At 42.2% G+C, this 55,215-nt stretch carries 62 protein-coding genes and 5 pseudogenes (1 of these 67 only partly in view); 19 read left to right on the top strand and 48 right to left on the bottom strand.

What is annotated here, in order from left to right:
* The 19 genes from ACJHXA_RS19965 to ACJHXA_RS19875 all read right to left on the bottom strand — a co-directional run.
* Positions 1-99, bottom strand: partial view of a type II secretion system F family protein gene (locus ACJHXA_RS19965; protein ID WP_000974903.1) — the 5' end (the start) only. It extends 1,011 nt beyond the left edge of the window; 99 of the gene's 1,110 nt are visible here — the first part of the coding sequence; it begins with the start codon at positions 97-99; its stop codon lies beyond the left edge, outside the window.
* Positions 90-1,628, bottom strand: a complete 1,539-nt coding sequence (locus tag ACJHXA_RS19960) for a GspE/PulE family protein (protein WP_000466225.1) — start codon at positions 1,626-1,628, stop codon at positions 90-92. Before ACJHXA_RS19960 ends, ACJHXA_RS19965 begins: the two co-directional genes overlap by 10 nt.
* 24 nt (positions 1,629-1,652) lie before the next feature.
* Positions 1,653-2,147: a type IV pilus biogenesis protein PilP gene (gene pilP, locus ACJHXA_RS19955; protein ID WP_000912553.1), complete on the bottom strand. Its 495-nt coding sequence runs from the start codon at positions 2,145-2,147 to the stop codon at positions 1,653-1,655.
* Entirely contained in the window at positions 2,131-3,453 is a 1,323-nt protein-coding gene (gene pilO2, locus ACJHXA_RS19950) for a type 4b pilus protein PilO2 (protein WP_000454142.1), read from the bottom strand. The genes pilP and pilO2 overlap by 17 nt, the downstream gene beginning before the upstream one ends.
* A 38-nt stretch (positions 3,454-3,491) precedes the next feature.
* The gene (locus ACJHXA_RS19945) at positions 3,492-5,135 is read right to left on the bottom strand and encodes a PilN family type IVB pilus formation outer membrane protein (RefSeq protein WP_001035592.1); all 1,644 of its coding nucleotides are present in this window, start codon (positions 5,133-5,135) and stop codon (positions 3,492-3,494) included.
* A complete protein-coding gene (locus tag ACJHXA_RS19940) occupies positions 5,128-5,664 on the bottom strand; it encodes a sigma 54-interacting transcriptional regulator (RefSeq protein ID WP_001220543.1) in 537 nt (178 codons plus the stop codon). Before ACJHXA_RS19940 ends, ACJHXA_RS19945 begins: the two co-directional genes overlap by 8 nt.
* Positions 5,665-5,710: 46 nt before the next feature.
* A complete protein-coding gene (locus tag ACJHXA_RS19935) occupies positions 5,711-7,669 on the bottom strand; it encodes a type IV secretory system conjugative DNA transfer family protein (protein WP_015059539.1) in 1,959 nt (652 codons plus the stop codon).
* 15 nt (positions 7,670-7,684) lie between these two features.
* Entirely contained in the window at positions 7,685-8,740 is a 1,056-nt protein-coding gene (gene virB11, locus ACJHXA_RS19930) for a P-type DNA transfer ATPase VirB11 (protein ID WP_001542006.1), read from the bottom strand.
* An 18-nt stretch (positions 8,741-8,758) separates the two neighbouring features.
* Positions 8,759-9,898, bottom strand: a complete 1,140-nt coding sequence (locus ACJHXA_RS19925; protein WP_034169415.1) for a TrbI/VirB10 family protein — start codon at positions 9,896-9,898, stop codon at positions 8,759-8,761.
* A complete protein-coding gene (locus ACJHXA_RS19920) occupies positions 9,888-10,589 on the bottom strand; it encodes a TrbG/VirB9 family P-type conjugative transfer protein (protein WP_000274524.1) in 702 nt (233 codons plus the stop codon). Before ACJHXA_RS19920 ends, ACJHXA_RS19925 begins: the two co-directional genes overlap by 11 nt.
* Before the next feature lie 65 nt (positions 10,590-10,654).
* Positions 10,655-11,389, bottom strand: a complete 735-nt coding sequence (locus ACJHXA_RS19915; RefSeq protein ID WP_000432282.1) for a virB8 family protein — start codon at positions 11,387-11,389, stop codon at positions 10,655-10,657.
* Between the two features lie 165 nt (positions 11,390-11,554).
* Positions 11,555-13,912, bottom strand: coding sequence for a VirB4 family type IV secretion system protein (locus ACJHXA_RS19910; RefSeq protein WP_000548950.1), 2,358 nt, complete (start codon positions 13,910-13,912; stop codon positions 11,555-11,557).
* A 5-nt stretch (positions 13,913-13,917) separates the two neighbouring features.
* The gene (locus ACJHXA_RS19905; RefSeq protein WP_000362080.1) at positions 13,918-14,238 is read right to left on the bottom strand and encodes a VirB3 family type IV secretion system protein; all 321 of its coding nucleotides are present in this window, start codon (positions 14,236-14,238) and stop codon (positions 13,918-13,920) included.
* A gap of 70 nt (positions 14,239-14,308) precedes the next feature.
* Complete coding sequence (locus ACJHXA_RS19900) at positions 14,309-14,599, bottom strand: conjugal transfer protein (RefSeq protein ID WP_000865479.1); 291 nt, start codon at positions 14,597-14,599, stop codon at positions 14,309-14,311.
* Entirely contained in the window at positions 14,599-15,183 is a 585-nt protein-coding gene (locus ACJHXA_RS19895) for a lytic transglycosylase domain-containing protein (protein ID WP_001177117.1), read from the bottom strand. The genes ACJHXA_RS19900 and ACJHXA_RS19895 overlap by 1 nt, the downstream gene beginning before the upstream one ends.
* 20 nt (positions 15,184-15,203) lie before the next feature.
* Positions 15,204-15,602 (bottom strand): hypothetical protein, encoded by a 399-nt coding sequence (locus tag ACJHXA_RS19890; RefSeq protein WP_001153669.1) that lies wholly within the window; start codon positions 15,600-15,602, stop codon positions 15,204-15,206.
* 118 nt (positions 15,603-15,720) lie between these two features.
* Entirely contained in the window at positions 15,721-16,158 is a 438-nt protein-coding gene (gene pilM, locus ACJHXA_RS19885; RefSeq protein WP_034169416.1) for a type IV pilus biogenesis protein PilM, read from the bottom strand.
* Between the two features lie 5 nt (positions 16,159-16,163).
* Complete coding sequence (locus ACJHXA_RS19880) at positions 16,164-17,399, bottom strand: toxin co-regulated pilus biosynthesis Q family protein (protein WP_034169417.1); 1,236 nt, start codon at positions 17,397-17,399, stop codon at positions 16,164-16,166.
* A 2-nt stretch (positions 17,400-17,401) separates the two neighbouring features.
* The gene (locus ACJHXA_RS19875; RefSeq protein WP_000835763.1) at positions 17,402-17,701 is read right to left on the bottom strand and encodes a TrbM/KikA/MpfK family conjugal transfer protein; all 300 of its coding nucleotides are present in this window, start codon (positions 17,699-17,701) and stop codon (positions 17,402-17,404) included.
* Positions 17,702-17,748: 47 nt separating this feature from the next.
* On the opposite strand from ACJHXA_RS19875, the pseudogene ACJHXA_RS19870 reads away from it, so the two are divergent.
* Positions 17,749-18,558: pseudogene (locus ACJHXA_RS19870) on the top strand (DUF5710 domain-containing protein).
* Between the two features lie 222 nt (positions 18,559-18,780).
* On the opposite strand, the gene ACJHXA_RS19865 reads toward ACJHXA_RS19870, so the two are convergent.
* The 13 genes from ACJHXA_RS19865 to ACJHXA_RS19805 form a co-directional block, all read right to left on the bottom strand.
* Complete coding sequence (locus ACJHXA_RS19865; protein WP_000713562.1) at positions 18,781-19,005, bottom strand: EexN family lipoprotein; 225 nt, start codon at positions 19,003-19,005, stop codon at positions 18,781-18,783.
* 8 nt (positions 19,006-19,013) lie between these two features.
* Positions 19,014-19,658 carry a type IV secretion system protein gene (locus tag ACJHXA_RS19860; RefSeq protein WP_001310442.1) on the bottom strand — a complete coding sequence of 215 codons (645 nt, stop codon included), beginning with the start codon at positions 19,656-19,658 and terminating at the stop codon, positions 19,014-19,016.
* Positions 19,659-19,663: 5 nt separating this feature from the next.
* Positions 19,664-20,659: a type IV secretion system protein gene (locus tag ACJHXA_RS19855; protein ID WP_001028540.1), complete on the bottom strand. Its 996-nt coding sequence runs from the start codon at positions 20,657-20,659 to the stop codon at positions 19,664-19,666.
* 3 nt (positions 20,660-20,662) lie between these two features.
* A complete protein-coding gene (locus ACJHXA_RS19850; protein WP_000739144.1) occupies positions 20,663-20,920 on the bottom strand; it encodes a hypothetical protein in 258 nt (85 codons plus the stop codon).
* Positions 20,917-21,219, bottom strand: a complete 303-nt coding sequence (locus ACJHXA_RS19845; protein WP_001360345.1) for a hypothetical protein — start codon at positions 21,217-21,219, stop codon at positions 20,917-20,919. Before ACJHXA_RS19845 ends, ACJHXA_RS19850 begins: the two co-directional genes overlap by 4 nt.
* A complete protein-coding gene (locus tag ACJHXA_RS19840) occupies positions 21,200-21,457 on the bottom strand; it encodes a hypothetical protein (RefSeq protein ID WP_001542015.1) in 258 nt (85 codons plus the stop codon). The genes ACJHXA_RS19845 and ACJHXA_RS19840 overlap by 20 nt, the downstream gene beginning before the upstream one ends.
* A gap of 32 nt (positions 21,458-21,489) precedes the next feature.
* Positions 21,490-21,936 (bottom strand): hypothetical protein, encoded by a 447-nt coding sequence (locus tag ACJHXA_RS19835; protein WP_001243165.1) that lies wholly within the window; start codon positions 21,934-21,936, stop codon positions 21,490-21,492.
* A 10-nt stretch (positions 21,937-21,946) separates the two neighbouring features.
* Positions 21,947-22,117 carry a hypothetical protein gene (locus ACJHXA_RS19830; protein WP_000550720.1) on the bottom strand — a complete coding sequence of 57 codons (171 nt, stop codon included), beginning with the start codon at positions 22,115-22,117 and terminating at the stop codon, positions 21,947-21,949.
* A gap of 3 nt (positions 22,118-22,120) precedes the next feature.
* A complete protein-coding gene (locus ACJHXA_RS19825) occupies positions 22,121-22,564 on the bottom strand; it encodes an NfeD family protein (protein ID WP_000964330.1) in 444 nt (147 codons plus the stop codon).
* A gap of 373 nt (positions 22,565-22,937) precedes the next feature.
* Positions 22,938-23,915 (bottom strand): SPFH domain-containing protein, encoded by a 978-nt coding sequence (locus tag ACJHXA_RS19820; protein WP_000564239.1) that lies wholly within the window; start codon positions 23,913-23,915, stop codon positions 22,938-22,940.
* Between the two features lie 2 nt (positions 23,916-23,917).
* Positions 23,918-24,094, bottom strand: a complete 177-nt coding sequence (locus ACJHXA_RS19815) for a hypothetical protein (RefSeq protein WP_000753050.1) — start codon at positions 24,092-24,094, stop codon at positions 23,918-23,920.
* Positions 24,087-24,302: a DUF1187 family protein gene (locus ACJHXA_RS19810; RefSeq protein WP_001127357.1), complete on the bottom strand. Its 216-nt coding sequence runs from the start codon at positions 24,300-24,302 to the stop codon at positions 24,087-24,089. Before ACJHXA_RS19810 ends, ACJHXA_RS19815 begins: the two co-directional genes overlap by 8 nt.
* Positions 24,295-24,747 carry a CaiF/GrlA family transcriptional regulator gene (locus ACJHXA_RS19805; protein WP_000101552.1) on the bottom strand — a complete coding sequence of 151 codons (453 nt, stop codon included), beginning with the start codon at positions 24,745-24,747 and terminating at the stop codon, positions 24,295-24,297. Before ACJHXA_RS19805 ends, ACJHXA_RS19810 begins: the two co-directional genes overlap by 8 nt.
* A gap of 1,131 nt (positions 24,748-25,878) precedes the next feature.
* Between ACJHXA_RS19805 and repA the strand changes: the two genes are divergently transcribed.
* The 5 genes and pseudogenes from repA to ACJHXA_RS19780 all read left to right on the top strand — a co-directional run bounded on the left by repA (position 25,879) and on the right by ACJHXA_RS19780 (position 29,413).
* Positions 25,879-26,907, top strand: a complete 1,029-nt coding sequence (gene repA / locus ACJHXA_RS19800) for a plasmid replication initiator RepA (RefSeq protein WP_001175215.1) — start codon at positions 25,879-25,881, stop codon at positions 26,905-26,907.
* A 700-nt stretch (positions 26,908-27,607) separates the two neighbouring features.
* Positions 27,608-27,798: pseudogene (locus ACJHXA_RS19795) on the top strand (hypothetical protein).
* 649 nt (positions 27,799-28,447) lie between these two features.
* Positions 28,448-28,600, top strand: a pseudogene (locus ACJHXA_RS19790) (DUF5431 family protein); the annotation flags it as partial.
* Entirely contained in the window at positions 28,545-28,667 is a 123-nt protein-coding gene (locus ACJHXA_RS19785; protein WP_223685802.1) for a Hok/Gef family protein, read from the top strand. The pseudogene ACJHXA_RS19790 and the gene ACJHXA_RS19785, both read left to right, overlap by 56 nt.
* A 149-nt stretch (positions 28,668-28,816) precedes the next feature.
* Positions 28,817-29,413, top strand: a complete 597-nt coding sequence (locus tag ACJHXA_RS19780; RefSeq protein ID WP_000125165.1) for a ProQ/FINO family protein — start codon at positions 28,817-28,819, stop codon at positions 29,411-29,413.
* Between the two features lie 17 nt (positions 29,414-29,430).
* Here ACJHXA_RS19780 and ACJHXA_RS19775 read toward each other — a convergent pair whose 3' ends face one another.
* On the bottom strand, positions 29,431-29,715 hold the full coding sequence (locus ACJHXA_RS19775) for a hypothetical protein (protein ID WP_001162371.1): 285 nt from the start codon (positions 29,713-29,715) through the stop codon (positions 29,431-29,433).
* A gap of 73 nt (positions 29,716-29,788) precedes the next feature.
* Entirely contained in the window at positions 29,789-30,454 is a 666-nt protein-coding gene (locus ACJHXA_RS19770; protein ID WP_000532149.1) for a division plane positioning ATPase MipZ, read from the bottom strand.
* Between the two features lie 588 nt (positions 30,455-31,042).
* Here ACJHXA_RS19770 and ACJHXA_RS19765 point away from each other — a divergent pair.
* The 8 genes from ACJHXA_RS19765 to ACJHXA_RS19730 all read left to right on the top strand — a co-directional run bounded on the left by ACJHXA_RS19765 (position 31,043) and on the right by ACJHXA_RS19730 (position 35,369).
* On the top strand, positions 31,043-31,372 hold the full coding sequence (locus tag ACJHXA_RS19765) for a hypothetical protein (protein ID WP_001542022.1): 330 nt from the start codon (positions 31,043-31,045) through the stop codon (positions 31,370-31,372).
* 400 nt (positions 31,373-31,772) lie between these two features.
* Positions 31,773-32,288 carry a J domain-containing protein gene (locus ACJHXA_RS19760; RefSeq protein WP_001025393.1) on the top strand — a complete coding sequence of 172 codons (516 nt, stop codon included), beginning with the start codon at positions 31,773-31,775 and terminating at the stop codon, positions 32,286-32,288.
* 103 nt (positions 32,289-32,391) lie between these two features.
* Complete coding sequence (locus tag ACJHXA_RS19755) at positions 32,392-32,934, top strand: hypothetical protein (protein WP_001083904.1); 543 nt, start codon at positions 32,392-32,394, stop codon at positions 32,932-32,934.
* Positions 32,931-33,185 (top strand): hypothetical protein, encoded by a 255-nt coding sequence (locus ACJHXA_RS19750; protein WP_001230709.1) that lies wholly within the window; start codon positions 32,931-32,933, stop codon positions 33,183-33,185. Before ACJHXA_RS19755 ends, ACJHXA_RS19750 begins: the two co-directional genes overlap by 4 nt.
* A complete protein-coding gene (locus tag ACJHXA_RS19745) occupies positions 33,182-33,424 on the top strand; it encodes a hypothetical protein (RefSeq protein WP_000151456.1) in 243 nt (80 codons plus the stop codon). Before ACJHXA_RS19750 ends, ACJHXA_RS19745 begins: the two co-directional genes overlap by 4 nt.
* A gap of 570 nt (positions 33,425-33,994) precedes the next feature.
* Entirely contained in the window at positions 33,995-34,288 is a 294-nt protein-coding gene (locus tag ACJHXA_RS19740) for a hypothetical protein (RefSeq protein ID WP_000673428.1), read from the top strand.
* A gap of 488 nt (positions 34,289-34,776) precedes the next feature.
* Positions 34,777-35,025, top strand: a complete 249-nt coding sequence (locus tag ACJHXA_RS19735; protein ID WP_000513532.1) for a type II toxin-antitoxin system HicA family toxin — start codon at positions 34,777-34,779, stop codon at positions 35,023-35,025.
* Complete coding sequence (locus tag ACJHXA_RS19730) at positions 35,022-35,369, top strand: type II toxin-antitoxin system HicB family antitoxin (protein WP_000681609.1); 348 nt, start codon at positions 35,022-35,024, stop codon at positions 35,367-35,369. The genes ACJHXA_RS19735 and ACJHXA_RS19730 overlap by 4 nt, the downstream gene beginning before the upstream one ends.
* Before the next feature lie 87 nt (positions 35,370-35,456).
* Here ACJHXA_RS19730 and ACJHXA_RS19725 read toward each other — a convergent pair whose 3' ends face one another.
* Entirely contained in the window at positions 35,457-35,900 is a 444-nt protein-coding gene (locus ACJHXA_RS19725; protein ID WP_023223351.1) for a hypothetical protein, read from the bottom strand.
* 239 nt (positions 35,901-36,139) lie between these two features.
* Here ACJHXA_RS19725 and ACJHXA_RS19720 point away from each other — a divergent pair.
* Positions 36,140-36,424 (top strand): annotated as a pseudogene (locus ACJHXA_RS19720) (type II toxin-antitoxin system HicB family antitoxin); the annotation flags it as partial.
* Positions 36,425-36,698: 274 nt separating this feature from the next.
* Here ACJHXA_RS19720 and ACJHXA_RS19715 read toward each other — a convergent pair.
* The 5 genes and pseudogenes from ACJHXA_RS19715 to ACJHXA_RS19695 form a co-directional block, all read right to left on the bottom strand.
* Positions 36,699-37,025 carry a hypothetical protein gene (locus tag ACJHXA_RS19715; RefSeq protein WP_000206697.1) on the bottom strand — a complete coding sequence of 109 codons (327 nt, stop codon included), beginning with the start codon at positions 37,023-37,025 and terminating at the stop codon, positions 36,699-36,701.
* A gap of 301 nt (positions 37,026-37,326) precedes the next feature.
* Positions 37,327-37,467 (bottom strand): annotated as a pseudogene (locus ACJHXA_RS19710) (hypothetical protein); the annotation flags it as partial.
* 19 nt (positions 37,468-37,486) lie between these two features.
* Positions 37,487-38,194, bottom strand: a complete 708-nt coding sequence (locus tag ACJHXA_RS19705; RefSeq protein ID WP_000108794.1) for a hypothetical protein — start codon at positions 38,192-38,194, stop codon at positions 37,487-37,489.
* A 1-nt stretch (position 38,195) separates the two neighbouring features.
* The gene (locus tag ACJHXA_RS19700; RefSeq protein WP_000797966.1) at positions 38,196-38,948 is read right to left on the bottom strand and encodes a conjugal transfer protein TraL; all 753 of its coding nucleotides are present in this window, start codon (positions 38,946-38,948) and stop codon (positions 38,196-38,198) included.
* Positions 38,949-38,965: 17 nt separating this feature from the next.
* On the bottom strand, positions 38,966-39,367 hold the full coding sequence (locus tag ACJHXA_RS19695) for a hypothetical protein (protein WP_021575837.1): 402 nt from the start codon (positions 39,365-39,367) through the stop codon (positions 38,966-38,968).
* A 367-nt stretch (positions 39,368-39,734) separates the two neighbouring features.
* Between ACJHXA_RS19695 and ACJHXA_RS19690 the strand changes: the two genes are divergently transcribed.
* From ACJHXA_RS19690 to ACJHXA_RS19675, 4 genes are all read left to right on the top strand, one after another.
* Entirely contained in the window at positions 39,735-40,076 is a 342-nt protein-coding gene (locus tag ACJHXA_RS19690) for a plasmid mobilization protein (protein ID WP_000730722.1), read from the top strand.
* Positions 40,073-44,326, top strand: coding sequence for an LPD7 domain-containing protein (locus ACJHXA_RS19685; RefSeq protein ID WP_283512403.1), 4,254 nt, complete (start codon positions 40,073-40,075; stop codon positions 44,324-44,326). The genes ACJHXA_RS19690 and ACJHXA_RS19685 overlap by 4 nt, the downstream gene beginning before the upstream one ends.
* A gap of 280 nt (positions 44,327-44,606) precedes the next feature.
* Positions 44,607-46,232 carry a phosphoethanolamine--lipid A transferase MCR-1.1 gene (locus tag ACJHXA_RS19680; protein WP_049589868.1) on the top strand — a complete coding sequence of 542 codons (1,626 nt, stop codon included), beginning with the start codon at positions 44,607-44,609 and terminating at the stop codon, positions 46,230-46,232.
* 71 nt (positions 46,233-46,303) lie between these two features.
* Complete coding sequence (locus ACJHXA_RS19675; protein WP_052234578.1) at positions 46,304-47,077, top strand: PAP2 family protein; 774 nt, start codon at positions 46,304-46,306, stop codon at positions 47,075-47,077.
* On the opposite strand, the gene ACJHXA_RS19670 is transcribed toward ACJHXA_RS19675, so the two are convergent.
* The 8 genes from ACJHXA_RS19670 to ACJHXA_RS19635 all read right to left on the bottom strand — a co-directional run bounded on the left by ACJHXA_RS19670 (position 47,036) and on the right by ACJHXA_RS19635 (position 55,134).
* Positions 47,036-47,476, bottom strand: a complete 441-nt coding sequence (locus ACJHXA_RS19670; RefSeq protein ID WP_000666084.1) for a hypothetical protein — start codon at positions 47,474-47,476, stop codon at positions 47,036-47,038. The genes ACJHXA_RS19675 and ACJHXA_RS19670 overlap by 42 nt on opposite strands.
* 345 nt (positions 47,477-47,821) lie before the next feature.
* The gene (gene hha, locus ACJHXA_RS19665) at positions 47,822-48,028 is read right to left on the bottom strand and encodes a hemolysin expression modulator Hha (RefSeq protein WP_000850854.1); all 207 of its coding nucleotides are present in this window, start codon (positions 48,026-48,028) and stop codon (positions 47,822-47,824) included.
* A 68-nt stretch (positions 48,029-48,096) separates the two neighbouring features.
* On the bottom strand, positions 48,097-50,262 hold the full coding sequence (locus ACJHXA_RS19660; protein ID WP_034169408.1) for a type IA DNA topoisomerase: 2,166 nt from the start codon (positions 50,260-50,262) through the stop codon (positions 48,097-48,099).
* A gap of 4 nt (positions 50,263-50,266) precedes the next feature.
* Positions 50,267-50,842, bottom strand: coding sequence for a hypothetical protein (locus tag ACJHXA_RS19655; protein ID WP_001303470.1), 576 nt, complete (start codon positions 50,840-50,842; stop codon positions 50,267-50,269).
* A 169-nt stretch (positions 50,843-51,011) separates the two neighbouring features.
* The gene (locus tag ACJHXA_RS19650; RefSeq protein WP_000289347.1) at positions 51,012-52,688 is read right to left on the bottom strand and encodes a PcfJ domain-containing protein; all 1,677 of its coding nucleotides are present in this window, start codon (positions 52,686-52,688) and stop codon (positions 51,012-51,014) included.
* A 94-nt stretch (positions 52,689-52,782) separates the two neighbouring features.
* A complete protein-coding gene (locus ACJHXA_RS19645) occupies positions 52,783-53,298 on the bottom strand; it encodes a thermonuclease family protein (protein ID WP_000698398.1) in 516 nt (171 codons plus the stop codon).
* A 46-nt stretch (positions 53,299-53,344) separates the two neighbouring features.
* Complete coding sequence (locus tag ACJHXA_RS19640; protein ID WP_170855322.1) at positions 53,345-53,998, bottom strand: hypothetical protein; 654 nt, start codon at positions 53,996-53,998, stop codon at positions 53,345-53,347.
* 11 nt (positions 53,999-54,009) lie between these two features.
* Positions 54,010-55,134 (bottom strand): site-specific integrase, encoded by a 1,125-nt coding sequence (locus tag ACJHXA_RS19635; protein WP_000486716.1) that lies wholly within the window; start codon positions 55,132-55,134, stop codon positions 54,010-54,012.
* Between the last annotated feature and the right edge of the window lie 81 nt (positions 55,135-55,215).

Here is a 55,215-nt window from a genome sequence, read left to right as displayed (position 1 = left end):
TCTGGAATACCTGAATGTGTATTTTGCCAGCCAGTGGGATATTCCAGAGAAATCAATTTCTATCGAATTGAGTTTCTCAAATATATCTTTTATCGCCATGTCCCCTCCGGGAGCATTGAGTATTTATCTTCGTCAATGGGGGATATGAAGTGTGCGGACAGCGGATCTACCAGGCCATGATTAATCAGGTGTAATAAGTGCTGATTACGGGTAATTCCTCCAAGTTCATAGTGCCAGTATGATTTTGCTTCCAGACGCCCGGACTGACGATATAACTGAAAAAAACGTGCGTCGGGTGAGACGACTTCTGCTATAACCGTTCTTCCCGTTACGCCTTTATAACAGTGCTCGCAACCGTCAAGATTGCGCAACCGGACCTGTTCCGGCAGGCAATTTTCCTCAATGAGTTTCCGTTCTTCTGTACTCAGTTTGTCTGCCATTTCAGCATAAGTGCGCTTACAGTAAGGACAGAGTTTTTGTACCAGCCGTTGACTCAGCAGACCGATAAACAGAAGAGGATCTGCAATTAGCCTGGCCTGAATATTCTCCATTTCAAGGCGCTCAATAATATTCAGGGCATCGTTGGCGTGTAAGGTCGTCAACAGAAGGTGGCCTGTCATCGAGGCTTTGATTGCTGCTAATGCCGATGCGTGATCACGAATTTCGCCGTTCAGTATCGCGTCTGGATCAAGTCGCATAGCGGATTTAATCGCGTCAACCCAGCCATCGACGGAATCCCTGACTGCCGTCTGTATTGCGCCGGGAATGCGGCCCTCCGGCGGTGATTCAATGGTGAAAAGGCGTTTTCGGGGGAGACGCATATTATCGTTATGGTTGAAACCAAACGTGCTCAGATAGGCTTCTGAAGCCGTTCTCAGAGTCGTTGACTTACCGGACCCTGTAGGGCCGGATAAAACGATAATTCCTTCCGGGCGTTGTAACATTCGCCTGATTGTCTGGATTTGTTGTGGCATGTAGCCAAGTTCTTCGAAAGTGGGAATATCCTCGCTGTCATCTTTAATCAGGCGGAAGACCGCGTACACACCACCCACGCACGGATAATGCGAATAGCGCGCCCCAAAAAGATTTACAGGCTTCAGAAAATTCTCTGCGATACGTGCATCCTGCGGTATTGCCGGGTCAAACTGCGTACCTTTGATAACATCGCTCATTCCAGAATAGGCAGCACCCAGCAATTCCAGCCCTTCTTTACGCGGGATGACATCCAGAATTTCCAGTTCCCCATGCACGCGTGCTTCGACATAAGTGAACTCGGAACCGTCCCGACCAGGTGTGATGTGCAAATCGGAACTTCCCAGGTTGTTTGCTTTCGCCAGGTAGCTAATGACCTTTTCCTGGTTGCTGTTTAAGTGTTGTGATGAGTTTGAATCAGACCTTCTTTCGCTGTCCTGGTAGCGGGATGCGATAACATCAAGAGTGGTCCAGGTTATATTTACCTTTCCGGGATATTTAACATTCAGAGTGCCAATATAAGCCTGAACAGCACGCTGTCCTTTACTGTTATCAGCGATATAAACATGAACAGGTTTATCGTCTTTTTCAGATATACTGACGTATACAACATCAGAAATATCTTTTCCGGGATAGTCTGCGTCAGAAAAAAACATTATGTGTCGTCTCTTTCAATAGCATTAAAGAATAAGCTGGCGTTTCTCTGTACCATTCTGAATCCAGACGCCATTACCGGTGATTGATGCCACCTTATAAGAAGTACCAGGAATACTTTGCCCGACCTTGACATCAGTTACTGACCCGTCCAGGAGAGAAATTCGTGCTGACATTTGTTGTGGTGTACCAAATATTTCAATAACACGAAGTGATTTAGCGGCTACACGTTGCGCTGGTATATCGGTATCTGCAAGAGAAGAATACCCGGAAGAGGGCGTTATTGCTGGCGTTGCGGACGCTACACCATTCAAATCAAGATTACGCAATTCACTGACAGCCTTCTGACGCGCCAGCTTTGCTTCGTAAATTACCGTTTCAGCCTGAATCTGCTCTACCTGTAAAATGGTCGGAGATGAATATTTTATTTCGTCTTTTGGCGTGCTTTCAGATTCTGTTGCGTAAGCAAGTGAACTGAAAAAACAGACAGAAATAATCGTTGGTTTAATTATTTTTAACATAGAATGCACCTTTAATCTCATAATTCAGTCTTCCTTCTTCCAGTTTTATTCCTGCATACTGGAAGCGAACGGCAGGTTCATGAAAGTTAGCGAAAAGTATTGAAGGCGGGGTGCTGGTCTGAATCATTAATTCATACTCGTTCCACGGGAGAATTATTGGACGGCCTTCTTCATCTGTTTTTGTGTTTTCAATTTCCTGCCAGGTGAGTTTTAACCTCATTTTTTGTGCAAATGTTGTCAGGCGTTCCTGAATATCTGTTGCCTGTGGCAATGTGTCCGGGGTAATTGGATCAGGTGAAACGTCAAAACTGACAGGAAGAGAAAATCCCCCGGCGCTGCCTTCTGGCAATACAAAAGTTGCTGTGGTTGTCCCCTGGAATATTTCTCGTATCCGTGTGCTGAAGTCCTCGACCGTAACGCCGCTCAGTTCCTTATATGATGTGCGTAACAGCCCGTCATTACCGGATGTGCTGCATTCAGCAAGGTCAAAACGCCATCCGGCGATCGATAAGGGCAGTGCATCCCATTTATCAATGCATTTATCAATAAATGGTTTTATTTCAGGTAAATGTTGCCACGGTGGGGCAATCTGTATTGCCTGTTTGTCTGCCATTTCTTTTGCCAGACGAAGACGTGCAGCTTCTGCCGCAGCTTCTTTTTCCCGGTATTCCTGGTACATGGTGATCCCGTTCCAGAGCAGTATGGCCAGAATGGCACTTCCGCCATAAATCATGAACTGACGTTTTCGGGATACGCGAGTAAACGCCGCCTCTTTCGGCGGTTTTTTTACGTCAATCAACGCAGACAGAGTGAGTGAGGGGAGTGCCTGGCTGATATCCCATGATTCAGGCTGGTATAGTTTCCAGCCGGGTTCTGGTGTTTCATTAAACTCAAGAAATGTTGTCAGAGCACTCATGATCTGACTTTTGTTACCTACAACATCGTTGACGAGAACGTTATTGACGCAGGAAACAAAGCCATAAAGATCACCGAGTTCGCAGATAGCGTATCCGTCAGGTTCGATGAGGGGTTTTATCATCAGTGCCAGTGACCAGAATGAGGACGCCCCTGTGGGAAGATCCTCTTTTCTGATAAATGCCACCATCGTTTTGGTTTCATTTTCTGAATCCTGATACTGACAGGAGAGAAAATATTCAGCGTCGTTTTTTCTTGCGAATGTACGCGCATTCTTTTCTTCTGAAGGAAGCGTTTTCCAGTCCAGACCGGAGAAAAAAGCACGCTTGTTTTTAATAACCGAAGTGAAATTCCGGTTATTCTGATTATTCTCAGACAAAGTGACCTCCAAAAAAACTCCCTGTGTTTTTTCAGGGAGTTTTCAGTTAATTAGTTCACATTTTTTATTACTGCACTGGAGCCGGAATTAAGCACATTTGGTGTAATCAAAACGACCAGAATCGTGTCGCCGTCTTCGCTGTTAATGCCACCCCCAAGTCCAAAGAAGGAGGGGGTTATTACACCTTGCTTACTGGTTTTCCGGTTTGATTGCTGGAATCCACTCAGAATAACTGTCTGGCCTGATTTCAGGTCAATAGTCTGATTAATTGTTTTCAAATCCACATTCGGTGTTTGTGCTTTACTGCCGCCACTTTCGAACACCTCAAAAGTAGGTTTGTCAGACAGACTCATTGAGAACAGCAATTGCAGGTTTTGTGAATCCGGCTGAATGTATGGAAGCAGAGTCATATTGAATCCGGTCGTTATTGTTGCCGCATTCAGTGACGTGGATGATCCCACATTGGCGGTGGAATCGGTTGTGACACTTTCAATGAAGCCCTGCTGATTGGCAATTTGCATAGGGACGGGCGTCAGGTTTTTAGTCACAGCGGAGTTTTGCGTTACGACACTGACGCTGCCTTGTGACGACAGGGCTTTCAGAAATGCTTTTGAGCCAGCCAGCTTACCGTCCACGATGGATACACCACTGGTAATAACATTCTCGGCGGCATTACCAAATGAGCCACCAAGACTCAGACCAAGATGACCATCATTAAATACTGCGTTCCAGTCGATTCCCGCCTGTTCCTGGCTTGATTTCTTGATACTCAGGATTTCAACGTTCAGCACAACCTGACGACTCATTTCATTATTGCGCTTGTTCACAATCTCCTGAACGCTGTCCAGTACATCCGGGGTATCTGTTACTGTCAGTGAACCAGTGGACAGATACATGCGCCCTGTGCCTGGTGTCAGCATTGAGGAAACTTCGCTTTTCAGGTCGTTGTACAGCGATGATTTCATTTCCACGGTTGTAGTTTGCGTATTTGATGCGTCGCCAGTCATACCGCCAGAGCTGGTAGAGCCGGTACTGCCGCTGGAAGACATTGTGCCGCTCACAACTTTTGAGTTGTATGCCACATTGCTGTCCATATATGTGATCGGGAATGAGCGCGTTTCCAGATAGAAGAATGTGATACGACCTTTATCGTATTTCCAGGATATTCCCAGCCGTGAGGATACGGTTTGCAGTAGGGCAGGAAGCCCGGAGATATTCAGTTCCGGGAGTGATGTACCGCCAGAAGAGACTTTTACTGGCTGACTGCCTACTGACGCCAGAGGAACCATTCCATTTGCATCCGGTGCTGGAATTGATCCTGTCATTTGTTGTGTTGAGCCAGTGCCTGTACCGTTCAGATAGGTCCAGACATCGGCGCTGATTCGTACCGGGATATGACAGGTTTGTGTGATGCGTTGTGCGATCTGGCGTAGCTCAATATCTGAACGAGTATTAATCACAATCGGGCAGGGCGGCGCTGATTGCTTTACCTGCTTTTCAATAATTGGCGTTGTATTAATCCATTGTTTTGTTGAGTCCTGGATAACCGGGTTATTACGAATTTTTTTCGCGTATTCAGTCGCTTTTTGTGCGTCTTTTTCGGCTGCAAGTTCATTAGTATTGATTTTTTTGAAGTTTGCACAGCCTGATAATAAAAAAGAGGATATTAATAAACAAAGCAATTTTTTATTCATATTTAATTAACTCCGGTACTGGAATGATAACTGTGCATCCTATTTCATCGTGAGAGCGGGTTAACGATATAACTGTGTCGAAAAGGTTTTGTATCTGCACGCCGCCATCTGAAGGAGTCGTGACAACAATAAGACGTTTGCCACGTTTCCTGGCTGTTTTAATAAATCGAACAATAAACTGAACAACTTTTGATTCCCGTAAGTTGTTACCGATGGCTACACTATTAAGAACCAACGTTTTTTCAGGTGCAGATAAAAAGTCAAAATAATCAAAATTTTCATCGCAAAGATAATGGTGTTTTAGAAGGGGAAGGTGTTCATGGCGTTTATAAATATCACAGAAATCAAAATATTTAACGTCAGTGTCATTGATTAGCAATTCTGCTAAAAGTGTTGATTTTCCAGTTCCAGTTTCGCCTATAATCAGAATATGTTTTTCAGAGTTTATCAAAACATCAATGGCTTCTTTCATCATATTCATATTCATATTCATATTCATATTTATCATATTCGAGTGTTTTATTCTCATAATAGAATCCTGTCTTTGCTAATCAATAGTATCTTTATTGCGAGGATTATTCAGATACGTCTGTTTTATCGTGATTATCAAGGTCTGGATTAGTAATCACATTGCCTCCGGCAACCATGACTTTTTTTCCTCCAGCTTTAGGGAGATAAATTTCTGCAATTTTTGCTATTTCATCCATGACTTCTTGTGTAAACAGGTTTGGAATGTCAACATGATTGTTACGGGCGATATCCACGCGGCGTTTAAACTCTGGTTCTTCAAACCAGATTATTTTGTTGGCAATAAATGGTCGGCTAAATTCACTGGTTATAATTTCACGGATTGCAATATTTCTGGCTTTATTCTTCTTATCCCGGAGAGACACAATTTCTTCAGGAAGAAGAACCGGGCGCTCTATTACATCATCATTCCGTGTACGTGAACTTCCTCCCTTACCACCACCACTGGATATTGAGCGTTTGGATATTTTCATATCACGCACCCCAATCTCTTCTGAAATCTTTTTAGCCAGAGCATTTTTTGATTTCGGCGGATAGTAAAGCACAACAGCACTGTTTTCAGTGAATGTGGTCCATCCTTCCTGACCGTACATATCGCTTTTTTGCCCTTGTCCTTCATTCTGAAGAATGAACATAAAGCGAAGGTTATAACCTGCTGTAAAACCAACAGCGCGTTCAATGACCTCCGATTTACCCATTGATGTAAATTCATCCAGGAGAATAAGGCACTGGTATTTCAGGTCCGGGTTATGTTCCGGCAGTTCACGACAGTTTTCATTAACCAGTAATGAGAAGAAAAGGTTTACAATTTTCTCATGAGTGATTAAGGCATCCGGTGTCAGACCAAGATAAATTGACATGGGTTTTTTACGAATATCCCGGATATCAAAATCACTGAAATTCGTCGCTTCAGCAGTAACAGGGTTGCTGAATATATTCAGTGGTGATGAAAAGTTCGTTTTTATACTTCCCCTTGTGCGATCTGGTGCTGACATGAACTCAAAGAAGAATGATTTTGTTTTATCGCTAATCCAGCTACGATTTTCAACTTCCTGTCCCATCCATGCGGCGAGATCTTTTCCATTATCGGGAATCGACGTTTTCAGTATGGCGCTGATGGAAACAAGGACGTCCGGTGCATTATGACCTTTGGCTTTCTGGTCCAGGTGAAAACGCTCCTTGTCCAGCAGGTAAAGCCCTAACCCGACAAAAAGGTTGCGTGCAGAATCAGACCATATAGGATCATCACTTGCCGGGATAAGGATTGCGGCAATTTTTGCCAGGTCCGTTTCACGAAGTAAATCACTGCGACTGACGCAATCCAGAGGATTCCAGCGGTGAGAGCGTATCTGTCCTTTAATTGCCTGGTCGATAGTTTCCGCGTATCCGGCGGGCGCAAAGAGAAAGCATTTTTGCCCTAATTCTTTTTGCCTGAATCCGGCTGATAAAAACCAGTTTTCAAGTTTGATATCCAGTATGACCATACTTCCTGGATAGTTTACGCAGTTGGGGATAACAATCCCCACCCCTTTACCAGAACGTGTCGGGGCATAAAGAATTAAAAATTGTTGTCCGGCGAAATAAATAAATTGTTTTTTGTATCTCCCCTTGAACATTTTACCGATGAGTATTGGTGGATGTTTGTAAGGTGATTTTTTATCCGGGAAAAAACCTGATTTACTCAGGTCCATATCAGTTGCGAGCCGGGCGTCACCGTAGATGACTTTTTTAGGCATAATCCCAATCACGACAATTAACATGAATATGGCAAAGAATATTAATGGAACGCTGAATCCAAACCATGCCATAAAAACGAGTTTTTTATATTGTGGGTTGCCAGAAAATGTTGAGATTACAGAATGGAATGTATCCCACTTGAGCAAAGACATATCAACGGATGAATATCTTAATGCTGTGTATCCACCGAGATAGTTTGAGGCTATAAGCACACCCACAAGAAGCAGTAACAGGAAGAGAATTAACCCCCCCATCTTTTTTGCATTCATAGTTATCTCCACAATTTACATTGTGCTCAAAAAACGATTTTTTTCTTCGGGTTCGTAATACAGTTCAGTCATTCTGGTATGGTTGAAAAAAAGAATGACATCAATTGATGTTTTTATCGTGCGCATGATGAGGTCCATATCAACAGTCATACCAACATCAGATTGTTTTACAATACTTGCCAGTCGTGAAAATGAGGCATAAGTATTATTAGCATGAATGGTACTGATTGAGCCTTCATGCCCTGTATTAAGCGCCTCCAGATAACTCCATGCTTCGTTACCCCTAAGTTCAGCAAGAAAGATGTGATCTGGCTTTAATCGCATACACGCTTCAATGATTTCCTTCGCTTCAACGGTATTTTTTTTGTAGAAAAGCCGGATATGGTTTGGATGCAGCGGCAGAGACATTTCCGGTACATCTTCAACGGTTATATAACGCCGTTCAGGTGGAAAGATATCTGCAATTGCCTTTGCTATAGTTGTCTTACCGGAGCCAGTCCCACCGACGATTAAAAAATTAAGACGGTCTTTAACTGCCTCTCTTAAAAATCGAGCTTTAGATTGACCATCTGGACGCCGGGATAATTCATACAGGTAGCGTTGCCGTTCAGTCAGGATGGCTTCGTGTTTCGTCGCAATCCTGACATTATCAAAACGCCCTGTTCGGACATAATCATCTATAGTAAAGCGCGTTAATGATGGCTTACGGATAGATATCACAACGCTGTTATTTTCTGTTGCAGGTGGAATGATGATTTGTCCACGTTCCCCACCGGGAAGAACTACCGATGCAATGGGATTATCATGGCTAAGTGGTATTTTTATCTTTGATAAGTTCGTCAGAGTTTTGGCAAGTGTCATTAAATTATCAAAAGTCGCGTCTGGCGCATCTTTAGATTCCCAGCCATTTTTCCCTTCAAACCATATTGTTCCTGGCTTATTCACAGATATTTCTGTGACATGTTCAATATTAAGAACAGACTGGATACCCGTCATATCCAGATATCGTCTTGCGGTTTTACTGTTATCTCGTGGTTGTGATGTATTACTGGTATCTCTGATGTTATTCATATCAATTGCTTTACTGAATTACTGAAGTTCATATACGGATGAAAAGTCGATATTTCGCGGAACAATAACAGACAATACAGTCCCCTGATTAATATATGCCGTGGGGGGAATATTTATCGTATTGTCCAGCGTTGTTTTTGCCATTTCTTTTGTTGCGTCAGATGTGTTTTCGTAGGTGATATTGCTGTTTGAGCCTGTTTGTTGCGTGCTGTTTTTCAGAATATCTAAACCATCACCAAGTAATGACAGCAGCAATGCACCACCAAAACGCTGACCAAAATGATTATCGACCCATGCAGGAAGGCCGGAAGCACCCAGACTGTCAGTGCCAAGTGCGCCAATGCGCACATTGACATTTTCATCTTTGAGCGTTGTCCAGTTAACGAACACACGGGCTACTCCCTGTGTCATGACTTTATTCTGCTCCCCGATCAGTAATGCTCCTTTACGGGCAAGAAGCACTTCGCCGTTATCCGACCAGACGTCTCGTGTTAACTGACACATTGTGATACCGGGATAAGAGGTTACGATTTTCGTTTTGAGCACACAGGATAATGCTGTTCCCGCAGATAACAGATATCGGCGGTTCAGCACAGGGGATACCTTTCCGTCTGCGTACTGACTGCCCTGTAAATCATCTCTTTCCTGGTTTTTTTCGCCTTGTTCCTGATTGTCGATCTTCACCATTGTGTCGCCCATCAGTTGTCGGACGGATTTTGGCAATGGTTGTGGTTGGTTTGGATCTCCACTGGCGGTTTGGGGAGTGCCGTTGGCTATCACATTGACGGCTGTTTGATCGGCCTTTTGTGATGCTGGCGCTGACGGGGCATTGTCTGCCTGTTTCTGTTCTTGCTCCTCCTGTGCTTTCCTGCGGTTAGCGGCATCGAGTTTTTCCTTTTCTTCGATGTTTTTCATCATTGTTGTCAGTGAAACGCCATTGTTGGTATTTGTGACCAGTGTCTCGTCAGACTTCTCAAGAGGTGTTTGCTGAACGACCTGTTCTCGTGAAAGAACTTTAAACAAGATAATGATCACAAATAACGCGGCAATCAGTAATATGATGAGGATTAATATTTTTTTTGGTGCTGCTTTACCTTTTACTTCGATAATTCCGCGATTTCCCGCGTCATTATTTTTTTCATCATCTTTATTTTTCATAGCTGAACTTCTCTACTCGTGTTTTTCCGTTTGACGTACCTTTTTTATTCCACGGACGATTAACGATTGATGATGTTCTGATATCTGCAACCTGATCACCCAGGCGCAAACGGAGATTTTCAGCCACGTCATAGTAAACCATTGTGTTTTTATTTCTGTCTCCGTTAACCAGATGTTCATTTCCATCGGCATCAACACGATAAAGGACCGGAATTTCCTGTTTATTAGTCCATCTCATACATGTAAATTCGCCATTATCCCATACCTGATAAGGGAAAATTGATTTGTCCCCCTTGAGTTGATAATGACCATTAATTATTCCACCATCAGTGCATGGAAATGGCTTTTCAGTCATTACGGTAGCTGACGGTGGTTTCGGATAATTAAAACGCAGAATATACGTGGGTTGTTTCGTGGTTGATATCAGGTAAAGAGGATATATATGCTTATTGGTCTGAACGGTAACGTTTGTATCCGGTTCTTCTGCTTTTGGACGCAGAAACAGAGTGTTGTCCCTGACCGATACTGACCAGGCTTCTGGATCACCAATTCCGACATCTTTTATTGTTTCGTCTTGTCCGAACTTAATTGTTGTTTGTGCGCCTGCTTTTACGCGCACATTAAATACATCCTGCTCGTTATAATCTACGGTCTGAATACGCCCGTCTCGTTCCGATGGTGTGCCGTACATAGCTGCTAAAGCACCAGGTACTTGTAGCATCGACAAAAGAACTATCGCAGTAGTGCGTTTAAGCATCATTTTATAACCTCTGGATCAGGTTGGTAGCTCAGAACTTGCAGTCCCAGCGGATTCACAAGGCGCTCTTTTTCTGTTTTGATATCTTTATCCCAGTCAAAAGAAATCGTCGAAATCCACTCTGTTGCTCTGTATCCGGGGGCGGGTTTACCAGATAAATCCAGTACCATTTTTTTGAAACGCACCTGCGCCATATCCTTCCTTAGAAGGATTACTGAATTAATCTGGACCTTAATTTTGTAGTTGTTTTTCAGAATGTTCAGTGGTGAGGAATCAGCACGAATCATGGTGTCATAAGCTGAAAACACCTTTTGGGAAGACATTGTTTTTACTGTATCGGCCTGTTCCTGGATAGTCTGCCAGTCGTATGCTTCATAGTTAATGAGATATTTTGACAGGAAATATTTAGTCTCAACATCCTGATAACTTTCCTTAGCATCAGATAATTGAGGGGCAATATCAGTATATCCAGTGCTGTTATCCACTCGCACAAGGAACGGTACAGCGGTTTTTAATGGAGCAAGGGAGGCTATTGCGAAACCAAGAATGCAAATTACAACAAATTCACCAATGGCGAGAATGGTAAATGTTTTTGCCTTTTTCTTTATGATTTCAATTTCACTACGCTCAAAGTCACGTATGGCCTTGAAATAATCCTTTTTTTCGTTCTTTTCTTCAAATTTCTTTTTGGAGGCTTCTTTTTTTGAATGTTCATAATAGTTTGTGTTTTCCATTAATAATCACCTGCTTTGATCTGTTCAATTGCTGTGTTTAACTCAAACCATCCCCCTTTTTTCTGCACAGGATTGGGGGTGTGAGAACATGCACTAATTAATAGCGCGGAGGCAATTATGAGGGGGATTTTCATATTGTTTTCCGTTCTGTATAAAACAGAGAAATTAACCGTTCAGGCGTTTCAGGAGTTCTGGTATCCAGATATCAGGAGCTACATCTCCTTTTTCAGCAATAATCTCATCAAAAATAGACAGGCCAGTTTCAGAGCCAGAAAGCACGGGGATAAACTCATCGAATCCAAACAAATCCATTTTGGCGAAAACAGAAGAGCCAGATTGCTTGATGAGCATGGTCCTTGACTCCTTCGTCAGTTCTTTGAGTTTTTCAAACTCTTTTTCAGTAAGCCCAATTTCTTTATATCCTTCCCATTTTGCATCGGGATTGGGCAGGAGAATTTTCGTTGCGGTTTGTTGTACCAGCGCCGCAAAAATTGCGCAGTTTATGGCGTCTTCCGGGGACTGTGATGTTAACCACATCATTTCACCTTTCATGCGCCCCGCTTTCAGTGCGCTTTTAATCATGCTTTGTGTCATGGGAAAGTTTGCTGGCATCCAGAACTCTTCAATAATGGAGAGCATCAGATTGCCGCCGCGTTGCATGATTTCTTTGTAGAAAAACAGGACCGCGAGTAAAGGTTCACAGGCAGGATGAATACCGTTTTTTGTGTCCAGGACAACGGTTGTATCAAATCCCACTTTTTTATGATGCAGTGGATTGAAGGTATTCCGGGGGGAATCCACCGCCCAGGCATATTCGCCGTTGTCGCACCATTTGGCGAGACGCGTCTGAAGTTCAGGACTGACTATATCGAGAAGAAGGGCTGTCCGGCGTTCTTCGACAGGCATTCGCATAATGCTTTCCACGGCAGCGTTTAATTCAATGCCATGTTCATCAGAACAGGGGTTGCCCTGATTGTCTCGTGCCAGAACCTGTGTCCAGCGTTTCAGAAATGCGAGAAGTCTGTGCCAGACGGGAGATTCCGGGCCTTCTGCCAGTTGCCACGGATTGCAGCCTGTATAGATACCTTCCTGCAACGTGAAATAGCTCCCTCCGTATGCGCGGACAAAAAGTTCGGTAGAACGGTTGTAATCCACAACAAACATTAAAGGGTCAAAGCGTTGAAGAAAGCCGCTGGCTGTTGCTTCAAATGTTGTTTTCCCTGTGCCTGTTGCGCCAAGAAACATTGCGTGTCCGGCAATTTTTTGTCCGGTAACATTTTTTTCCGGTGGGCTGTAATGTGTATTGAACCAGTAAACGCTGCCTGAATCCGTTTTTAAAGGCATTATGGCGGAGCCATCACCAATAGGATTGCCTGATTTTTTCCCGGAGGAATAATTGTGAAAAGACATCAGACAGGCCAGGTTGGTAATTGTTCTTCGGGTATCCAGTGGACGCCTCTTATTCAGCGGCATATGACTGAAAAAAACAAAAGGTGATGCGAGTGAGGCGCGACTGAAGCGGAATCCCTTACCCGAAGTAATAAACTCAGCAGAGAGCTTTATACCATTGCTTCTGGCCTGATCTGGTGTATCACCGAATACCGTTAATGCGCAGTGTAGTGAACCAAACAACGTAATTCCGGCTGCGACCGCTTCTTTACCAGCTTCGAGTTCTTCCTGCTGTATTTTGGCTGCATCATTAGCTGATTGTAGTTTGTTTAACTGTGAATCGATATTCTTCAGGGTTTTTGTTGGTGACTCAAAAATAAAGGATTGAGTAAGAATAAATTCATAGGGTTGTTTGAGAAGGAAATCCCATTGTCCGGGGGTTGTTTCTATCGGGAAATCCTTCAAAATATAATTCGTTGCGAATTTTTTACTATCCGATTCGTTGTTACGCAGTTCAAGAACATCAGCACCAAAATACCATTCAGAATCACAAATGCTGGATGATAAGGGGGTGGATGATAAAGGAATCATGTTGTGTTCTGCATTTAGCAATAGTGATAGATAGTCTGCCACCTCACTAATATAAGTATTGTAAACGGATAATAAAGAAGCGTTAAATGGTAGAAGTGCTTTTTGCGCCTGTTGTGTCATTTCATTCATGCGCTCGATTCCGGTATCAACATCATCGTAGGGTATCCCAAATGTCAGATACCATGTTGATTTATAGAATGCGCTGGATGTGAACAGAGCAAGGTATTTTTTTGAAAACCTGCTTAGAAAATCATTGTCAAAATTCCATTCTCCATTGATGGTTGCTCTTTTCTTGATAAGATGAGTCCATAAATACAGGTCGCCTTCCTTTCCTAACCCAATCAGGAAGTTTTTAACGCTGTTAAATAAATTTGTAAGAACATTATCGTTCTCTGTCTCAAATGGAATGCCTGCTACAACAAGTGAAGCCAGCATTTTCCTGTCAGAAGTAAAGATAATACTGTCTGTTATATGGAAGCGATAATCGGGATATTCACGAGCAACATCCATATTGTCACTGTTTTTTAATTTGATTTTGTGCATATATGTTACCTGACAGATGAATAACCAATAATTAAATCTCTGTGGCGGATTTTTAACAAAAGCCCCATAAGGTTTAAACGGATGACTCTTAGTGCGTTTGAGTCATTTTCACAGGCCAGTTTTACTATAAAAAGAAACAGCGCACATATGACAGGAATAATTATCCCTTTTATACCCCAAAGGAAAATAGCGGGGAAGCCTGTCAGAACAGCGAAAAAAGCCGTGAACAATAACAACATTAAGGGTATACCAGCAATTAACGCAGGACGGTTAAACCCGTTATAAGTCATGAATGACTCACTGACATGTTCATTTACTTTGTCCATAACTCACCATGAAAAAAGCCGCAATTCACACATAAGGTAAATATGCGGCACAGTTGTATATATGGATTACTTATTTGAAGAGTTCCAGCGCCCAGTTCCCGGCGTAAAGTGCACCGCCAGCGAGGGAACAATAGACAAGCGCCATTCCTACATCAGACCAGCTTTTCTTCTCCATGAATGCCATGATGACGTTATAGATCAGGTAACACAAAGCACAAACACCACCAAAGCTAAATGCCCATGTCTTAAGTTCTGTCATGGTATTTGTTGCGGTGTCGAGTCCACCTGCATAGGCAACGGAGGCAGTTAGTGACAGGAAAAACGCCAGAATAAAATACTGCAAAGTTGATTTGACTTTCATTAACTAAAATCTCCAAAAACATCCCAGTCCGGTGATGTTTTCTCTTCATCGTTCGGGGGGGTTATTTCTGATTCATCAGTTTTTTCACGGATTGATGGCACGATATAGTTATTCGCGTTACGAATAACCCGTTCCAGATAAGAAGTGTTGTTAAATTTCTTTTCTTTTATAAATCCTGTTGATTCGTTACCCGAATAATACAAAGATAAAGCGCGGAGAATTTTTTGATTACTACTACCCTCCTTTTGTCTCAGATAATTGTCCGTCAGGACTGCCGCTCCTGCTTTTATATTTGTACACGGGTCAAAAACTGTTTTATTAGTCAGATTGAGTGATGGGAAATTTTTGCTGTATATCTGTGTCAGACCTGCACTAAACCTTTTATTTTCTGCTGTTAATTTTTCTGCATATTCAATAGCTCCTTTTTCATCTTTAAAATACTTACTTGTTCCGTCAGAAACATTCGCTATTACATATGGATTAGCCCCTGATTCAGTCATAATCAGGGCATTCATCGTATCGGGTGATACATCAGGGGCACACTGACTTATCAGTGCTGCCAGAACAGCCGCTGATAACTGCATAAGGGATTTATCTCCTGATATTAAATTCGTGAAGATCGTTTTTTCCTGCGGGGGCGACGAACGATACTGTCCAGCTCATTAGCGCCGGAAAGAAGTTCTTTCAGCGAGACAATTTTTTCCCTGACAGGTATAAGGGATTTTGCCCCCGGACATTGTTCAAAGTCTGATTTGTACAGGTCGTATAAAACAAGCGTATGTTTTACATCCTGTGACAGATAATTATGTTTATTCTGGATGTTACCTTGTTCGATATTTTTGATAACATCTGCTGAACGATGAATTAAATCTGTGTAGATTCGGGTGTTTTTAAGAGGATTTATTTTTATATATTCAGAAGCAAGCTGAATAAGATTGCATCGTAAGATAAGGACTTCACGAGTGGCAATATCAAGCTCGCTGACATCATCATTATCCTGCATGGGTATCTCCGGTAAAGATTTTCTGGACTGAAGTCCGCGCCGTAGCGATATATCCGGCCCACATAATGATGTGTCGGATATGCAGACTCCAGTTCAGAATCCCCTTGTCAGGGGATATTTAGTTAATGAGTACAATAGCCTCTTCTGGAATGGAGGAAGGAACGGGAACGCCCATATCATTCCCCTGATTATCGACAATCTTCTTATTTTTTACTTTTCCTAACATTGCTGAATGTTTTGTTTGCTGCTGCAAAGCAGACATCAGACCTTCTGTATCGGCAGACCAGATATAAACTCGCTTACCGTAAATAATATGATGAATATCATAAACGGGTGTTATACCGATTTGCTCAGATGTTAACGTTCCTCCTGAATTACGTTTGTCTGGATATTTATAAAGATAGTCATTGATAACATTTGCGAAATGGACAAATTCAATTGCTTCCTGTTTTGCAGGAAGCAACTTCATTCGCTGTATGGTTTGGTTATTGTTATCTGTCAGATAGTAACTGCCTATTGACAGGAATATCAGGAGCAAGCTGAAGAACCAACCCATAGCGATTACTCCTGTTGTGTGTCTTTAATTGTGATTACGCATTGTGCAATATTCCTGAATGCGTATAACGGTTTATCTGCTGAAAGATAAAGCATCAGCGTATCTTTTAATGCAGATTCAAAGTTTCCCCGGAAAATAAGAGGAGCATCTATTCTGTAGTTCACAGGAGTATCCCATACAAGATTCCAGGTTGAATTACCACACGGCGAACTTGACGCCCATTCTGTGAGGCCATCCCGCAGCGTCGAACCTTTTTTAAGATTCCAGGTGAGTTTTTCTGTCTGTTTTTGCGGAACGGTGACAGGCGTTAGCGATTTTTGAGGTAACTTGTCAGAGGAAACTGGTGTCCTGACAGGAGATGCAGGGGTTTTGTCAGGAGATACAGGTGCTTTTTGTGATGTTTTCCCTTTCTGTTGTTGAAAATCAATCAGAAGATGTCTTTTTTCGGTGTTCTTAATTACCGTCAGACCGTAGTTGCGAAGCATTTTATCCAGGACATAAGGCCATTGATCGTTGCCCTGCCAGGATATCGTGCGACGGAAAGTTTTCGTTACCTCCGGGGATATTTCAGCCGTCCAGTCCGATGGGACAATTTCTTTTAATGCTTTTTGCAGCGAGCCTTTACCATCATGGCGAACAAAGTAAATTTGCTTTTCAGGTGTTGATGGGCCTGTAAGCGTGGTGGCCGGAACAGCGTTGTTAGCGTTTTTTTTCAGAAAACCGCTTTTTGACATTAGCGGTGGTTGTTCAGGACGCGGTTTTGTCTGCTGATCAGTCTTTTGTGCCGTTTGTGCCTGATGGTTGTTGCTACTGATTGGCTTTGCGGGAGGGAGTGCTGGTTGTTCAGAATGCTGTTCAGTTGCTCCTTTGGCTGCTGTTTTTATCTCACCAGATGAAGTTATGCTGTTTGTTGTTGGCTTCAGAAAACTATTATTGCTGCCCTGGTTTTTTGGCGCTGTCGCTGATTGCTCAGAACGTGGTTTTACGGTTTCTGCAATACGAGGCGCGGGAGTTACGTTTATGGCTTCCTTTTTGAGATAATTATCATTGCTGTATTGAACAGTGCTGTTTGGCTGTGACACGGGCTGCTGAAGGACCACCCCGTTATAGTATGTGTCTGCCCTTACCTGCTCAATTGTGGTATTCAGTTCATACCAACCTCCTTTTGCCTGTGCGGGTTCAGGGGCATGGGAACACGCATTCAGCAATAATGTGGTGGGAATAATAATGATCTTTTTCATGGTTAACCCCAGGAACGTCCGAACTTACTCATGATTTTTGAGATCGCCGCAGGGTCTGCGGTCGTGCATTGATTAAGAAACGCTTTTCGGGCATCAAAGGTTTTGCTCCAGCGAATAGATCCCTTTTTCTTTTTGATGATATTAAAGAAGTCCTTTTCGGCGCTTTTGCATTCGCTCCCGCCGCCGCTACCGATAGCTTTACCGTACAGACAAAGAACGGAAGCACACGGATCAGACGCATATACGGGGGCAGAGAGTGCGATAGCACTTGCGGCAACCATCGATAAAATGATGGATTTCATGGTGTTCCTCCATATTTCAGGCAAAAGAAAACCCGCACGAGGCGGGTATGAATGAGCCATTAAAGGCGGAATTGCACTCTTTGTTTAGTTTTGATATCTATCCTGGTGCATCATCAGAACAGAATACTGGAGTTAAGTTGGCTATGGCGCGGTTTTATTTAAATGTTCCGTTTGAAGAAAAGGATTTGGCTAAACAAAAAGGGGCGCAATGGGACCAAGAACAACGGAAATGGTTTGTTCCACAGGGGAAAAATCCAATTTATTTTATTCGGTGGATAAAAGAATTAAATGAACATGATTACAATGTTTTTTCGCAACGTTTTTATATTGCGGAAAGTCACCAGTCTTGTTGGCGCTGTAAGAAAACAACTCCTGTGTTTGGTATTTTTTTACCTCGTTAGTATAAGTATAGAGACGTTATTTGGGGAGTTGATCCTGCCGAATGGGAAGATTGTATATTAGATGAATGGTATGAAACATCCTCCCCTAAGGGTATGGAGTATTTTGATTCAAAGAAAAATATGATTTATCGGTGGTTAACCAGTAGAGTATGGTGGACTGATTTAACGAAAATTGAAATAATTTCAACCTCTGCTCTCTCAAGGATTAATGAGTATTCAAAATTATATTATCCATCCCATAGCAAAACAGCAAAAATGAAGTATTACGCGAATCATTGTTGTCATTGTAACGCAATGCAAGGTGATTTTATGATGTTTAATGAGCCAGGGGGCGTGTTCTTCCCTGTAACATATGAACAGGCGGAGAAAATAAGATTCCATGAAGTCAATGAAACAATATTTGCCAAAGCAAGTTATAGTTTAATACCCGAAGCCGGAGGTTTCATAGATCTTTAAGCAAGATAAGACCCGCACGAGGCGGGTATTCTTTTAAATAGAATCACCTTGCTATAGGGAAGGTGATTCTATTGTAAACGTTCCATTAGATCCCGCACTGTCTTCTTGTACTCTTCTTTTTGTGCGTTGTTCTAATGCAGCACGAACATTAGAACTATTTATCAACTGGTCACTGCGTACAGCCAAAAAAAGCCCGCTTTGCGAGCTGTTTTTAATGAAGGATTATTGCATCATATTTTTAAATGCTTTACCCGATTGCTCTTTTTGAATGGCTTCACGCGCATTTTCGCAGTTTTGACCAGACATATCCCCTTTGCTGCATTTTTCGACAACATCTTGGGCTTGTTCAAGATGTTCAGTGTAGTAACTGACATCATAAACTTTGTCTTCACAAGCAGCTAAAAGGAAGCATGACAAGATAGTTAAAGTGCTTATGAATTTTTTCATTCGAACACCTATTGCATCATTAATTTAAACTTTTCTCGACTAACAGCCTCTTGTCTTGCATTTTCAGACGCGATTAGCTGTCTCTCTGCAATATCATATTGCTTCAATTGTAGCTCCATTGTCAATTTTTCTGTATTCAATTGGTTAGATAAGTCAGCTTTTTTTTGCGGAGTATCTGCTGACGCGAACTCCTTCTGTAACGTGGTTAATCTCTTAGCCCTTTCCTGCATTTCATTGTTGAAATTTTCATAGAATTTGATCTTAGCCAGGATTGCATCATATTTTTGTTGCGTCTCTGCAATGTTGCTTGATAAGTCATATTGCGATCGCAAAGAGCTAAGATCTGATTTTGCACTATTTGTTATTGTTGATAGAGAATCCTTCATATAGCTGGATGCGCTATCAAAGCCATTGCTGAAATCAGTGAAGCCTTCGAGTCTTTTCTTCTGTTCTTCAGCGTATCTTATGGTCTGTTCATATTGTTGCTTGAGTTGCTCAAGCTGTCTTGCCGCTTCAGCGGCACGATTTAGCCCTTCTTCAACTGTTTTAGCTATCGCTGTAACGTCTACTACTGGAATACCAGATGCAAAGATTGATGGTGATGTTACGGTAATTATTCCAGCAAAGAGAAATGATAATACTTTATCTTTCATGTTAATCACCCCGCTTTAAGTTTACTTCCACGGTTTAATCCCTGAACTAATGCTGATGCAGAACGACTTCCTGCATTAAAGAATGGATTTGGCATTTTGCTGGCAAATCCATTGGTGAAAGATCGGAGTCCTGATGCTCGCATAAAACCAGATGCAACCTTACCTCCAAAGCCATTAGCGGCTGATGTAAGGCCATTTATACCTACCCCACCTGTTAATGTAGAACAGAGTGTGCCAACTTGTTCTATAAGGAATATGGAAATAATAGTAATAAGGAAAAAGTAAACTACAATAGATAGTTTTATATCTCCATTAACAGGGACAACTGATTCAACGAAACTAATTAAGAAACTAAATGATATGCTATAGAATAAATTTAACAGTATATAGTTGAGACAACTGCCGACCCATGCAGTAAACATATTTCTGGTCGATGAAAATAGAGCGAAACAAATGAATAAAATGCCAGCGGAAAGAAGAATTCCAACCATGAAAGTTGATAGTGTCAAGAAAACAGTAGTGTAATAGATGAGAAGCATTCCGCCGATATAGCCAATCCCCCATACTAGATAAACCCCCATTTTCTCAGCAATTTGGAACTTTCCATAAATACTCATACTTGTATCAAGGAAGTTGTTTAAATTCGTAGATAGAGCGTTCCACAAATTATCAACACTGGTTGCAGTTCCTGAACCTCCAGTAACAGCAGCAGAAAGGTCGGAGCCAGCGTGCATTACAAAAGGAATAACAAACTGGCTGTAATAAGGCGCTGAATAAGTGAATGCACCAACCAGGGCGAATGCACCGATATTCTTCGTCACCTCGTTCATAAGGATGTCACGTTGGGCATACGTGATTTCATATATTAGATAAATAACGTATAAGGCTATAGCCGCAAAAAATGTAGGAGATATTGCCTGTGCGACCTTAGCGGCGTTCGTCGCCGCTGTGGATTCAACAATGGTTGTTACTTTCTCAAGAAATTCTGAAACAATGTTCATAGCTTAGTCCTTCTGGCAGATGAAGAGTTCACCAGAGGCACTAATATTTGGCTTCAGCTTAATTACCAGGTCTGTGCCGAAAAAAATTGCTTCTCCAATTTTTTGGAAATTTAATGTGGATTCTTCTTTATTGTAACTATAAACGTTGTGGGTCGCTGTCGATGTTTTGGTTTTACGTGGTGTAAACGCTTTTTTAATGATGTAATCGAGAGCGTGGCTGTTATGAGATGGTAAAGTGATTAAATCGTCGTTTTTTTTCATAATGTAGTTCTGATTTTTGAGGTTGAAGATAATTGTCGGTCAATGCTTTTGATTTTTTTTCGTATCTCAATTGGATTCGCCTCAGATAAGTTAGCAATGGATAAAGCCAGTTCGATTTGTAAAATTTTCCTTGTTTCGATGAGATTGATTTTTACTTGTGGTATATCACGGAAGACACCACAGCCGGTAATTGCTTTTGAAACGACACGTTCTGTATTCGCTATGCTTTTCTTTACTGTTCGAGGGGGGACATAACGTGCACGGCGAAGTTTTCTCAGATTAGCTTTTGCTTGAGTCATATTTGTATGCCATGAATAAATAAATGCTTTCTTCAAAGCCTGAATAAGCATAAACCAGTAATATGGTGGCTAAAGGCAAAGAAAAGGTGAAATGAATAACGGCATTCAGAACTGAACCGGTTAATGTATATAAGACAAACGGTGCTGAAAGTATGAAAGCACCCAGCAGGAAAGAAAAAACATTGCACGCCATTTTTAATAAAAATATTTTTATTAGGTGATGTTTTTTTCTGTACATTTCATCGTATCCTTCAGGGGGCTGTCACCTTCTCACGTTGTTGCTTCCATCGCGAGAGCTTCAACAAGTTCATTGATACAAGTCCGTTCTGCCGGAACTTCCCGACCTGTAACCGGGTCGAAAACGATATGCTCATTTTCAACGTAACGCAGGCGATCGTAGATTTTTTGACGAGCTTTTATCTTAATCACGTCCAGCTCTGCATGTTTTAACTTTTCTCGTCTATCGCCGATGAAAAATATTATCCATATGACAGCCATGATAATTGCCGTACAGGGGAGCATGTAGCTTAATACTTTTACAGCCACAGCAAATGTATCTTTGGCCCTTCCTGCTGCTGATTCAAGGATAAAAAAAGCTACAGTTATTATTATGACTGTGTATGTCTCGTATTTATTTACACCTCTAATACCAAATTTGCGTAATGTGGCTTTAGTTACAATCTCTGAAAGAGAAACACCTTCATTTGCGTTTCGCATTGAATTTTCCTCATACTATTCCTGTGACACTTAACACCATCAATAAAATATGTAATGCAGTAATGTTTTTTAGCGTTTTTTTGTAGGCTTCAATAAAATCCTTATCCAGAAGTCTGATAATAAAAATACATAGTGCATTCATCGCTGCTCCTGTAAGCGGAATTAACAACGAAAGATGCATGATTTATTCCTTGTTTTCACTCTTGTCTTCGATGGTCATTACTTTAAGAGTTATTCCTTGCATGTCTGTAACAATAACTCTTGTTCCCGCAGGGTAGTTTTCATTGTGTAACGTCTCAACAGGCCAGAATGTATCACCAATGAGTAATTGCCCCTTGCCGTTAACAATATCGTCACTGAGCGTAAATTCTTTTCCTTTAAAACGTGAATGCCCTGTGTTCACCAGGAGAGTGTCTAATTTCTTATGTTTTTTGTCATAGAAGAACTTAATTATCGACGCCAGTATGCTGATTGACGCAAAGAAACATATATTGGCTTCTTGTGATATCGGAAGAAAAAAGCCCATAATGGCGCTTGATAATGCACCAAGACTGATTAAGAGTAACCATCCCGTTCCGGTTATAATTTCAAGTGCAATACACAGAAGAAACAGTGTAAACCATAACATGGCTAATCTCCATGATAAAAGGCGGAGAGTGAATAAAGATAATAAAGGTGGTAACAAACGGCTAATACATTAAACAACAGACATAAACCGAAGAATATGCCATTCAAACTCCATATAAGCAGAGGCATCGTTGCTATCATGAGCGTCGAAGATCCCCAGTCTAGCCATCTTGGAAATATGGAGTCGATAATATGCTGTAGTCTTTCTCTTTCATTATTATCTCTTGTGATAGAAAGGAGAAAAAACCATGTTGACATGGGAATTATATACAAAATGATAATGATGCATGTATAAGTTTTCATTTTAATGGCTCACTCAGGAGTTAAGATAAGGACGGTGATTAAAATAATATTGTCACCGTCCGCTATCTTTTTTAAGACAAATATTGTTGAGCCTGTTTCATATCAACTTTGGGAGTATCCTGTGATACGTTTTTTAGCAGTTCACTGATACCTGCAACCGAACTCACCAGGCTACTTGAATCAAGCGGCATCATAACCAGTTTACTGTTTGATGCTGTGCCAATTGCCTGGAGTGCTTCAGTGTATTTCTGCGCAATAAAGTAATTAACAGACTGAACATCACCTTCAGCGATTGCATCCGACACCAGTTTTGTTGCGCGAGCTTCCGCTTCTGCCTGACGTTCGCGTGCTTCAGACTGAAGAAATGCTGATTGCCGTTCCCCTTCCGCTTTCAGTATTTGAGACTGTTTTTCCCCTTCTGCCTTCAGAATTTCTGACTGGCGTATACCTTCCGCTTCAAGAATCCGGGCACGCTTAGTTCGTTCCGCTTTCATTTGCGCGTTCATCGCTTCAGTCAGTTCTTTTGGTGGTTTAACATCCCGAATTTCAATACGTGTGACCTTAATTCCCCACGGGTCAGTCGCATAATCGACAACCGTTAACAGTTTAGAATTGATGCTGTCACGTTGAGAAAGCATATCGTCGAGATTCATTCCACCAACGACAGTTCGGATATTGGTCATAACAAGATTTGAAATAGCTGATGCAAGATTATCGACTTCATAAGCTGCCTTCGCTGCATCAATGACCTGGACAAAACAAACAGCATCGATAGTTACGTTTGCATTGTCTTTCGAAATAACTTCCTGTTTAGGAATATCCAGGACGGTTTCCATCATGTTGATCCGTTGACCTATGCGGTCCATAAACGGGATCAGGAAGTGAAGACCGGGGGAAAGCGTATGGGTATATTTACCAAAGCGTTCCACTGTCCAGGCATTACCTTGCGGCACGATTTTGACGGCAGATTTAACGAATATCAGCGCGACTAAAATTAATAAGAGTAACGGAATAGATGTAACTATTGGCGTAATTATAGCGTCAATCATGATTAATCCTCTCCCCATTCATCACAATATGCTTCAACCGGAGTTTTTCCTGCTTCATAATCACCGCGCCATGCTTCCGCATCGGCGGCATTTCCACCGCGTAACTCTGCGTAATCCATTAATAGCTCGTGCCATTCTTCAAATGTTACGGTTTGTTTAGTGGAACCAAAATCAGCCATATGTATTTCCTGCATTTTGTGGAGGTATCTCTTTGCAAATGAAATCTGAAATATGAACATCAACAGAAAAACACTTTCCTGCTTCTTTTTCTTTTGAGAAGTTTTTTCTGCATTCTTCAGCGGTCATAGGGAAGTCGCTGTAATGAGTCCATTTCACGGGGCCACCACCTGGTTTTTTGATGGTTGCGTTTATTTGGTACTTAGGCATTCAAAAATACCTCCACTCGATCACCTGTCTTTCTTGAACACATCCAGCGGCGCAGTTCTGTAAAACTATCCTGGATCTCACAACGGGTACTTTTCATTGTGACAGTTGGTATATTGTCGTAGCTGGCATATGCAATCTCTTTTTTGGGTGTGCGCAATATGCCTTTGTCAATATCAAGAATCCTGAACGCGCTAATTCTTCTTTTGTGCTCGTTAAATAGTGTTCGTTTAGTTGCTGTTATCTGCTTCTGTGCTTCCTGGTAAATGTAGGTAAGCACATCATAAGATTGTTGCTGTGTAATAAGGAAATTACGGCTAACATCCGTTGTTGTGAGCGTTTTATTATTTCTTAATCCCCAATAGGCCACGATGATATAGAGTGGATATCCTTTCAAATCTGCCACACATTCAGGAATGACAGGATTAATTTTTAACTTACGCGCCATATTTTCTCCCGGTTGTTTGTCTGAAATAGAAACATCCCCGGAATACAGCGTCATAAGCTAATTATGAAAAGTTGCAGCCACTCACTACAGGCTCTTTATCTGATTGTTCATCATCATGCATAGCTAAACCCCCTTACCTGGAGTGGAGACTGGCAAATCTGGTGTACTTCTGCGTTGCAGCCTGTACGACTTGCTCAGGGAGAGAGTGAGTGAGATTAACTCAACGCGAGTTCACCAAATAAGGGGGTTTAAGTATGCAGAATGATATTTGCGGATAAAGAGTCGTTACCTGTGTAGATGGCGCGGCACGTCACTCTGTTACGTAGCCCGTTGCTGACAGATGCCAGCGGTGCTTGAAATGCACGAATAATAACCTCCTTATGCCAGGGCTTTAGGCAATGACCGCTGTCCGGGGTTGTTAAAGAGCATGAGATGACAAGCGTTCTAACGGGCGTCAAAGAGTGCTCATTTTCCAGGCAATGAGCACAAAAAACGCGATGAACGAGCTTTTTACAATCATCTGGATAGTATTGTGTGTGCGACATTTAAAACCTGTCAATGCCACAAGAGCGATCTAATGATCTGGATAACATCTAAAAAACAGAATAATATTCTGTTTGTTAAATGATGTACGATCTAAAAATCTAGATAATACTGTTTGTGTGGTTTATTCGATCGTGTGAGTGGGTGTATGCAGTCAAAAAAACTTTTTTGAATATACAAAATTCTGAATTTCTGATTTTGTAAGGTTTTGTATGGGGAACGTCAGTAAAGAAGGGGCTTCAGTAGCTGTTCTGAAAACGATTTTGAAGCAGTCAGAGATGTGTGCTGAATCAAAAAGGAAACGAGCCAGGCTTGAACATCGTTGATCGATTGCGCCCATGCTGCTAAATTTGCAGGCAAGTTTTCCGCGATTTGTAAATGCAGAAAACGAGGTGCTGAAATTTTGTTCAAGAACGTAAATTTCAGATAAAGAAAACCCCCGTAATCTCGTGTTTTCCAGGCAGCGAAGATTAGCGGGGGCTGACATCAAGGCAGAGCCTTGAGCTTATTTATTTCAGGTATGCTTGTTACCTGAAATGGAGTTTAATTCCATGAGAAGGAAATATCAACTCTTACAGTGCAAGCTAAGTGCAGCTTGCTGTGATTAGCAAACGTCACTGGTCTGAACTATCACCGGAAGAGCAGGTCCGTTTCTGGCAGGACTACGAAGCGGGAATTGAAAGCTCATTCCTGGTCCCCCAGGAAAACAAAGGCGGAACAACAAAACGTCGCCGGGGTGAACATTCCACTAAGCCAAAGTGTGAGAATCCAGCCTGGTTCCGTCCCGACAGCTATAAGGCGCTGGGCGGACAGTTGGGCCACGCTTACAATCGTCTCGTTAAAAAAGACCCGGTAACTGGTCAGTACACACTCAGAATGCACATGTCGTTGCATCCATTTTATGTGCTGAAACGTCAGAGTGTCGGTCGCAAATATAAGTTCCGACCGGAAAAACAGCGGCTGCTCGACGCAATATGGGTTGTACTTGTGAGTTTTTGTGATCGTGGATTGCACACTGTCGGCATGTCTGTCTCCCGCCTGGCAGAAGAAATAAGTCCAAAAGACAGTAAGGGAAACGTTATTCCTGAAACCGCAGTCACAGTATCGCGCCTTTCCCGTCTGCTGGCAGAGCAGGTTTGCTTTGGCACGTTGGGAACGTCAGAAAAGACGATATGGGATCGTGAATCCCGCCAGCGACTGCCGAAATACGTCTGGATCACCGAAACTGGCTGGAAAATGCTGGGAGTTGATCTGGTGAAACTTCAGGAACAGCAACGTAAACGCCTTGCAGAAAGTGAAATCCGTCTGCAACTGATTAAAGAAGGCGTTATCCGCGAGGGCGAGGAAATCTCTGTTCACTCGGCTCGTAAACGCTGGTATGCGCAGCGTTCTCTCGATGCCATCAAGTTCCGACGAGAGAAAGCAGCAAAGCGCAAACGTGCCAATCGCCTTGCAAAACTGCCGTATGATGAACAGCGAAACGAAATTGCACGGTTTATTCTGAAACGTATGCCGCCGGACGAAGCGTACTGGTGCACTAAAGAAAGATTAGAGCAACTGGTAGCCAGGGATCTACGTCAGCTTGAACTGGCCCTGACAGCTTCGCCACCCCACTAGTTTAGCTGCCTGATACAATCGGCACTCTCTTCAGCCCCTTCGGGGCTTTTCGTGTTGCCTGCATTTCATGAAATTCCTCATTTTTGACGACCGTTTTTCATTTTGTCCCGCTCTGACAGTTTTTTGATGGCCACAATCGGGTATCGGAGCTAAACCGCCTTCGGTTATTAACAAAAACCCGCAAACGAATAACTTCAGAAAGCAGCAAACGTAGAAGATCAAACCCGCAATATATTCTTAACCCCTGTTCTTTAATCCCCTGCGTTGCTTCGCCGCAGGGAAAATATTTATCTTTGAAACAACTGTGGATAATTACAAAAATGCCTTCGCTTGCAGCGGCTAACGCCGCGCCGCTCAGAATATAAAAGTACCTCCCACCGCTTCGCGGCGGGCATATGGACTTCTGCCTAATGAAAAACAAAGCCCCTCCAACCCTCCTACAAAAAAACGCTGCAAATACTCAGCCACAGCGCCCAACCCATCACTGAAAAGCGCCGCCGCCCCCGCCCGAAGGGCGGGAACAACATCGCTTTCAATAATGGATGTTGTAACTAAGAAATTACATGGCTGTCAGTCTTCTGGCTGGAAGTACCAAGTACACGCTCGTAAGCGGTCCTGGCGGCCCGCTAACGCGGAGATACGCCCCGACTGCGGGTAAACCCTTGTCGGGACCACTCCGACCGCGCACAAAAGCTATTTCATGGCTGAAAGCGGGTATGGCTTAGCAGGATGGGGATAGGTAAGGTGAAACCTATCAATCAGTACCGGCTTACGCCGGGCTTCGGCGGTTTTACTCCAGTATCATATGTAACAACGGAGTGCCGCCTTCCATGCCGCTGGCGCGGCATCAAAAAAGAAAGCCCCCCAATGACGGGGGAAATAGCGTTTTGATCAAAATAATAATGCTAGTGTGCTTCTTGCGTGCCATTCCAGGCACAAACTAAATTTAACGTTTCGTTAACTACAAAGAAATCCGATGAGTTAATCACTTGCGAAATAAAAATCATATAGTAAATTACTATATGATTTTGCGTTGTTTCGGAGAATTAAAAAATGCCTTTGATTGAATACATCAACAAGTTCTATCGGGGGAATCAGGCATCGTTCGCCAGGCTGACCGGAGTTCAACCTGCGCAGGTAACACAGTGGATCAACAAAGGATTCATCGTGGTGAATCACACACTGTATAGTCCACGCCGAAAGCTGGGAATTTAATTCCTGGTCAATATTTGACATCCTCCACGCCCTGAAGGACGGGGATATAAGGCGCACTGTATCCTGTTGTCTGGCAGAAAAAAGAAAGCCCCGTAGTTAATTTTTCATTAACCCACGAGGCGATCCCAATACTTCAACAACACCAGGATAGACTTTTACCGCCCTTTACGCAATACCATGTATTTTCAAGTTTCTGGTCGATATATAATGTTGTTGGCGCTTGAGGCTTTCTGCCTCATGGCGAAAAGGTGGTTTGTATCTTGTTGTGCGGCAGAAAGAAGAAAGCCCCGTAGTTAATTTTTCATTAACCCACGAGGCGATCCCAATGCTTGAACAACATCAGGATAGCCTCTTACCGCGCGTTACGCAAGGAGAAGAAGGCCATGAAACAGCCGAAAAACGCCCTGACCTGGTGTTTATTAATCGTGTGCTGCACATTGTTAATATTCACGTATCTGACCCGGAATCGTTTGTGCGAGGTCCGGCTGAAAGACGGAGACAGGGAGGTTACGGCAAGTCTGGCTTACGAATCCAACGGTAAGTAGCAACCCGGAGGCGGGCGAAAGCCCGCCTTTTTGGGGATGATGTGGTTCTGGCATTAAGCGCCTTTACAAAGGGGGTATTCTGTACGGATACCCCCTTTTTCCATGTATTTTCAGGATATTAACTGGTGAATATGGTATAATTAGTCAATATGACAGCAATTATTGAGGCGAGTATGCAGCCCAAAAAAACACCCGTGATTGTGGTCAAAAAACGCCGCGTTCTGGTCATGCCAGAAAATCCTGTGGTGAATGAAAAGCCGCAGGAAGTACAAAAATCAGCAGTTAATGAAAACAAGAAAGTACAGAAGAAAGATGCTGTAGCAGAGAAAACACGTAAAAAGCAGCCTCAGCCCTGGTATTTGAAAAAACAAATCACTTTTCCCCCAAAATATCCGAAAGAATATTTTGAAAAGTGTTTCAATAAAGTTCGTGCTGTTTTTCCTGAACTATGGACAGACGAAAAAAAGAACTTGCCCCTGAAAAGCGGGATTCTCCAGGACGTTGAGAAATACCTGGCGGATAACCCGGATGTGGATCTGACGATTGAAGAGTGGAATTGTGCGGTTCAGGTGATGACGTTCCGGTGGCAATATCTTCAGAATTGTACTGTACCAGGCGCAACACGTTACGACCTTTACGGGAAACCTGCTGGTACAGTAAAAAAAGCACACGCAACTTATGCGCAACTGGTTCTCGATGCCCGTAAGAAAGCCAGCGAGAAGAAACAATTAAAACGTAAGGGATAAAGCCCCGAAGGGCTTTATCATTTCAGCCTGGCTGACTGTAGAATCCAGTGATTTTTTCCGTTTTCGTCCAGGCCGTGTTCGTAAGCTGCAAGAGCCGCTTTCATTATTGCTGTTTTTGTCTGGCCTGTTCGCAGTGCTTCCCGTTCCAGAATATCTTCGTAAACGTCCCCAAGCCGGACATTGGTCACTTTAGTTGCTCCCGATTTTTTGCGGGTAGCTTCATTGATGAATCGGGCTGTGTCTGCATTGGTTTGTTCTGTTTTTTGTCCTGGTATTACCGGAGTTTTCAAGTCAAGAGCCATTATATCACCTTTCGTGTGTTACATTAGCTTTACTGTGTAAAGCTAATGATGTAAAGCGATCGTATTACATCCATTAGGGATTGATGCCTAACTCTTGCGCCAAAAGCTCTATTTGTGCTTTAGCTGTAGAAAGGCTGGATGCGCGACGTACATCATGAACGCCAGCGCCTTCATTACAGGCCGCTTCAAAAATATCTAAATCTGAAATACGTGTACGAAGTGGCTGTATCCACACCGGGTTCTCCCGGAGTAACTTGTCGAGATCAATCGCTGCTTTTCTGTGGCGTGGTTTTGTCGTGTTAATTCTCGTGAAAAGTACCCAGGGTTGCAGGTCTGGATTGATCTGTTGAGCTGTGCGAACTTTTTCTGTTACATGAGTCAGCGTTTCTGCTTCGAAATCTGAAGACGGCTTAACGAGAGTAAGCAGAGTGTCAGCTACAGTTAAGGCGCTGCGAAATTCCTTGCTGTCATGACCTGGACAGTCAATGATCAGCACTTCACATATTTTTTTCAGGCGCTTAATGACTTCTGATACATCGCCATACTCTTCATAAACAGGAACCGGTAATAAGCCATTCTGCTTTCTTTTTTCGTTCCAGCTAAGAATATCATTGTTTTTATCGGTCTTCAGAATGATGACCGTTCGTGAATTATTTACCAGATAAGAAGCCAGGTTTGTTGCTGTGGTGCTTTTTCCTACACCGCCTTTATCTGATGCGACAAGTAATGCTCTCCCCATAGAAACCTCGGATATACAGTGTAAAGGTTTATTTGTCTTTACATTGTATTCATTATAGTTACGTTGTAAAGATGTTTGTGTCTTTACAATGTAATTGCTTTTGTGCTTTACATTGTGTGTATGTTACAGGGTAACTTTTCAGGATGCGATTTTGCCTGGTGTGTTGTTGCGCCCGTAGCTCGCTGACGCTCACACGCGCAGTACAGCGCCCCGCCCTGCTGCAATGCACCAGGACGGCGTAAACTCGCTGGCGCTCGCGCTAACTGCGGCATTCTGCGGCGCAAATCAGCATTATCATGGCCTGTTGGTCTGTCCTGGCTTTGCAGGGCGAAGGGATGGCCCTGTGCATCCTGGTATGTTCGTCAGCGGCTGCGCCGCGCTTCGGGGCGATGTGGCCCCGCTGCTCCCTGGTATTTTCTTTCGCCCCTTCTATCCGCTGGCGCGGATTAAAAAATGAGCAAACCATCAAATAACTTGCTGTTTTCAGGCAATAAATCTTGATAATACATCTAAATAGATGTATTATTGTTTCATCGAAAGGGGATTGGCTCCTTTCCTTCTTAAGTCCAAACGGACAGGAGATTTAAAATGAAAACATTGACTTTTAATAACGGCACTGTTTCTGTTGGCGATGTGTTTGTATCTTCCTGGGGATATGAGCAAACGAACGTTAATTTCTACCAGGTTATTTCTGTTCATGGCAAAAAAACAGTAACTGTTCAGGAGATTCGCGCTTCAGTTCATCGGACTCATTCAATGAGCGGATATAAGACTCCATTACTTAATGATTTCTGTGGTGAGCCATTAAAACGGCGAGTGCGTGATTATTACAGTTCGCCAGCAATTGAAATTGAGGAATTCGAAACAGCATATAAAGGATCACCGGAAGAAAAACACGAGTTCACATCATACTACTAAGAAAATAGTTGCAGGGGGTATCCCCTGCAACCATGTTAAAAATGTTAATAGTAGTATTTACCCAGGGGGTTTTAGTATGAATGATGGGGTAAAACTCCGTCCTTCAGGGCGTGGAGAATGCCGGGCTAATGCAGCAATGTAATGTTGCGCCCGTAGCTCGCTGACGCTCACACACGCAGTACAGCGCCGCGCTTCGGGGCGATGTGGCCCCGCTGTTCCCTGGTATTTCCTTTCGCCCCTTCTATCCGCTGACGCGGATTAAGAAACGAGCAAATCATCAAGTAAATTGCTGTTTTCAGGAAATAAATCTTGATAATACATCTAAATAGATGTATTGTTGTTTCATCGAAAGGGGATTGGCTCCTTTCCTTCTTAAGTCCAAACGGACAGGAGATTTAAAATGAATATCCAGGAAGCATTAAACGTTTTTGGATTATCCGGCGAATTAACTGAAAAAGATATCAAAGCAGCATACAGAAAAGCCGCTTTAAAATATCATCCAGATCGTAACCCGTTAGGGGCTGAACTGATGAAAGCGGTAAATGCAGCTTTTGATGTCTTGATGGCAAATATTGATAAAATAAATCAGTTCCAGAGCGCTGATGAACATGCACGATATAATTACGGTGATGACCTGGAAAAAGTATTAAACGTTCTTTCTGGTTTATCTGGTCTGGTATTTGAAGTGATAGGTAACTGGGTATGGATTAGTGGAGAAACTATTACACATAAGGAAACTTTAAAAGAAATCGGGTGTAAATGGGCGGCAAAGAAAAAACAATGGTTTTATCGTCCAGACGAACATAAAAGTTACTGGAATCGTGAAGAACACACGATAGAAGAAATCCGCGCAAAATACGGTACAACCGGACAGCGCAGGGCGACAGGGTGGCAACGCGTGGAAACCAGAGCGTAACCAGAACGGGGGCGAGAAGCCCCCGATATCATACCAGCCCGTCTTTTGGGGCATCGAACCCAAAAAGACGGGAACAGCAGCCACGTAGCAAAAAGGGAAACAGATGAACTCTTTTTTTGAACAGTATCACCCTGTCTTTGAAGTTGTCTGCCGTATCCTGGGGAACGGCTGGCGCGTGAACAAACTTGATGATTGTCCGTCTCGTATAAAACTGACGTCACCGCAGTTTAAAAATTACTCTGTGCATATTCGGATGGAAAAAGACCGATTTTCTGTTGTGGGGAGTGTGGATAGTCGTTCCTGGAGTAGTCCGTATCATGTTTGTACGTTATCCAGGAAGCGGAATCCCGTTGATATAGCAGCCAATATCGAACGAAAAATTTTGCTAAATGCTTCGCAGGAGGTGTTACAGGCGATTGAGTATGAGAAACGCCAGGCGGCAAAAAAGGACGAAATTCTGATCCTGAAAGGTATGTTATCGCAACTTGTCCAGCTTGAAAGCTGGTATGGGGCATTGACAGGCTTTAAAGCTGAAAATGGATTGAACGGTAAAGTCACCGAGCAGGGCGAGCGTTATGATTTGCAGATTAGGGGTTTGAGTATAGATCAACTTGTTAAAATTACAGGATATTTGAAACAGTTATGAGAAAAAACAAAGGGCGATTGACTTATTATCTTGAAGTGATTGATAAAAAATACCATTTTGTAAAAAAAATAAGCAGTTATTCAAAGGAGTTCACTGACGGAAAAACAAAAAGAACAAAGAGAACGTTAAGTGAGCTGGTTTTTAATGAAAGTGAGGTCGAGGCAATAGACTTTACAAAAAATGGTTTAAGACCTGTTGATAAGAATATTCTCTTAACTATGGTGAAAGAATATAAGGAGAGTGATGCATGACTATTGAAAATACACCGGAAAACATAAAGAAATTACGAAAAAAAATTGGCCTTACCCAGACAGAGTGCGGTGAGATTTTTGGCGTAGGCTTAAGTACATGGCAGAAAAAAGAAGCTAAAACCCACAACCAGCTTAATTTATCGAAAGGTGAATTTGAGTACCTGTTATTACTTGCAGGGGAGCACCCTGAATACGTCCTGCATAAAAAAGCTGAATCCCGCTCACCGGAGGAACCGTGAGCGAGAAGAAAAACACCACGACGCAGAAATCTAAGATATACAGTGTAAAGGTTTATTTGTCTTTACATTGTAATTGTTCTTTGTCTTTACACAGTGTGTGTTTGTAACAGGGCGACTTTACATAATTGCGATTTTGCCTGGTGTGTTGTTGCGCCCGTAGCTCGCTGACGCTCACACGCGCAGTACAGCGCCCCGCCCTGCTGCAATGCACCAGGACGGCGTGAACTCGCTGGCGCTCGCGCTAACTGCGGCATTCTGCGGCGCAAATCAGCATGATCATAGCCTGTTGGTCTGTTCTGGCTTTGCAGGGCGAAGGGATGGCCCTGTGCATCCTGGTATGTTCGTCAGCGGCTGCGCCGCGCTTCGGGGCGATGTGGCCCCGCTGCTCCCTGGTATTTTTTTTCGCCCCTTCTATCCGCTGGCGCGGATTAAAAAATGAGCAAACCATCAAATAACTTGCTGTTTTCAGGCAATAAATCTTGATAATACATCTAAATAGATGTATTATTATTTCATCGAAAGGGGATTGGCTCCTTTCCTTCTTAAGTCCAAACGGACAGGAGATTTAAAATGAAATTCACTTCAACCACGAATCATGTTTTCACATTCGAACGAGTAACGCTTTGCACGATTGTTCTTATTCATAAGGATACGGGACAACAGTATGTTGTCATATTTACGGATAACAATAAAATTCGTGACTATAAGACCGGAATTGTTTCTCAGTTTGGTGAACTTAAGCAGAGTGATATTGATTTAATTCTTTTCTATCGGGACGAATATGAAAAATATTTTGACTCGTTAAATAATGGCGAGGAGTATTTGAGTTTTAAAGAATATATCGGATGTATAAGGGGAAAATAAATTATGAAAGGTGTGTTCAGGTTGCTGGAACAACCTGAACACGTTATCGACAATCAAAACTGAATGAGGTTTTTAAATGTCAACACGACAGATCGTACAGCTTGCTGACTCCCTTGTCAAAGGCTGGGAAACCAGAATTCCGGCAATGACGTGCACGGAGTGGGATCAATTCCGGTGGTGGTTAAACTACCTGCAAGGGTATGAAATGTTTTAAATAACCGGGATAAATTCATATATGGGGAGAGTGTCATGCTCTCCCTTTCTTATTGGGTAGCGAGTTGTATTACATATTTAGCTTTACGTTGTAAAGATTTTATTGTCTTTACAGTGTGGTGTGTTTTCCGGCGGTTGCGCTGCGCTTAGGGGTATGTGGCTTCGCTGCTCCCTGGTATTTTCTTTCACCCTCCTATTTGTCCGATGACTTTTGACAACAACGCTATTTGTAACTATAATTAGTTGCATGTTGGCAAGGGATGGGATTATAGCGTATGGGGAAAGCAGATAAGCTACTGGCAAAATTTTTAAACAGTAAAAAAACGTTTGAATGGGATGAACTCGTTGTTTTGTTTTCTTCTCTAGGATATGTCAAAAAGGAAATGCAGGGATCAAGAGTGCGATTTTTCAATGCTGAAATTAATCACACAATATTAATGCATCGCCCACATCCAGAAAGTTATATTAAAGGTGGAACGCTGAAAGCTATTAAACAGAACTTGAAAGAGGCTGGGGTTTTATGAAACATTTAAAATATAAAGGATATTTAGGTACGGTTGAGCCGGATTTTGAAAATAATATCCTGTATGGAAAGCTGGCATTTATTCGTGATCTGGTGACTTATGAGGCAGAAACATTGGCTGACCTGGAACGGGAATTTAAAACATCGGTTGATTTGTATTTACAGTCCTGTGTGGAGGACGGAAAGGAGCCTGACACGCCCTTTAAAGGTGTGTTTAACGTCAGGCTTGATCCAGAGCTGCATCGTCGGGTCGCTGAAATGGCGATGGAAGAAGATTTGTCGCTGAATGCCTTTGTCAATAAGGCACTGGAAAAAGAAGTCAGTCATCATCGCGCAGGGGCTTAATCGCCCCTTTTTGTTGCTCGCAGGCGTTGATGTTTCTTGGTATTACGGTGTAGTGTGTTGTATTTACAAACAATGCTTTACGGTGTATTACGATGCATACTCTTTAATTGCTTGCAATCTCTTTTCACGTTCGTTGCTTTGTTCAGCTTTTTTCAATTCACTGAATATGTACTCTTCATCTTTACCCGTGAGTTTTGAACCGGAGAGCAAGCGATTAACAACTTTACGTCGAATTGCAGGGTAATCTTTGGTTTTATCGAGTATGGACAATATGCGGTCACTACTAAGAATCTGGCCTTTCCCTGATTCCACATAATGTAGAAAAAATGCGATTGCGGACACGCCCAAAAGCACTGTAAGGACGGCTACACCATCAAGACGAAACTTTGATATAAAGGAATACGCGACCACTCCAATAATTGCTAAGCAGAGACATAAATAAATTAAGAGGTTTTTGTTGCGTTGTTTTTTTTGTGCGCGATCATGATCATCTATGATTGCCAGTATCTTTTCTGGAGTTGCTTGAGCCATTTTTTTTCCTTATCAGGGAGACGGAGTGTTCAATCATCTGGCTTTACAATGTAAAGCTGTGTTTGTCTTTACGGTGTAAATAATGAGATGTGCAGTTAAAAGTGTCAATCAGGTATCATATAGTAAAACACTATATGATTTTCTGTAATAGGCTTAAAAAATTCTCGCTTACATTGTAAAGGTCTTTGTGTCTTTACAGTGCACCACGTTGTAAATCACTGCCTTCTGTGGAGATAATCATGTTTTTTTCTGTTGGTGTCGAAACACCGAAAGATGATCAGACTGCATACGGCATCACTGTTCCGGCTTTTGATTGTTTTGGTTTTGGATGTGTTTCTGCGGCTGATTCTCAGGCAGAAATACCCGCTATGGCGCGTGAAGCGATATTGGCAATCGTGGAAGATATGGTATTAAGCGGTGCTTATTCTGTTGATGATATTCATGATGAAGGGTGTTTGACTTATTCGGATCACTCCAATTATAAGCACTGTGATAGCTGGTTTTTGGTTGATGTCGATTTAACATTAGACATGCCGTAGTCCGGCTATCGGGTCATGAGGACGCTGAAGAATATCGCAGGCATATATTTACAGTGTAAAGGTGTTTCTGTCTTTACATTGTAAGGCTTATTGAATACTACACTGTAGTGCAATGTATGTGTTTTTATGACCTATCCCCGCGTTGTGCGGGGATTTTTTTTGATAGCTAACCGCTCGCCGCAGTCTAGCGACCGAGCATAGCGAGCGAGTGACGAGGAAGCGGAAGATCCACCGTTGCCAGGAGAAAAGCAGGTACGCACTATGCATTCTGCCCTAGTGATGCTTTCACAAACCACGCGGCCTGAACTATTACGCCATGAATCCAGCGCAAATCGGCATCACGATTTTCTTTTTTCATTTTTTCGCCACTTAAAGCCTTGCTTACGTGACTTTTTACCAGATTTTCGTGTAATTCTTTTGCTTCTTCAATTGTGAAACCACCAGGCAAATTTGGCGCTTCTGCTTCCAGTGATGCCAGAGCAATTTCATAAGCCCGGCGCTCAATATTGTCTCGCACGTCCAGGCTGCCGATTCGCTCCCTGATTTCTTTAATTAGTTTCTTGTCGTCGTCGGTAAATGTTGTCATCTCGCTCTCCTTTGGCGTCAATGTTTACAGCCTGGCAAGCCTCTTTGAGCACCCAGTCAATAGCGTCTTTCCATGCCCCTGTTTCGACGGGAGGATTCGTGTGCTTTACCTGATCGTAGAAGCGTACTGCGTTTACCAGTCCTCTTGTTGGTGCTGCTATCGCAGGTGGTAAGTTGTAGAGTTCCTGAATTTCATAGTTCGGCCTGTCGTTGCAGTCTTCTTTTGTCGGCACGTATTTCCAGTCACCAACCCACGTTTTACCCTGAGAGTCCGTAACGTCTTTTTTCACGTAACGATACCTCCATGCAACAACCCCAGCTTCCAGCGATGCCAGTGCGATTTCATAAGCCCGGCGTTCAATATTGTCTCGCACGTCCAAGCTGCCGATTCGCTCTCTGATTTCTTTAATCAGTCCCTTGTCGTCGTCGGTAAAAGTTGTCATTAGTGACTCCTTTTCATATCTATGGTTTTCTTGAATCAATTTCGTCTAGTTTGAGTTTTATATTTTGCTGGTCTGATTTTGGTAATTTTCTCATGCTCTCTTCAGTTATTTTTTTCATATCAAGAAAAGCTCTTGCATAGAAGCGCAGGCTTGCCTCTTTTTCATGTTGTGCAACATACCAGGTTGCGCCAGAAAATGCCGCAGACAGGCATAATGTGCACAAGGCACAAATTGCAATGGCTGTTCTTGTACTGAAGGGTTTTACAGCCTTAGATAATGACTTCAACTTTTCTTCATATAATTTGTTGTTTTTTTCCTGGTTGCGTTTAATTCCAGATATGAGTTCAATAATATCATCTGTTAATTTTTCTTTTACCTCAACACTTGTTTCTTTTAGATCGTTTTTTCCCTCTTCTACTTTTTCTTTTATTTCATTATCCAGATCGCCGCACGTCTCAACAATATTCTTGAATCTTTGAATATAGTCATTTTCTACAGATGAAACGACCTGTCTGAAGCCCTCAGACAGGGCAGTGAAGTTAGCTTGTAACTCATTGCTGAATTTTTCCTGTATCTTTTGGTTCAGAAAAATTAATGAAATAACTGGATCATCTTTTGATATTTTATGCCCTGTCTCCTTGAATACATCAACAATAAAATTATCAATATCTTCACTGGAAACAGCCTTTTCAGGCTGTTTTAATTCTGGCTGATTAACTGTACTCATATTATTCACCGTGTTCATCGTCATAGATGCTATCTAATTGTTTGTAAATGTCATTGAAGACTCGTTTTAATCGTGATTTAGCCATTAATCCAAAATGGTCGGACTCAAGAGCTTCTTTCAGTGTTAGTGATTTTTCTGTTAGCTCTTTGATGTCAGAGGCAAAGGCATCACTTTTTCTGTCCTGAATAACCACAACGCCAGCGATTACATCCTTGTTTTTTTCAATGAATTTAGTTTCTATTAATGGGATATTTTCAAGTGCTGGAATACCCTGAAATTCATTTATCCAGACAATAAGTTTTACCTTACTTCCTTTAACCAGTTCTTTCAGTTCTTCAAATCCCTGCAAGGTATCCGCAAGAGCTTGTCCACCAACGATAACAGTATGGATATAAACGTCTTGTTCTACATCTTCAAACATGTCCATAACACAGTTATCATTGAAATACTGAATTAACGGTAAAAATGTAGATGCGCCATTGTCAATAACAAAAGTATTCTGACTATTGGTCAGCATTGATTCGAACATTGGATCGAATTTGGATTGTATTACTTTGCTGTTTTCAGTGATTTGTATCAAATCTGCATTTAATCTTTTTACTTTAACCGTAGTTGTATTAACCGGGTCTGTGTCACCGACTACGATATTATCCATGTGATTTTCATCAATAAAGTATTGTGCCAGTATTGCGGTCGCGAATGATTTTCCAACACCACCTTTACCCTGAAGGATGAAATTGATTGAGTTTTTCATTTATAATGCTCCTTTACTTAAAGATATTTATTTATGAATTTTTCATTCGTAGCACTTGGATCGTGCTCTATTTCTTTTTTGTTCTCACTAATGTTTGAAAAAAAACCTTTTACCCCCCCTCTCGGTTCATCGCCTTTAGCTTCATTCTGATCAATTACATCTATGGTTTTTGCCTGTTCTTTTGGTTCAGTGCATTTTTGTCTTTTTTTAGCCCTCTCTGTCATATTTATATAAGTCTTTTGGGCTAGTTCTGTCTTGGTGTTGTTGTTTATGTAATCAGCTATTTGCTCCCATGTATAATATTTCTTTGCTTCAAGTATATTTTGCAAATACATATTGAAGACAGCCTGTTTTGATTTCGATTTTGTTTCGTTTATAGCCTCGCATATTGGAGATAATAAACTCTCGATCTTTTTCATTTGTTACATTTCCTCTCTCTCTCTACCTCCTACATTGGCATAATACCTTATTTAAAGCAATTTGCTCGCCGTTTGTGTGGGTGATTATGTGGGTTGTTTTGTGGGTTGTCAATGGGGGTGTGGTCTTTTTTGTGGGTTAAAGTGTGGGTGATTATGTGGGTTGTGTGTTTTTGGTTGTGGGTTATTATGTGAGTCATTGTGTGGGCTGTATGCACGGCATTTTTTGTTCTTCTAAAACACAGGCACGATACCGATTGTACACAAGACCGTTCCGGTCATGTTACAATCGTGTGCCAAAGGGGGACGCCCCTTTGAAACCCCGAACGATGCAGCCGTTCTTATGCGGTTCTACGAACCTTGAGGACATATGAAGAAAAAAACCAACAAAAACGTTCATGTAACATTCAGACTTACCGAAGAAGAATATGCTCCGTTCGATAGGGCTATAAAAGAGCTTAATATTAGTAAGTCTGAATTTTTCAGGCTGCTTACTATTGGTAAAATAAACACATATGCATCTGATAAACGTAACATACCAGAATACAAACGTTGTCTTTCTCAGTTGAGTTGGGCAGGAAACAACATAAATCAAATAGCGCACCGATTAAATTCAGATCATTTAAAAGGTATTATATCAGAATCGCTTTATAAAAAGGTTTTAAATGGACTAATCGGTATTCGTGATCGCCTTCAGGAGATAGCTAAATGATTGTCAGATACGGTGGTGGTAATGATGGTATCGTTGATTATCTGATAAATGGTCGCAAAGCAGAACGCCAGTACACGCGTGATGAACTTGATCATCGTGTTGTTCTTGATGGTGATTTACAGACTACAGATAAGATTATTGATTCTATTGAAAACAAAAGTCAGGAACGTTATTTGCACATTACTCTGTCTTTTCATGAAAGTCATGTGTCGAATGAAGTGTTAAAGGCTGTTGTTGATGATTATAAAAAATTATTGATGAATGCTTATCATCCTGATGAATACTCTTTTTATGCGGAAGCTCATTTGCCTAAAATTCGTCATATCCAGGATAATAGCACTGGTGAACTTGTTGAAAGAAAACCACATATTCATATTGTAATTCCTAAAGTAAATTTGATTACTGAAAAGTTCCTGAATCCAGTGGGAGATGTTACCAAAGGGCATACAATTGAACAGCTTGATGCTATACAGGAATTTATTAATAATAAATATAATCTTGATAGCCCTAAAGACTATCCGCGTAAAGATGCGGATTACGGAAAAATTATAAGTAGAGTTAAGGGGGATCTTTACAAAGAGCATCACTCTGAATTGAAAGGTGAGTTGCTTTCGCGTATAGAGAACGAGAAAATTGAAAATTACTCTGTATTCAAAGATATTGTTGCAGAGTATGGTGAACTTCGTATAAGAAATGCTGGTAAAACCAATGAGTATCTGGCTGTAAAATTGCCTGGAGATAAAAAATACATAAACTTAAAAAGTCCTCTTTTTCGTCAGAATTACATTGAGACAAGGACATTAACACTTGAGAAACCAACACACAAAGAGATAGAAAAGAGACTTAATACCTGGTTAAATAAAACAAGCCAAGAGATTAAGCATATTTTTAACCAGGCGGAGAAAACAAGGGAACTTTACAAGACATTAAGCCCTTCACAACAAATTGATTTCCTGCAAGAGAGGATAAAAGAATATGACTCAAGAGAAAAACTTAACGAAAGAAATTCTCAGCAAACGTCAGGACGAGCGGGAGGTTACAAGTCGTGTCCTAAAAAGTTTGCCAGAATCCGTCAATCTGAAGCAACAGTCGGATTGTCACGTATGCCCCAACGCGGTATGGTTTACGGAATCAATGGATTCACAAGACCCGACTCTGTCAGTGTATTGTCAGATATTTCGCAGCGTGATCTGGCAGAGCAATTATCGCAAAGAGAACATCCTGGTCAGGATGTGCGACGGGATTATGATAGACAATTCACAGAGTCAGGAATAAAAAGTCTTGAACGCTCTTCTTTTTTGTGTGAAACGATGTTTCAGACTCTGAATGAGGCGGCAGAGAAAAACGAAATTGCAACGATGGCAGAAATTCGCAGAAATATTGATCCTGTCAGGTTTCTGTCTTCTGCCGCCGAGCGTTTTAATATTATTCCAGCGCAGCATAAAATCAGAACAGCAAAGGACGGTTCCCCCCGGTTTTCTGTGGGGAATCGTAATATGAACGCATCTGATTTTCTGACAAAGCATATTAATCTTGCCTGGAAAGATGCGAAATCCTTTCTGCTTGAAGTTTATTCACAGCAGTTAGAAAACACGCCATATACGCGCTATCCAACCTACAGACGCCTTACGCATCATGAAGCCCGTGAGCGTCTTAACTCACTGAATTTATCGGAAAAAACATTACGAAATACTATCAGGTTTGAGCGTGGCAAGCTGTATAATGATCTGCGAGAGATGAGACGCGAGTTGAAGTTAATACCACGTGAACAGCGTGATATTGCCGTGGGTGTGATTGTTTACAAAAAACTAACCACACTTGAGCGTCTTTCTGAACTCGACACAGAGGGGCGACACATAATTCGTCAATATCATGCTGACTGGCATAAGGATAAAGATGAAATGAAAGCCCTTGAACGTCTCAAAAGCTATCTCAACTTCGATGAAATCAACGCCATTTCTGCTGACGAACCCGAACTTTCGCTTCAGAAAGCGGTGGATTCCCAGCGCCGCTTAGAAGAGGCGAAAAAGGTTAACTCCAAACTAAAAGATCTTGTGATGGATAAGCAGGATTCCAGGATTGTTTATCGCGATCAGGAATCGGAAAAGCCTGTCTTTACCGACAAAGGGAACTTTGTCGTTGCGGGTAAAAATCCTTCAAAAGAAGAGATCGGAATAATGCTTGAGTATTCCAGGGAAAAGTTTGGTGGTGTACTCAAACTTACCGGCTCTGAAGATTTCAAAAAAATGTGCGCTGAAGTTGCCGCAGAGCAGGACATGAAGATTATTTTACGCCCGGAGCAGTATCAACAGATGATGCTGGAATTAAAAGCAGAACTTCAGGGTAATAAGTTTGAGCAGGTGGAAACACAGGAAAATAGCCAGGAGTCCGAATCCAGAATAGAGAAAGGTGATGCATTGAAGGAACAGGCCACCGAACAGGAACAGGCTACAGAGCAGGCACAGGCTACAGAGCAGGCACAGGCTACAGAACAGGCACAGGCTACAGAGCAGGCACAGGCTACAGAGCAGGAACAGGCCACCGAACAGGAACAGGTCACCGAACAGGAACAGGCTACCGAACAGGAACAGGCTACCGAACAGGCACAGGCCACAGAGCAGGCACAGGCCACAGAGCAAGCACAGGTCGCAGCGCAGGCCACATCTTCATATGATCCTGGTGTTATTACCAGGGCAAACACCCTGGATTCACAGATGCTTAGTAAAGGCACAAATGGTGAATTTGGCTATTTGAAATCTCTGGATAGCGATGAAAATGAGATTTGGGAAGTGCTGGGACATGTACCTGGAGACAGCGATGATATTTTTGACGTTGCCAGTTTTGATAATGAAAACGACGCAAAAGAATTTTGCAAAATTGTGAATGAGTTAGGTATTGACAGAACACAGGCTCTGATTCAGGAGCAGCTTACTACTCAACACGATCAGGCTACTGCGCAGGTGCATAATAAACAGGAAATTTATTGTATAAACTTTAGTCGCTTCCATGATTTGAATGAAGGTATCGTCTTTCATTCTAAAGATGCGGCTATTCAGTGTTATGAGGAAAGCAAATCTTCTGCAATAGAAAAATATGAAAGCAATTATTTAAATGGTGATGGTTTTGATACTGTTGTGCTTATGTCTAAAACTGTCTCAACCGATGAATTATCCTCTTATCCAGAGGGGGCATTAGTAACGTTTGATAGGCCATTTGAAATAATTGCCAATTCATATGAAGAATACCGTACTCCAGTGTATGCGGTTTCTTTTTCGAAGGATGAGTTTAGTGAAGATATTAAGACTTTTGAGTCATTGCACGACGCATCTGAATATAAAAATAAGATGCTTCAGGAGCACGGGCTTAACCAGGATGATATCTTAATCACACCTGTAACAAGAGAAGAAATCGCCTTTAAAGGAATTAAGGACGCTGTTAATGACGCTAATATGGCAGTGATGGAACAGGCGGGGGATTCGTCCAGAGAATCACCAGAAGAGATACTCGCCAGTATTTCAGCTAACGAGCATATGATCTCCGGGCTTGAAAACTTCCTGGTTAAAGACCGTTCTCAGTTCAGTTCCTGCAATGGGGATATCGTTGTGGAGGCGGAAATTACCAGGGGGGAAGGTGGTCTTTATCACCTTGCGGTCGCTGGTAAGCATGGCTTAGAGCGTGGTGATGCAGTTGCCAGAGTGGATGTTACGGAGCAGCAATTTGCCGCGATCACTGGAAAAACACCTTCTGAAGTTTTAACGGGGGACCAAACATCGGCTCGTGTTCCGGTAATTACAGGTATCCATTTCAGTACAAGGGCTATTGAAAATGTGAATAAACTGGAACAACAGAAGGATTATGTCTATTTCTCAACACATGAAGGCCTGAATGCTGAAATAAAAGATTTCAGCTCTCTCAAGGATGCTATTGAGTGGGGCCGGGTTGAATGCGAGCTACATGATCTCAATAAGCGCGATACTGTCATTTATCGCGTCGAGTCTGAACATATTTCTCAGGGGATTGACGCTGTAATGAAAAATGCTGAACGCGTGGAGCGTCATGAAATTGAGAAAGCACAGGGACGGGATTGCACGCCGGAAGACGGCAAGATTCTTGAGGCAATTGATCGCTTTGAGGACAAGTTCAGAGGGGAAGGACTGAAGTTCGAAAGGGAGAAGGCCGAATCCGATTTGCTTAATCACGGATTCACTCGTGAAATGGCAGAAGATGCTCTTGGAAAACAATTTGTCTAGGCCAGAGAAGAACATCTGGAATTGCAGCAACAGCGTGACAATTCACAGGACATGCACTAATTAAGAAAAAAGCCCGGTTTTCGGGCTTTTTAAGATACAAATTATAAATACTCTCAAGTGTATATTCAGTATGGGATTGCGCAATGATTGCCTAATAAAATTTCTGAAATATTTCTGTATCGCATAATTTTTTATATCAGATAAATTGTACTGGATTTCTTAAAAAATTGCAGTATAATTGCCACAATTATCCCACCGTTTATTTTTTGATTAGTTTCTCATGATGCAGCATACTTCTGTGTGGTACCGACGCTCGGTCAGTCCGTTTGTTCTTGTGGCGAGTGTTGCCGTTTTCTTGACCGCGACCGCCAATCTTACCTTTTTTGATAAAATCAGCCAAACCTATCCCATCGCGGACAATCTCGGCTTTGTGCTGACGATCGCTGTCGTGCTCTTTGGCGCGATGCTACTGATCACCACGCTGTTATCATCGTATCGCTATGTGCTAAAGCCTGTGTTGATTTTGCTATTAATCATGGGCGCGGTGACCAGTTATTTTACTGACACTTATGGCACGGTCTATGATACGACCATGCTCCAAAATGCCCTACAGACCGACCAAGCCGAGACCAAGGATCTATTAAACGCAGCGTTTATCATGCGTATCATTGGTTTGGGTGTGCTACCAAGTTTGCTTGTGGCTTTTGTTAAGGTGGATTATCCGACTTGGGGCAAGGGTTTGATGCGCCGATTGGGCTTGATCGTGGCAAGTCTTGCGCTGATTTTACTGCCTGTGGTGGCGTTCAGCAGTCATTATGCCAGTTTCTTTCGCGTGCATAAGCCGCTGCGTAGCTATGTCAATCCGATCATGCCAATCTACTCGGTGGGTAAGCTTGCCAGTATTGAGTATAAAAAAGCCAGTGCGCCAAAAGATACCATTTATCACGCCAAAGACGCGGTACAAGCAACCAAGCCTGATATGCGTAAGCCACGCCTAGTGGTGTTCGTCGTCGGTGAGACGGCACGCGCCGATCATGTCAGCTTCAATGGCTATGAGCGCGATACTTTCCCACAGCTTGCCAAGATCGATGGCGTGACCAATTTTAGCAATGTCACATCGTGCGGCACATCGACGGCGTATTCTGTGCCGTGTATGTTCAGCTATCTGGGCGCGGATGAGTATGATGTCGATACCGCCAAATACCAAGAAAATGTGCTGGATACGCTGGATCGCTTGGGCGTAAGTATCTTGTGGCGTGATAATAATTCGGACTCAAAAGGCGTGATGGATAAGCTGCCAAAAGCGCAATTTGCCGATTATAAATCCGCGACCAACAACGCCATCTGCAACACCAATCCTTATAACGAATGCCGCGATGTCGGTATGCTCGTTGGCTTAGATGACTTTGTCGCTGCCAATAACGGCAAAGATATGCTGATCATGCTGCACCAAATGGGCAATCACGGGCCTGCGTATTTTAAGCGATATGATGAAAAGTTTGCCAAATTCACGCCAGTGTGTGAAGGTAATGAGCTTGCCAAGTGCGAACATCAGTCCTTGATCAATGCTTATGACAATGCCTTGCTTGCCACCGATGATTTCATCGCTCAAAGTATCCAGTGGCTGCAGACGCACAGCAATGCCTATGATGTCTCAATGCTGTATGTCAGCGATCATGGCGAAAGTCTGGGTGAGAACGGTGTCTATCTACATGGTATGCCAAATGCCTTTGCACCAAAAGAACAGCGCAGTGTGCCTGCATTTTTCTGGACGGATAAGCAAACTGGCATCACGCCAATGGCAACCGATACCGTCCTGACCCATGACGCGATCACGCCGACATTATTAAAGCTGTTTGATGTCACCGCGGACAAAGTCAAAGACCGCACCGCATTCATCCGCTGATTTCTCCCTGTATTTTTTCCAAACCCACCGCACACTCCATTCGTATTATGGGCGGTGGGGTGGGGTTTGTTATGCCGTATTTATCAAATAAACGCCTACTTGCTGAGATGAGTATCGCTCTTGTCATGGCGATCGTTGCCACGCTGACCCTTGAGCACAGTCAGATTGATCTGATGGTCGCTGATTGGTTTTATCTGGGTATGGGGCATTGGATGGTTGCCAAGCAAGCTTTTTTGCCAGATTTGCTACTGTATTCTGGACTAAAAAAGCTGCTGATGGCGATGCTGATCTACTTGCTGGTTGCGACCATTTGCCGTGCTTATCATGAGAAAAAGGGCAATGCTATCACTGCCAAGTGGCTTGTCCCAGTGACAAAATTTCGCGTGCGTGAGCTTGCGTATCTGGTGCTGACTTTGATCCTAGTGCCGACAGTTGTCGCGTCATTGAAGGCATATACTCATGTGGTCTGCCCTGTGCATTTGACGATTTTTGATGGTACGCTGCCGTATTTGCCGATGCTTGATAGTATGCGTAACACCATTCCTGATAAGTGCTTTCCTGCGGCGCATGCCAGTAGCGGATTTGCGCTGTTTGCCTTTGCGTTTGCGCCAAGTTTGCGCCGCCGTCGTGGTGCGATCATCATCGTGGTGATGGCATTGGGCTGGGCGATGGGCTGCTATAAGATGATTATTGGCGATCATTTTTTGAGCCATACGGTGGTGTCGATGATGCTTGCGTGGGCGATGTCGGCAGGGCTTGCGTGGGTGTTTTTTAAGAAGGGTGAACAATTCAAGGAAAAAAAATCAACCCCAAACAGAAATAACAGCTACAAAAATGGACAGTAATAATGCAATAAAAGTAATGTTGAGCCATATGTTGGACGAGTCTTTTAAGACTAATGAGGCTGTTAATGCCATTGTAATGAAACTAATGATAATAATGGCTGCAAATAAATATTGTACAATGTTTTTTATTGTACTTGGTTGCTCCCCAATTCTTTCTCTGTAATTTGCATCAACATTAGATATCCATTGAAGTAATAGAGCAATAAAACAGCCTACTCCGCAAACGGTGAATTGCACAGACGTCGGGTTTGAATCAAACAACGAGATCGCTAAGTTATATAAGTATACCGCGCCTGAAATCACCCCGACAACTAAAATAGAGATGAGTATAATCCGAAGAACTAATGTATTGCTTTCCTTTAAGGAATATATTAAAGCCGCTTTTTCGTATTCTTTCATGATTTAATCCAGTCTATAAGTATAAGAACCAACAAAACTGTCCAGGATTCATTTTCTGTGAGCATATGAAATCCCATCCAGAGTGATGATACTGGCAGAAACACGCCCACAGCCGGAATTATTAGTCTGGCGGAGAATATCCTTATCAGGAGTATCAATAGTGATAAGAACAGAAAAAGAGTGATCATGTGGAAAAACATTCACATCACCTATAACACTATTAAGATAGCCTGCCAGATATCCATTTCAGACAGGCTATATACAGGGTTCAATTCATTCTATGAAAGGTGTATAGGGATTGCTGATGTTTGTGTCGATCAAAAATCTAATATTAATAGATGAGAACTAATATACATATTTCCAGACGGATGGGGGGATTTTATCGTAGAGTTTATTCATTGTGAGTTCTGCAAGCCTGTGATCGGCGGCGGCATTAAACGACTCAAGCTCAGAAGGAGGGAGGCTGTTTTGGTTTTTTTCAATAATCTTTTCAAGTGTGTCGAGTGTTGAGCAACGTCTTAACTGAAAGAGCCAGTCTTGTTTTGTTTTCATTGTACAATTCCTGAAGAACATCCTTGTCCTATAGTAGCTACAACGATGTTTGATTTCTACTGCTGGATTTATTTCTTACTTTTTTGTGTAAACTCAAATCCCAGTTTCCCGGTTGCTTTGTCAACCAGTTTTACTTTTGCTGAAAATTCTTTGTTTGTTTTTTGACTAATGAAACCTTTCAATTCACTTGTAACTCCTTTTGTTATTAACGTTTCAATTTGTTTATCGGTTAATGATTTGCCGCAGAAATCTTTCCATATCTTAAATTCACATCCTGTACAGAAATAACCTTTTGGTCTGATAACAATCTGTTTACCACAGGAAGGACAAGGAGAGGGCAGGCGTTGTGACTGACCAGACGGCGCGCTGGGGGCAACTTTTATTTCAGCACTGTTCGCATTACTAATCATCGGTATCAGATCATTGTACAGTTCGTCAACGAACTGTTCGATGGTCATTTCTCCGTTTTCAATGAGTGTCTGTTTTTCCGCCCATAATGCCGTCATATCTGGATTAACAGCTATATCCGGCAGAGCATCAATAAGCGCATACCCGGTATCAGTCGGAATAAGTTTTCCTTTTTCCAGGGTGATATAGTTCCGTTTTTTCAGTGTTTCCAATATGGAAGCCCGCGTAGCTGGCGTACCAATACCGCCATGTTCGTCTTTTTTATCCCGATCTTTATCCTTCAGTAACTTTTTAATCACTGGATCAGTGACAAAATCTGCGACACGAACAAGCGCGGCAAGTAAAGTGGCTTCGGTGAATAATGGCGGTGGCGTTGTTTTCTTCTCATTCACAACCACTTCTTTTGTCGTCACTGTTTCTCCTGTGCGAATTTTACAGAGCAGATCAAAAGCGGAATCATCATTTTCGGCTTCTGATTCCTCATCCCCGGTATTTTCCTCACCAAGAAACGCTTCAAATCCGCTGTCTGTTGTTTTCCTGGCACGGGCATAAAACGACTCATCACCACACTGAATGGCAACGGATACTTCCTGGTATGTTTTTTCAGGCATGAACTGAACAAGATAGTGTTGTGCGATTGCCAGGTAAACATTGCGCTCGTCACTGCTCAGCGCGTTTACATCCGGTACGTTAACGGTCGGGATTATCGCCGTATGCGCAGTCACTTTCGCACTGTTAAACGCCTTGCTTTTACGTGTCGAATCAACGTCCAGTGGCTGATCGAATACTGACTTCAGGGCATCGAGAACCTGTGGTGCTTCGCTGAATTGTTCATCAGAAAGATATGAGCAATCTGAACGGTTGTAAGTAATTGCTTTGTATTTTTCACGTAGCTGCTGTGTGATATCCAGCGTTTGTTGTGCCGTCATTTTGAACTTCTTGTTCATGTACTGCTGAAGCCGGACCAGGTTAAAGGGCAATGGCGCAGCCGTTTTTTTATCGTCTGTTGCTGCTGCTTCAACTGTCGCTGGTTTTCCTGCAAGGGAAGCCGCTGTTCCATTCGCCCACGCCTTATCAAGTAATTTACGGTCTGTCAGTGGTGCGAACTCACCAGGTTTCCAGTTCGCCCTGATAACATCAACGCCGCGTTGAAAATGCCCGGTCATGGTGTAGTAGAAACTGGATTTATGATTCTTGTTGGCACGGGTGCGATTTACTATCAGGCCAAGAATAGGCGTCTGAACACGCCCGACCGAAAGTGTCCCTTTATAGCCTTTAGCCCGTGCCGGGATCGTATAAGCACGCGTCATGGATAAACCGTATATCGCGTCGGCTACAGAACGCGCCAGAGCCTTGAGATAGAGTCCTCTGAAGTCACGGTTATTTTTGGGATTTGCCAGTGCCTTTTTCACTGCCGGAAGGGTGTTGTCGTTGATCAGAACGCGCTTAACGGGTTTTGTGTTGCCTGCATATTCCAGGACCTCATCGACAAGTAGCTGTCCTTCGTCATCTGGATCGCCAGCATGAATAATTTCGGTCACATCGGCACGCCTGATAAGCTCAATAATCGTTTTAACTTGTTTTGCGGCGCTTTCTACTGGCTGGTATTTTACGGGATAAAGACGCAAAGGGAGTGTTTCAATCTTCCACTCTTTGTATTCAGGATTATAGTTTTCGGGGGGCTGTGATTCGATAATATGACCAAAACAGTTAGTCACAATAGTATTATCACTTTCAAACCAGCCATCATGACGGGTAAAATTGCCACCAAGCGCCTTAACAATATCATTCGCTACTGCGGGTTTTTCTGCGATAAAAAGTTTCATTTTGTTATCCTTTACATTGAATTAATCTTTTGGCACAACGGATAGCACGTTCTTCTGATACTGCCTGTTGCCAGTTATCTTCACTTACTGGATGTCTGAATCTGCGTTCACAGCCATTAAAAGCAAAAATCCCCTCACGGTTAAGTATATTAGTTGCAATATCCTGGTCTTTAATTCTCAAAAAGGCTGTTACGGCAAAACCAGAATACGAAGAAATTTTTGAAATGATGCATTCATCAGCTTTTATTAACGCGGCAAAAGGAACTATCTTTTGATGACCACACGAAATCAGAGGGAGTGTGTGAATATCATAATAAGCTATTGAATGACAATCCATGCGGGTATCATCAATAGCTGCCAGCCAGAATCCTGTCTGGTCTTTTATTTTTCTGCTAATATCTGAATCTGAAACACCAGGATTTAATAAATATCCACCATAACAGACATGGAAGGGGTGAGCAGATTCATCAATATCAGGAAGTTCTTTTACCGGATTTTCTTTCCAGTCCTTCAGAACACCGAATTCAAGAGCATCCAGCAAAAACTTTCGTTCAAATCCATCAAGCAATGCATATTGCATGTTAAACCTCTCAAAGAAGCTCTGATTTGTTGACCTCATGGTGAACCAGTTCACCATTGCGTAAGACAAACAGGTAAGAAAACTTTCTTTCCTTATCTTTCAGTCAGTTTTTGTATTCAGAAAGAATAAACACCCAGTCATCGGTGCTGTAATGAGATGCGATGACTCATTATCTTTTTAGTGATGAGTTGATTATTTTTAAAATATGCCTGCCTTTAATTAGCATGTTTCTGGAAACAGCCTGATTACGAATACCTCTCATCTGGTCAAACTGATAGGTTAAATCATGTTCTTTTCGTGAAAGTCCAAGAGTGGCTCTTTCATTATCCATCAGGACTGAAATTGCAATATATTCTCCAGATGCACACCAGTCTGCATAACTGGCAACGCAATGTTCCATCTCCTGACCTTCCTGACACAGAGCATCAAATGTAATTAATTCATTTACACCGTTATCAACTTTCTGCCAGTTTATCCCAGTTCCTTTCCATTTTGGGATTACGGGAATAACGTTATTCTTCACTTGTCGCGTCCATTCATCAGATAGTCTCCAGAAAGAAGGCCACTCCTGGTTTTTATGAATTAACCGTTCTTCTGCTAACAACCAGTCAATTGCATGACACAACTGATTCGTTTCCATTTCCCAGCGTGATGTTTGCCTGGATTCAGTATTACGGTCATAAAAGCCAATGTTTTTAAATAAATCACGATGATATTCTAGCCATTTTGAGCATATACGATAAATATCATTTTCTTTTTCTGAGTAAGCTCGAATGCTAATATAATCGATAATCCAGTAAATTGCTCTCACAGGATAGTTCTTGATAAGTGGATGGCGTAATAATCTGACTGTAAATCTGAATGATGCATTATCATGTTTATCATTTAAAGCATATACTAATGACAAACTAACATGTCGTAAACTTCTGAACTCACCATAACTAAGTTTGCAGGGAAAACTGATTTTTTCATATAACTCTTTTGTCTTTCCAGATAGTATAAACTGACCATTTTTATGTTGTTGTCTTAGACGACCAACCATAGGCCACAATCCGAAAAAATCCATATCATTCACAATATGGATTCGCTTTGAAAAATCCAGATAGTCCTCAAATAATGCCTGACGAATTGAATTGTAAGCTATCGAACAATGTGAAGCTCTGGCATATTGTGCAAATATCTTTTTATCTACCATTATCCATATAGCTTTACTCAATGCTTTTGAAGCATTAAATTCATTATCCACCCCTATAATTTTTAATGCTCTCTGATAAATTTTGTTTTTTATCTCTGCGAGTAAAATATGTCTGCTGATATATCGTGTATTATAGGGGTAGTTGAATGATGCTATTTTACCAAGGCAATGAACAATGTCATGTATTCCATACTCATATGAGTAATATACATTGGATGGATATAGTGTGGAAATATAACGACTCTCACTGTTTTCCTCTTCCTCTCCAATGCGTAACAAATAGAGTTTGTCTTCAATTGAATATCCAGCCTCAATCAATGATTTGATGATGTAGCTAATCGCATATTTTAACCAGTCGTCCATGTCGTATGCAGATTTTTTAGACCAGAATAAAAAAATCTTACCAGGAAATGAATTTCTTCTGGTCCATACCCCAGTGTGCTTATCTCTTAGCTTGTATCCCCACAAAGTGATTTTGTTATTCTTTTTGTTTTTTCTAATACGAAAAACGCCACAAATGATAATGGAGATGTACTTTTCATTCTCCTCTGTTTTTACAAGACGAAGCCCCCCTGTATTTTGATAGATTTTAAAAACATCATGCAACGTAAGAATATTATTGTCCCTTGTCTGTTGATTAATTACATACATGCCGCCCCCTGTTAAAAAGAAGCCTTTAATATTGCACAAAGATAAAAAGACAGAATCATGGCAAACCAAAAGAAGAATGCATTTTCTTGCCCCCTTAATTTCTGATACGCCATTCCCACGGTGGAACCGGATTTGCATCGGCCCACAAACCACGTTTTTGTTCCTGCGCTTCCCGTTGCAGAGCCGGTAATGACTCATCCACGTTGTAACGTTCATATACCCATGCAGCGCCAGACTGAACCATAAAGCGGCTGGCATCCGTGCCGTTCGTCGTGAACACATGACCGATAATGCGTCCGTAGCGGTCTTTATGTGAATAAGAGACTGTCACCTGTTTACCTGCAACCAGAGTTTTAAGCTGACTAGTTGACCAGCGTCCAAAAGGTTGTTTCTTTTCAGGGGCATCGATGTTTATCAATCGGACTCGGATCGGAACTTCATACACAACAATTTTTGCGGGTAGTGTTTTAATTTCTATGGTGTCGCCATCGAGAACGCGAATAACTTTCCCCTGAAGAATTTTCTGGTTAAATGTATAAGGTATTCCACCTGCATTTGCAGACTGAAAAGCGGTAAGCAGATAAATAAATATTGTTAATAAGATTTTCATAAAAGATTAACGTTAATTTGTCTGTGCAATGGATAGAGCGTTATTCTTATTTTCTTCCTGCCGCTTCATCGAAAAATGATGATTTTCCTACTGCTGCGGCATCATACTGAAATGAATATCCAAAATCATCGTCATGCTCAAAACCTGTATTTTCTCCATTTTTTAGTCTGGAAAGAATAATCTCAAGTTGACTGATTATATCTTCCCTTTCACTATGACGAGTGCCTTGTAAGAGAATAGTTACTTGTTGCAAAGGATATGCATGTTCAATCCATGCCTGGCTAGGTCCAGAGTGCGTTGTATATAAATTTTTTTGTGCCGAAATATTATTCAGAAAACAGTTTAAGTCATCATTGGAATAAATTTCTTTAATATTGTTGATGTTGGATGTTAGTTTTCCAAGTTGGAATGGTGGAGAATTTTTGTCTTCATTGTTGTCTCCTTTATCGTATTCTGGAAACACAATTAACAAAGGTGCACCATTAGTTCTCTTCATAAAACGGGTTACTAGCCGCCCAATATATTTATTGGACATATGCTGTTCAATGTCCAGGACAGCATATTCCTCCGCTGGGAACATTTTGTTTTTTTCGATGGATTTAATTTTTCTGGTAAGATGAATGTTTCTGATAAGCAAACCTACTATCAGGAAGTAAATAAATATCCAGAATAAAAAATCACTCTGTAGTTGTTCTATCATAAGTGAATCCTCTAATTTGTTAATGGACAAATCATTACCCGTTCATCAATGTTTGTAGGAAGTTCGCCAGGAGTAGGGACGCGTTCTCCTCGCTGGGCGGCTTGTGCCAGTGTTCGTAGCAGCAACACGCTGGCATGAAATATGGCCTGTTCTTTTGTGGCTGCGCTTGTTTCCAGGTCGAAATCACTCAGAGTCACAACGACTTGCCCGTTTCTGTTCTCGACCGTTGCCGGGTAGGGAACAAAATAGGGAGCGATTTTGCTGGTTTGCTTGCGTCGGGCATCGAGTTTACTGACAAGTTGATAAGCCCGAAGGTGTGTGTATCGTTTCAACATGTTCAGGGAGCGATGGCCTGAAATAGCGGCAACCTCAATGACGTTCAATGTACCAAGTTCGAAAAATCGGCTGATAGCCTCATGACGGAGGTCATGAAAATGCAAGTTTTCTATCTTCAGTTCCTGAAGTGCTGTTCGCCAGGCACTTTTGAATCCCGAAGAGGTATAAGAAAAAATATTACCGTTAAGCTGTGTCGGCAGCATTTGCAGGTAATTACGGGCTTTCCTGGATAGCGGAACATCGCGTGGAGCACCGTTTTTGGTTGTTGGAAGATGAGCTACCCCATGTTGCAGATCGACGTGTTCCCAACGCAATGACAAGATTTCACCTTGTCGCATTGCTGTTTCCAGCGCCAGATGAAAAATGACGTAAAGAGCCTGATTTTTTTCTTTGAAATACCGCGAAAGTCGGCGTTCTTCTCCTGAAGTCAGGCGACGATCGCGCCCGCTACTGATTTTGGGTTTTCTGACCAGTTCGACAGGATTCATGCGGCATGTTCCCCATTCCACACGGGCGATATTGAATAATGATGACAACAGGGCAAGTTCAAGACGGACGGTGTTTCCGGTTATTTGACGCCCCGTTCGTGGGTTAATTTGCGCCAACCGTTGATCCCGATAATTGGCAATATCAACAGTGGTAATGTCATCCATATAGCGTTCAGCAATAGGGTGACGTTTAATCACATTTACGCGATAAAACTCCTGTAGATGGCCTTTTTTGTGGATGGATACTGTCTTCAGGTATTTGTCCAGCGCCCGGCTGATTGTCATTTTGCGAATTTTGATTTTCTGAAACATATCCCCTCCAGACAAAAAAGGGGGGAAGGTAGAGATTCTTGCTTCGAAATGCAATATCACCGTGCCAATCCGGTGTGTGGA

Source organism: Escherichia sp. WS33 (assembly GCF_046486385.1).
Classification (GTDB): domain Bacteria; phylum Pseudomonadota; class Gammaproteobacteria; order Enterobacterales; family Enterobacteriaceae; genus ECMA0423.
Note: the sequence above shows the minus strand (reverse complement) of the source record. Positions and strands in the feature narration are given on the sequence as shown.

Excerpts from the sequence above, each read along its gene's own strand:
- ACJHXA_RS19670 (WP_000666084.1), bottom strand. The coding sequence starts at position 47,476 with ATGAAAGAATACGAAAAAGCGGCTTTAATATATTCCTTAAAGGAAAGC.
- ACJHXA_RS19845 (WP_001360345.1), bottom strand. The coding sequence starts at position 21,219 with ATGACTCAAGCAAAAGCTAATCTGAGAAAACTTCGCCGTGCACGTTAT.
- ACJHXA_RS19880 (WP_034169417.1), bottom strand. The coding sequence starts at position 17,399 with ATGAAAAAGATCATTATTATTCCCACCACATTATTGCTGAATGCGTGT.
- pilM (WP_034169416.1), bottom strand. The coding sequence starts at position 16,158 with ATGGGTTGGTTCTTCAGCTTGCTCCTGATATTCCTGTCAATAGGCAGT.
- ACJHXA_RS19690 (WP_000730722.1), top strand. The coding sequence starts at position 39,735 with ATGAAGAAAAAAACCAACAAAAACGTTCATGTAACATTCAGACTTACC.
- ACJHXA_RS19915 (WP_000432282.1), bottom strand. The coding sequence starts at position 11,389 with ATGGAAAACACAAACTATTATGAACATTCAAAAAAAGAAGCCTCCAAA.
- ACJHXA_RS19675 (WP_052234578.1), top strand. The coding sequence starts at position 46,304 with ATGCCGTATTTATCAAATAAACGCCTACTTGCTGAGATGAGTATCGCT.
- ACJHXA_RS19935 (WP_015059539.1), bottom strand. The coding sequence starts at position 7,669 with ATGAATGCAAAAAAGATGGGGGGGTTAATTCTCTTCCTGTTACTGCTT.
- ACJHXA_RS19895 (WP_001177117.1), bottom strand. The coding sequence starts at position 15,183 with ATGCAGTTATCAGCGGCTGTTCTGGCAGCACTGATAAGTCAGTGTGCC.
- ACJHXA_RS19655 (WP_001303470.1), bottom strand. The coding sequence starts at position 50,842 with ATGCAATATGCATTGCTTGATGGATTTGAACGAAAGTTTTTGCTGGAT.
- ACJHXA_RS19715 (WP_000206697.1), bottom strand. The coding sequence starts at position 37,025 with ATGACAACATTTACCGACGACGACAAGAAACTAATTAAAGAAATCAGG.
- ACJHXA_RS19945 (WP_001035592.1), bottom strand. The coding sequence starts at position 5,135 with ATGAATAAAAAATTGCTTTGTTTATTAATATCCTCTTTTTTATTATCA.
- ACJHXA_RS19755 (WP_001083904.1), top strand. The coding sequence starts at position 32,392 with ATGAACTCTTTTTTTGAACAGTATCACCCTGTCTTTGAAGTTGTCTGC.
- ACJHXA_RS19760 (WP_001025393.1), top strand. The coding sequence starts at position 31,773 with ATGAATATCCAGGAAGCATTAAACGTTTTTGGATTATCCGGCGAATTA.
- ACJHXA_RS19780 (WP_000125165.1), top strand. The coding sequence starts at position 28,817 with ATGACAGCAATTATTGAGGCGAGTATGCAGCCCAAAAAAACACCCGTG.
- ACJHXA_RS19865 (WP_000713562.1), bottom strand. The coding sequence starts at position 19,005 with ATGAAAAAATTCATAAGCACTTTAACTATCTTGTCATGCTTCCTTTTA.
- ACJHXA_RS19735 (WP_000513532.1), top strand. The coding sequence starts at position 34,777 with ATGGGGAAAGCAGATAAGCTACTGGCAAAATTTTTAAACAGTAAAAAA.
- ACJHXA_RS19805 (WP_000101552.1), bottom strand. The coding sequence starts at position 24,747 with ATGGCGCGTAAGTTAAAAATTAATCCTGTCATTCCTGAATGTGTGGCA.
- ACJHXA_RS19695 (WP_021575837.1), bottom strand. The coding sequence starts at position 39,367 with ATGAAAAAGATCGAGAGTTTATTATCTCCAATATGCGAGGCTATAAAC.
- ACJHXA_RS19920 (WP_000274524.1), bottom strand. The coding sequence starts at position 10,589 with ATGTACGGCACACCATCGGAACGAGACGGGCGTATTCAGACCGTAGAT.
- ACJHXA_RS19725 (WP_023223351.1), bottom strand. The coding sequence starts at position 35,900 with ATGGCTCAAGCAACTCCAGAAAAGATACTGGCAATCATAGATGATCAT.
- ACJHXA_RS19835 (WP_001243165.1), bottom strand. The coding sequence starts at position 21,936 with ATGCGAAACGCAAATGAAGGTGTTTCTCTTTCAGAGATTGTAACTAAA.
- ACJHXA_RS19685 (WP_283512403.1), top strand. The coding sequence starts at position 40,073 with ATGATTGTCAGATACGGTGGTGGTAATGATGGTATCGTTGATTATCTG.
- hha (WP_000850854.1), bottom strand. The coding sequence starts at position 48,028 with ATGAAAACAAAACAAGACTGGCTCTTTCAGTTAAGACGTTGCTCAACA.
- ACJHXA_RS19840 (WP_001542015.1), bottom strand. The coding sequence starts at position 21,457 with ATGTACAGAAAAAAACATCACCTAATAAAAATATTTTTATTAAAAATG.
- ACJHXA_RS19750 (WP_001230709.1), top strand. The coding sequence starts at position 32,931 with ATGAGAAAAAACAAAGGGCGATTGACTTATTATCTTGAAGTGATTGAT.
- ACJHXA_RS19680 (WP_049589868.1), top strand. The coding sequence starts at position 44,607 with ATGATGCAGCATACTTCTGTGTGGTACCGACGCTCGGTCAGTCCGTTT.
- ACJHXA_RS19770 (WP_000532149.1), bottom strand. The coding sequence starts at position 30,454 with ATGGGGAGAGCATTACTTGTCGCATCAGATAAAGGCGGTGTAGGAAAA.
- ACJHXA_RS19765 (WP_001542022.1), top strand. The coding sequence starts at position 31,043 with ATGAAAACATTGACTTTTAATAACGGCACTGTTTCTGTTGGCGATGTG.
- ACJHXA_RS19940 (WP_001220543.1), bottom strand. The coding sequence starts at position 5,664 with ATGAGAATAAAACACTCGAATATGATAAATATGAATATGAATATGAAT.
- ACJHXA_RS19855 (WP_001028540.1), bottom strand. The coding sequence starts at position 20,659 with ATGAACATTGTTTCAGAATTTCTTGAGAAAGTAACAACCATTGTTGAA.
- ACJHXA_RS19740 (WP_000673428.1), top strand. The coding sequence starts at position 33,995 with ATGAAATTCACTTCAACCACGAATCATGTTTTCACATTCGAACGAGTA.
- ACJHXA_RS19660 (WP_034169408.1), bottom strand. The coding sequence starts at position 50,262 with ATGAAACTTTTTATCGCAGAAAAACCCGCAGTAGCGAATGATATTGTT.
- ACJHXA_RS19820 (WP_000564239.1), bottom strand. The coding sequence starts at position 23,915 with ATGATTGACGCTATAATTACGCCAATAGTTACATCTATTCCGTTACTC.
- ACJHXA_RS19730 (WP_000681609.1), top strand. The coding sequence starts at position 35,022 with ATGAAACATTTAAAATATAAAGGATATTTAGGTACGGTTGAGCCGGAT.
- ACJHXA_RS19775 (WP_001162371.1), bottom strand. The coding sequence starts at position 29,715 with ATGGCTCTTGACTTGAAAACTCCGGTAATACCAGGACAAAAAACAGAA.
- ACJHXA_RS19830 (WP_000550720.1), bottom strand. The coding sequence starts at position 22,117 with ATGCATCTTTCGTTGTTAATTCCGCTTACAGGAGCAGCGATGAATGCA.
- ACJHXA_RS19890 (WP_001153669.1), bottom strand. The coding sequence starts at position 15,602 with ATGCAGGATAATGATGATGTCAGCGAGCTTGATATTGCCACTCGTGAA.
- ACJHXA_RS19810 (WP_001127357.1), bottom strand. The coding sequence starts at position 24,302 with ATGCCTAAGTACCAAATAAACGCAACCATCAAAAAACCAGGTGGTGGC.
- ACJHXA_RS19645 (WP_000698398.1), bottom strand. The coding sequence starts at position 53,298 with ATGAAAATCTTATTAACAATATTTATTTATCTGCTTACCGCTTTTCAG.
- ACJHXA_RS19960 (WP_000466225.1), bottom strand. The coding sequence starts at position 1,628 with ATGTTTTTTTCTGACGCAGACTATCCCGGAAAAGATATTTCTGATGTT.
- ACJHXA_RS19910 (WP_000548950.1), bottom strand. The coding sequence starts at position 13,912 with ATGCACAAAATCAAATTAAAAAACAGTGACAATATGGATGTTGCTCGT.
- ACJHXA_RS19860 (WP_001310442.1), bottom strand. The coding sequence starts at position 19,658 with ATGAAAGATAAAGTATTATCATTTCTCTTTGCTGGAATAATTACCGTA.
- ACJHXA_RS19650 (WP_000289347.1), bottom strand. The coding sequence starts at position 52,688 with ATGTATGTAATTAATCAACAGACAAGGGACAATAATATTCTTACGTTG.
- ACJHXA_RS19875 (WP_000835763.1), bottom strand. The coding sequence starts at position 17,701 with ATGAAATCCATCATTTTATCGATGGTTGCCGCAAGTGCTATCGCACTC.
- ACJHXA_RS19700 (WP_000797966.1), bottom strand. The coding sequence starts at position 38,948 with ATGAAAAACTCAATCAATTTCATCCTTCAGGGTAAAGGTGGTGTTGGA.
- ACJHXA_RS19815 (WP_000753050.1), bottom strand. The coding sequence starts at position 24,094 with ATGGCTGATTTTGGTTCCACTAAACAAACCGTAACATTTGAAGAATGG.
- virB11 (WP_001542006.1), bottom strand. The coding sequence starts at position 8,740 with ATGAATAACATCAGAGATACCAGTAATACATCACAACCACGAGATAAC.
- ACJHXA_RS19900 (WP_000865479.1), bottom strand. The coding sequence starts at position 14,599 with ATGAAAGTCAAATCAACTTTGCAGTATTTTATTCTGGCGTTTTTCCTG.
- ACJHXA_RS19640 (WP_170855322.1), bottom strand. The coding sequence starts at position 53,998 with ATGATAGAACAACTACAGAGTGATTTTTTATTCTGGATATTTATTTAC.
- ACJHXA_RS19905 (WP_000362080.1), bottom strand. The coding sequence starts at position 14,238 with ATGGACAAAGTAAATGAACATGTCAGTGAGTCATTCATGACTTATAAC.
- ACJHXA_RS19850 (WP_000739144.1), bottom strand. The coding sequence starts at position 20,920 with ATGAAAAAAAACGACGATTTAATCACTTTACCATCTCATAACAGCCAC.
- ACJHXA_RS19635 (WP_000486716.1), bottom strand. The coding sequence starts at position 55,134 with ATGTTTCAGAAAATCAAAATTCGCAAAATGACAATCAGCCGGGCGCTG.
- ACJHXA_RS19745 (WP_000151456.1), top strand. The coding sequence starts at position 33,182 with ATGACTATTGAAAATACACCGGAAAACATAAAGAAATTACGAAAAAAA.
- ACJHXA_RS19925 (WP_034169415.1), bottom strand. The coding sequence starts at position 9,898 with ATGAAAAATAAAGATGATGAAAAAAATAATGACGCGGGAAATCGCGGA.
- ACJHXA_RS19825 (WP_000964330.1), bottom strand. The coding sequence starts at position 22,564 with ATGTTATGGTTTACACTGTTTCTTCTGTGTATTGCACTTGAAATTATA.
- ACJHXA_RS19705 (WP_000108794.1), bottom strand. The coding sequence starts at position 38,194 with ATGAGTACAGTTAATCAGCCAGAATTAAAACAGCCTGAAAAGGCTGTT.
- pilP (WP_000912553.1), bottom strand. The coding sequence starts at position 2,147 with ATGTTAAAAATAATTAAACCAACGATTATTTCTGTCTGTTTTTTCAGT.